This is a genomic window from Streptomyces paludis, from assembly GCF_003344965.1.
GTDB classification, from domain to species: domain Bacteria; phylum Actinomycetota; class Actinomycetes; order Streptomycetales; family Streptomycetaceae; genus Streptomyces; species Streptomyces paludis.
The window spans coordinates 1,657,954-1,714,282 of record NZ_CP031194.1; the positions used below are offsets into that span (position 1 = coordinate 1,657,954).

The 56,329-nt window shown below is 71.7% G+C and carries 54 protein-coding genes and 2 pseudogenes (1 of these 56 cut by a window edge); 31 read left to right on the top strand and 25 right to left on the bottom strand.

The genetic code is table 11. The features are described 5' to 3' along the window. Positions 1-5 precede the first annotated feature (5 nt). Both map and DVK44_RS07215 read left to right on the top strand, forming a co-directional pair. A complete protein-coding gene (gene map, locus DVK44_RS07210; RefSeq protein WP_114658888.1) occupies positions 6-863 on the top strand; it encodes a type I methionyl aminopeptidase in 858 nt (285 codons plus the stop codon). Between the two features lie 167 nt (positions 864-1,030). Beyond that, positions 1,031-1,723 (top strand): biliverdin-producing heme oxygenase, encoded by a 693-nt coding sequence (locus DVK44_RS07215; RefSeq protein ID WP_114658889.1) that lies wholly within the window; start codon positions 1,031-1,033, stop codon positions 1,721-1,723. 80 nt (positions 1,724-1,803) lie between these two features. On the opposite strand, the gene DVK44_RS07220 is transcribed toward DVK44_RS07215, so the two are convergent. The 4 genes from DVK44_RS07220 to DVK44_RS07235 all read right to left on the bottom strand — a co-directional run bounded on the left by DVK44_RS07220 (position 1,804) and on the right by DVK44_RS07235 (position 4,363). After that, positions 1,804-2,787, bottom strand: a complete 984-nt coding sequence (locus DVK44_RS07220; RefSeq protein WP_114658890.1) for a class I SAM-dependent methyltransferase — start codon at positions 2,785-2,787, stop codon at positions 1,804-1,806. A 118-nt stretch (positions 2,788-2,905) separates the two neighbouring features. Next, entirely contained in the window at positions 2,906-3,568 is a 663-nt protein-coding gene (locus tag DVK44_RS07225; protein WP_408055296.1) for a PhzF family phenazine biosynthesis protein, read from the bottom strand. 130 nt (positions 3,569-3,698) lie between these two features. Then, positions 3,699-3,902, bottom strand: a complete 204-nt coding sequence (locus DVK44_RS07230) for a hypothetical protein (protein WP_114664964.1) — start codon at positions 3,900-3,902, stop codon at positions 3,699-3,701. A gap of 17 nt (positions 3,903-3,919) precedes the next feature. After that, a complete protein-coding gene (locus DVK44_RS07235) occupies positions 3,920-4,363 on the bottom strand; it encodes a DUF6082 family protein (RefSeq protein WP_114658892.1) in 444 nt (147 codons plus the stop codon). 911 nt (positions 4,364-5,274) lie between these two features. Here DVK44_RS07235 and DVK44_RS07245 point away from each other — a divergent pair. The 4 genes from DVK44_RS07245 (at position 5,275) to DVK44_RS07260 (ending at position 8,921) form a co-directional block, all read left to right on the top strand. After that, complete coding sequence (locus DVK44_RS07245; RefSeq protein WP_114658894.1) at positions 5,275-6,117, top strand: helix-turn-helix domain-containing protein; 843 nt, start codon at positions 5,275-5,277, stop codon at positions 6,115-6,117. Further along, complete coding sequence (locus DVK44_RS07250) at positions 6,099-6,311, top strand: DUF397 domain-containing protein (protein WP_114658895.1); 213 nt, start codon at positions 6,099-6,101, stop codon at positions 6,309-6,311. The genes DVK44_RS07245 and DVK44_RS07250 overlap by 19 nt, the downstream gene beginning before the upstream one ends. A 127-nt stretch (positions 6,312-6,438) precedes the next feature. After that, positions 6,439-7,611, top strand: coding sequence for an epoxide hydrolase family protein (locus DVK44_RS07255; protein ID WP_181957419.1), 1,173 nt, complete (start codon positions 6,439-6,441; stop codon positions 7,609-7,611). Positions 7,612-7,859: 248 nt separating this feature from the next. Further along, on the top strand, positions 7,860-8,921 hold the full coding sequence (locus DVK44_RS07260) for a hypothetical protein (protein ID WP_162793688.1): 1,062 nt from the start codon (positions 7,860-7,862) through the stop codon (positions 8,919-8,921). Here DVK44_RS07260 and DVK44_RS07265 read toward each other — a convergent pair. From DVK44_RS07265 to DVK44_RS07275, 3 genes are read right to left on the bottom strand one after another with little or no spacing between them, the layout of a single operon-like run. Then, a complete protein-coding gene (locus tag DVK44_RS07265; protein ID WP_114658897.1) occupies positions 8,918-10,453 on the bottom strand; it encodes a caspase family protein in 1,536 nt (511 codons plus the stop codon). The two genes, DVK44_RS07260 and DVK44_RS07265, sit on opposite strands and share 4 nt — an antisense overlap. Next, on the bottom strand, positions 10,453-10,878 hold the full coding sequence (locus tag DVK44_RS07270; protein ID WP_228447576.1) for an effector-associated constant component EACC1: 426 nt from the start codon (positions 10,876-10,878) through the stop codon (positions 10,453-10,455). The genes DVK44_RS07265 and DVK44_RS07270 overlap by 1 nt, the downstream gene beginning before the upstream one ends. Before the next feature lie 48 nt (positions 10,879-10,926). Then, positions 10,927-11,361, bottom strand: a complete 435-nt coding sequence (locus DVK44_RS07275; protein ID WP_114658899.1) for a VOC family protein — start codon at positions 11,359-11,361, stop codon at positions 10,927-10,929. A gap of 110 nt (positions 11,362-11,471) precedes the next feature. Here DVK44_RS07275 and DVK44_RS07280 point away from each other — a divergent pair, with 110 nt between their 5' ends. From DVK44_RS07280 to DVK44_RS07295, 4 genes are all read left to right on the top strand, one after another. Then, positions 11,472-11,813, top strand: coding sequence for a PadR family transcriptional regulator (locus tag DVK44_RS07280; protein ID WP_114664966.1), 342 nt, complete (start codon positions 11,472-11,474; stop codon positions 11,811-11,813). Then, positions 11,810-12,769 (top strand): hypothetical protein, encoded by a 960-nt coding sequence (locus DVK44_RS07285; RefSeq protein ID WP_114658900.1) that lies wholly within the window; start codon positions 11,810-11,812, stop codon positions 12,767-12,769. The genes DVK44_RS07280 and DVK44_RS07285 overlap by 4 nt, the downstream gene beginning before the upstream one ends. Positions 12,770-12,835: 66 nt before the next feature. Continuing rightward, positions 12,836-13,312, top strand: coding sequence for a hypothetical protein (locus tag DVK44_RS07290; protein ID WP_181957420.1), 477 nt, complete (start codon positions 12,836-12,838; stop codon positions 13,310-13,312). A gap of 117 nt (positions 13,313-13,429) precedes the next feature. Further along, on the top strand, positions 13,430-15,370 hold the full coding sequence (locus DVK44_RS07295; protein WP_114658901.1) for a LamG-like jellyroll fold domain-containing protein: 1,941 nt from the start codon (positions 13,430-13,432) through the stop codon (positions 15,368-15,370). A gap of 93 nt (positions 15,371-15,463) precedes the next feature. Here the strand turns inward: DVK44_RS07295 and DVK44_RS36270 are convergent. Both DVK44_RS36270 and DVK44_RS07300 read right to left on the bottom strand, forming a co-directional pair. After that, a pseudogene (locus tag DVK44_RS36270) lies at positions 15,464-15,637 on the bottom strand (aromatic-ring hydroxylase C-terminal domain-containing protein); the annotation flags it as partial. Between the two features lie 51 nt (positions 15,638-15,688). Beyond that, positions 15,689-16,540, bottom strand: coding sequence for a LysR family transcriptional regulator (locus DVK44_RS07300; protein ID WP_114658902.1), 852 nt, complete (start codon positions 16,538-16,540; stop codon positions 15,689-15,691). A gap of 82 nt (positions 16,541-16,622) precedes the next feature. Between DVK44_RS07300 and DVK44_RS07305 the strand changes: the two genes are divergently transcribed. Then, positions 16,623-17,144 carry a cupin domain-containing protein gene (locus DVK44_RS07305; protein WP_114658903.1) on the top strand — a complete coding sequence of 174 codons (522 nt, stop codon included), beginning with the start codon at positions 16,623-16,625 and terminating at the stop codon, positions 17,142-17,144. Beyond that, positions 17,141-17,503, top strand: a complete 363-nt coding sequence (locus DVK44_RS07310) for a DoxX family protein (protein WP_114658904.1) — start codon at positions 17,141-17,143, stop codon at positions 17,501-17,503. The genes DVK44_RS07305 and DVK44_RS07310 overlap by 4 nt, the downstream gene beginning before the upstream one ends. A gap of 62 nt (positions 17,504-17,565) precedes the next feature. Here the strand turns inward: DVK44_RS07310 and DVK44_RS07315 are convergent, their stop codons facing one another. Together DVK44_RS07315 and DVK44_RS07320 are read right to left on the bottom strand one after the other, a co-directional pair. Next, a complete protein-coding gene (locus DVK44_RS07315) occupies positions 17,566-19,260 on the bottom strand; it encodes an HtaA domain-containing protein (protein WP_114658905.1) in 1,695 nt (564 codons plus the stop codon). A gap of 116 nt (positions 19,261-19,376) precedes the next feature. Next, positions 19,377-20,936, bottom strand: coding sequence for an HtaA domain-containing protein (locus DVK44_RS07320; RefSeq protein ID WP_114658906.1), 1,560 nt, complete (start codon positions 20,934-20,936; stop codon positions 19,377-19,379). A 120-nt stretch (positions 20,937-21,056) separates the two neighbouring features. Here DVK44_RS07320 and DVK44_RS07325 point away from each other — a divergent pair, with 120 nt between their 5' ends. The 7 genes from DVK44_RS07325 to DVK44_RS07355 all read left to right on the top strand — a co-directional run bounded on the left by DVK44_RS07325 (position 21,057) and on the right by DVK44_RS07355 (position 28,963). Beyond that, positions 21,057-22,145 carry a heme/hemin ABC transporter substrate-binding protein gene (locus DVK44_RS07325; RefSeq protein ID WP_114658907.1) on the top strand — a complete coding sequence of 363 codons (1,089 nt, stop codon included), beginning with the start codon at positions 21,057-21,059 and terminating at the stop codon, positions 22,143-22,145. A 1-nt stretch (position 22,146) separates the two neighbouring features. Then, entirely contained in the window at positions 22,147-23,298 is a 1,152-nt protein-coding gene (locus DVK44_RS07330; RefSeq protein ID WP_408055297.1) for a FecCD family ABC transporter permease, read from the top strand. Positions 23,299-23,395: 97 nt separating this feature from the next. Then, positions 23,396-24,232 (top strand): heme ABC transporter ATP-binding protein, encoded by an 837-nt coding sequence (locus DVK44_RS07335; RefSeq protein WP_114658908.1) that lies wholly within the window; start codon positions 23,396-23,398, stop codon positions 24,230-24,232. A gap of 300 nt (positions 24,233-24,532) precedes the next feature. Beyond that, the gene (efeO, locus tag DVK44_RS07340; protein ID WP_114658909.1) at positions 24,533-25,675 is read left to right on the top strand and encodes an iron uptake system protein EfeO; all 1,143 of its coding nucleotides are present in this window, start codon (positions 24,533-24,535) and stop codon (positions 25,673-25,675) included. Between the two features lie 2 nt (positions 25,676-25,677). Beyond that, positions 25,678-27,054: an iron uptake transporter deferrochelatase/peroxidase subunit gene (efeB, locus tag DVK44_RS07345; RefSeq protein WP_114658910.1), complete on the top strand. Its 1,377-nt coding sequence runs from the start codon at positions 25,678-25,680 to the stop codon at positions 27,052-27,054. Positions 27,055-27,099: 45 nt separating this feature from the next. Beyond that, a complete protein-coding gene (gene efeU, locus DVK44_RS07350; protein WP_114658911.1) occupies positions 27,100-28,080 on the top strand; it encodes an iron uptake transporter permease EfeU in 981 nt (326 codons plus the stop codon). Continuing rightward, positions 28,031-28,963, top strand: a complete 933-nt coding sequence (locus DVK44_RS07355) for a hypothetical protein (RefSeq protein ID WP_228447577.1) — start codon at positions 28,031-28,033, stop codon at positions 28,961-28,963. Before efeU ends, DVK44_RS07355 begins: the two co-directional genes overlap by 50 nt. A 67-nt stretch (positions 28,964-29,030) precedes the next feature. On the opposite strand, the gene DVK44_RS07360 is transcribed toward DVK44_RS07355, so the two are convergent. Next, on the bottom strand, positions 29,031-29,786 hold the full coding sequence (locus tag DVK44_RS07360; protein WP_114658913.1) for a bifunctional DNA primase/polymerase: 756 nt from the start codon (positions 29,784-29,786) through the stop codon (positions 29,031-29,033). 319 nt (positions 29,787-30,105) lie between these two features. Beyond that, positions 30,106-30,798, bottom strand: coding sequence for a TetR/AcrR family transcriptional regulator (locus DVK44_RS07365; RefSeq protein ID WP_114658914.1), 693 nt, complete (start codon positions 30,796-30,798; stop codon positions 30,106-30,108). A gap of 198 nt (positions 30,799-30,996) precedes the next feature. On the opposite strand from DVK44_RS07365, the gene ddaH reads away from it, so the two are divergent. Continuing rightward, entirely contained in the window at positions 30,997-31,815 is an 819-nt protein-coding gene (ddaH, locus tag DVK44_RS07370; protein ID WP_181957618.1) for a dimethylargininase, read from the top strand. Here ddaH and DVK44_RS07375 read toward each other — a convergent pair. From DVK44_RS07375 to DVK44_RS07380, 3 genes are all read right to left on the bottom strand, one after another. Further along, the gene (locus tag DVK44_RS07375) at positions 31,801-32,262 is read right to left on the bottom strand and encodes an NUDIX domain-containing protein (protein ID WP_114658915.1); all 462 of its coding nucleotides are present in this window, start codon (positions 32,260-32,262) and stop codon (positions 31,801-31,803) included. The genes ddaH and DVK44_RS07375 overlap by 15 nt on opposite strands. 79 nt (positions 32,263-32,341) lie before the next feature. Beyond that, the gene (locus DVK44_RS37570) at positions 32,342-32,467 is read right to left on the bottom strand and encodes a hypothetical protein (protein WP_269439573.1); all 126 of its coding nucleotides are present in this window, start codon (positions 32,465-32,467) and stop codon (positions 32,342-32,344) included. After that, on the bottom strand, positions 32,460-32,921 hold the full coding sequence (locus DVK44_RS07380) for an ATP-binding protein (protein ID WP_114658916.1): 462 nt from the start codon (positions 32,919-32,921) through the stop codon (positions 32,460-32,462). Before DVK44_RS07380 ends, DVK44_RS37570 begins: the two co-directional genes overlap by 8 nt. A 192-nt stretch (positions 32,922-33,113) precedes the next feature. On the opposite strand from DVK44_RS07380, the pseudogene DVK44_RS37775 reads away from it, so the two are divergent. After that, positions 33,114-33,296 (top strand): annotated as a pseudogene (locus tag DVK44_RS37775) (helix-turn-helix domain-containing protein); the annotation flags it as partial. Positions 33,297-34,196: 900 nt separating this feature from the next. Here DVK44_RS37775 and DVK44_RS07390 read toward each other — a convergent pair. Then, positions 34,197-35,201 carry a small ribosomal subunit Rsm22 family protein gene (locus DVK44_RS07390; RefSeq protein ID WP_114664969.1) on the bottom strand — a complete coding sequence of 335 codons (1,005 nt, stop codon included), beginning with the start codon at positions 35,199-35,201 and terminating at the stop codon, positions 34,197-34,199. Between the two features lie 278 nt (positions 35,202-35,479). On the opposite strand from DVK44_RS07390, the gene DVK44_RS07395 reads away from it, so the two are divergent. Next, the gene (locus DVK44_RS07395; RefSeq protein ID WP_181957421.1) at positions 35,480-36,808 is read left to right on the top strand and encodes a hypothetical protein; all 1,329 of its coding nucleotides are present in this window, start codon (positions 35,480-35,482) and stop codon (positions 36,806-36,808) included. A 30-nt stretch (positions 36,809-36,838) separates the two neighbouring features. Here the strand turns inward: DVK44_RS07395 and DVK44_RS07400 are convergent, their stop codons facing one another. Next, a complete protein-coding gene (locus DVK44_RS07400) occupies positions 36,839-38,239 on the bottom strand; it encodes a multidrug effflux MFS transporter (RefSeq protein WP_114658917.1) in 1,401 nt (466 codons plus the stop codon). Between the two features lie 82 nt (positions 38,240-38,321). Here DVK44_RS07400 and DVK44_RS07405 point away from each other — a divergent pair, with 82 nt between their 5' ends. The 8 genes from DVK44_RS07405 to DVK44_RS07440 all read left to right on the top strand — a co-directional run bounded on the left by DVK44_RS07405 (position 38,322) and on the right by DVK44_RS07440 (position 46,855). Continuing rightward, a complete protein-coding gene (locus tag DVK44_RS07405; protein WP_114658918.1) occupies positions 38,322-39,401 on the top strand; it encodes a Gfo/Idh/MocA family protein in 1,080 nt (359 codons plus the stop codon). A gap of 72 nt (positions 39,402-39,473) precedes the next feature. Next, a complete protein-coding gene (locus DVK44_RS07410; protein WP_114658919.1) occupies positions 39,474-40,061 on the top strand; it encodes a SigE family RNA polymerase sigma factor in 588 nt (195 codons plus the stop codon). A gap of 2 nt (positions 40,062-40,063) precedes the next feature. Continuing rightward, positions 40,064-40,861, top strand: coding sequence for a hypothetical protein (locus tag DVK44_RS07415; protein ID WP_114658920.1), 798 nt, complete (start codon positions 40,064-40,066; stop codon positions 40,859-40,861). 89 nt (positions 40,862-40,950) lie between these two features. Further along, positions 40,951-41,940, top strand: a complete 990-nt coding sequence (locus DVK44_RS07420) for a hypothetical protein (RefSeq protein ID WP_228447026.1) — start codon at positions 40,951-40,953, stop codon at positions 41,938-41,940. After that, on the top strand, positions 41,937-43,445 hold the full coding sequence (locus DVK44_RS07425; RefSeq protein ID WP_114658922.1) for a peptidoglycan-binding domain-containing protein: 1,509 nt from the start codon (positions 41,937-41,939) through the stop codon (positions 43,443-43,445). The genes DVK44_RS07420 and DVK44_RS07425 overlap by 4 nt, the downstream gene beginning before the upstream one ends. Further along, complete coding sequence (locus DVK44_RS07430; RefSeq protein ID WP_408055298.1) at positions 43,442-44,200, top strand: ABC transporter ATP-binding protein; 759 nt, start codon at positions 43,442-43,444, stop codon at positions 44,198-44,200. Before DVK44_RS07425 ends, DVK44_RS07430 begins: the two co-directional genes overlap by 4 nt. A gap of 47 nt (positions 44,201-44,247) precedes the next feature. Further along, on the top strand, positions 44,248-45,453 hold the full coding sequence (locus tag DVK44_RS07435) for an ABC transporter permease (RefSeq protein ID WP_114658923.1): 1,206 nt from the start codon (positions 44,248-44,250) through the stop codon (positions 45,451-45,453). 118 nt (positions 45,454-45,571) lie between these two features. Continuing rightward, positions 45,572-46,855 carry a M23 family metallopeptidase gene (locus tag DVK44_RS07440; RefSeq protein WP_228447027.1) on the top strand — a complete coding sequence of 428 codons (1,284 nt, stop codon included), beginning with the start codon at positions 45,572-45,574 and terminating at the stop codon, positions 46,853-46,855. 126 nt (positions 46,856-46,981) lie between these two features. On the opposite strand, the gene DVK44_RS07445 is transcribed toward DVK44_RS07440, so the two are convergent. From DVK44_RS07445 to DVK44_RS07475, 7 genes are all read right to left on the bottom strand, one after another. Further along, a complete protein-coding gene (locus DVK44_RS07445; protein WP_331461582.1) occupies positions 46,982-48,061 on the bottom strand; it encodes an NADase-type glycan-binding domain-containing protein in 1,080 nt (359 codons plus the stop codon). A gap of 311 nt (positions 48,062-48,372) precedes the next feature. Then, positions 48,373-48,972: a phage tail protein gene (locus DVK44_RS07450; protein ID WP_228447578.1), complete on the bottom strand. Its 600-nt coding sequence runs from the start codon at positions 48,970-48,972 to the stop codon at positions 48,373-48,375. A 155-nt stretch (positions 48,973-49,127) separates the two neighbouring features. Then, the gene (locus DVK44_RS07455) at positions 49,128-51,086 is read right to left on the bottom strand and encodes a putative baseplate assembly protein (RefSeq protein ID WP_114658926.1); all 1,959 of its coding nucleotides are present in this window, start codon (positions 51,084-51,086) and stop codon (positions 49,128-49,130) included. Continuing rightward, a complete protein-coding gene (locus DVK44_RS07460; protein ID WP_114658927.1) occupies positions 51,086-51,529 on the bottom strand; it encodes a GPW/gp25 family protein in 444 nt (147 codons plus the stop codon). The genes DVK44_RS07455 and DVK44_RS07460 overlap by 1 nt, the downstream gene beginning before the upstream one ends. After that, positions 51,529-53,427 carry a VgrG-related protein gene (locus DVK44_RS07465; RefSeq protein WP_114658928.1) on the bottom strand — a complete coding sequence of 633 codons (1,899 nt, stop codon included), beginning with the start codon at positions 53,425-53,427 and terminating at the stop codon, positions 51,529-51,531. Before DVK44_RS07465 ends, DVK44_RS07460 begins: the two co-directional genes overlap by 1 nt. Next, on the bottom strand, positions 53,427-54,149 hold the full coding sequence (locus DVK44_RS07470) for a CIS tube protein (protein WP_114658929.1): 723 nt from the start codon (positions 54,147-54,149) through the stop codon (positions 53,427-53,429). The genes DVK44_RS07465 and DVK44_RS07470 overlap by 1 nt, the downstream gene beginning before the upstream one ends. Positions 54,150-54,152: 3 nt before the next feature. Next, a complete protein-coding gene (locus DVK44_RS07475) occupies positions 54,153-54,590 on the bottom strand; it encodes a phage tail protein (RefSeq protein ID WP_114658930.1) in 438 nt (145 codons plus the stop codon). A gap of 250 nt (positions 54,591-54,840) precedes the next feature. On the opposite strand from DVK44_RS07475, the gene DVK44_RS36275 reads away from it, so the two are divergent. Then, positions 54,841-56,329, top strand: partial view of a hypothetical protein gene (locus DVK44_RS36275; protein WP_162793694.1) — the 5' portion only. Its footprint extends 227 nt past the window's final position; the window shows 1,489 of its 1,716 coding nt (coding positions 1-1,489); the start codon lies at positions 54,841-54,843; the stop codon falls past the right edge of the window.

Sequence of the window (56,329 nt, forward strand, 5' to 3'; positions counted from 1 at the left end):
CTGGCATGTCTGGCCAGTCACTGCTCGTACCGGGGCAGCTCTCTCCCGTCCGTTCCGTTCCCGGAAAAATCCGGCGCCCCGAATATGTCGGGAAGCCCGCTCCCACCCCGTACAACGGGCCGGAAGTGCAGTCCGCAGAAACCATCGAACTGATGCGGATCGCCGGGCGCATCGCCGCTCAGGCGATGGAGGAAGCCGCGAAGCACATCGCGCCGGGGGTGACCACGGACGAGCTGGACCGGGTCGCGCACGCGTACATGTGCGACCACGGAGCGTACCCCTCCACGCTCGGTTACCGGGGCTTCCCCAAGTCGCTCTGCACCTCGGTCAACGAGGTCATCTGCCACGGCATCCCCGACTCCACCGTGCTGCGCGACGGCGACATCATCAACCTGGACGTCACCGCGTACATCAACGGGGTGCACGGCGACAACAACGCCACCTATCTCTGCGGCGATGTCGACGAGGAGTCGAAGCTCCTGGTCGAGCGGACGCGCGAGTCGCTGAAGCGGGCCATCAACGCCGTACGGCCCGGCCGGCAGATCAACATCATCGGGCGGGTCATCGAGTCGTACGCGAAGCGGTTCGGCTACGGCGTCGTCAGGGACTTCACCGGGCACGGCATCAACTCGTCCTTCCACTCCGGGCTGATCATCCCGCACTACGACAGCCCGCACGCCACGACGGTCATCCAGCCGGGGATGACGTTCACCATCGAGCCGATGCTGACCCTCGGCACGTACGAGCACGACATGTGGGCGGACGGCTGGACGGTGGTGACGAAGGACCGCAAGCGGACGGCGCAGTTCGAGCACACGCTGGTGGTGACGGAGACGGGTGCGGAGATTCTCACGCTGCCCTGAGGTTGCCGGAGCGTGAGGACGGGGTAGGTTTTTTACCGACAGGACGTCGGAAACCATTGACTTAGGTAAACCTAAGTAAGAGTATCGGTCCTGGCGGCGACACGTGTCGCCGCCGTTCGGCCGGCATTCGCCTGCTCCCGTCCCCATTCGGTCTCCGGAGGCCCGCCTTGGACGCAACCGCTACCGCCCCGCACACGCCCACGTCCGCGCCCACCCCGTTCTCCACGCTCATCCGTGTCGCGTCGCACGCGCAGCACACGGAGGCGGAGACCTCGACGTTCATGAGCGATCTGCTGGGCGGCCGGCTCGGCGTGGACGCGTACACGCGGTACACGGAGCAGCTGTGGTTCGTGTACCGCGCGCTGGAGAGCGCGTCCGAGGCCCTGCGCGACGACCCGGTGGCCGGCCCCTTCATACAGCCCGAGCTGGCCCGCACCGCCCAGCTGGAGCGCGACCTCGCGCACCTGCGCGGCGGTGCCGACTGGCGCGAGGGCCTGGTGCCGCTGCCCGCGACGGCCGCGTACGCCGCGCGGGTCGAGGAGTGCGCGCGGACATGGCCGGGCGGCTTCGTGGCCCACCACTACACGCGGTATCTGGGGGACCTCTCGGGCGGCCAGATCATCCGGGACAGGGCCGAGAAGACATGGGGCTTCGAGCGCAAGGGCGACGGAGTCCGCTTCTACGTCTTCGAGGAGATCACCAACCCGGCCGCGTTCAAGCGGGGTTACCGGGAGCTGCTGGACGCGGTGGCGGCCGACGATCTGGAGAAGCAGCGGATCATCGACGAGTGCAAGCGGGCGTTCGACTTCAACGGGGCGGTCTTCCGTGAGCTGGGCGAGGAGTTCCCGCTGAGCGCGTAGGTCGGCGTTGGTCGGCGGAGCCGACGGGTGGCGCGGGGGGCTGTGGTTGCGGGCGCCGGGCCCCCGGGCCTTCGGTGTCGTCAGACCGTGGCCAGCAGCAGGTCTTCGCCGCTCGACGGGCGGAGGCCGTCGGTCCGGTCGGCGAAGTAGCGGTCGGCCAGCGCGGTTCCCGGGATATGCCGGGGGTCCGCGAAGCCCGCGTCGCGCGCCAGGGCCAGCATCTCGTCCGGGGTGTAGAAGCTGACGAACGGCGTCCCGGCCGCTCGTGCCTGTGGCTTGACGGCCTCAAGCAGCGGGCGGTCGGCGGCGTCGAGCAGTTCGGCCGGCAGCAGGAACGTCATGGCGAGCGTCGATCCCGGTGCCAGTCCGGCGAGCCGGCGCAGGGTGGCGGCGGTGGCGTCCTTGCCGAGGTACTGGGTCACGCCGGTGCAGGCGACGACCGCCGGGCGTTCGGGACGGAATCCGGCCTCGGTCAGCGCCTCCCACCAGTCCTCCCCGCCTTCCCCGCCTTCCCTGTCCTCCCCGTCGTCCCCGCCCTCCCCGTTCTCGCCCGCCGTCTCGAAGTCGACCGGCACCAGGCGCAGCCCGTCCGGGACCCCGTAACCGAGTTCGATCAGGCGCCGGCGCTTCCACGCCTGGGTGCCGGGCTGGTCGATCTCGAAGACCCGCAGCCGGGCGGCGATCTCCGGGCGGCGCTGGGCGAACGTGTCGAGCCCGGCCCCCAGGACGACGTACTGGGTGACGCCGTCGTCGACCTGCTGGAGGAGCAGATCCTCGACGAAACGGGCGCGGGCCACGACGGCCGCCCGGAATCCGGCGGTGACGCCCGGGTCCATGTCCGGCCGGTCCTCCCACCCGGCGGCCGGGTCCGCGAGGCGGAGGCCGATCTCGTCCTCGAACACCAGGGGCGGCGGATCGACGCGTACGTGCATCGCCCGCCAGAGCGCGACGCGTACGGCGGTGTTGTCCGGGATCTCGTGCGGCTGCTCGTACGGCTCGCGCTGCCCGTCCCGTTCGTACGGCTCGCGCTGCGGCTCCCGTTGCCCATGGTCGTCCGTCGTCATGATGTCCCACGCTCCTCGCCGTCGCCCCCTGGCGGGTACGGTCCAGGTTCACCCACCCGGACCGGGGCGCGGAGGCGCCACTCGGAGCATGCCCCCGATCGGCGGCGGCCCGCCGGGGTCAGTGCGCCGTGAGCAGCCGCACCCGCCCGCCCAGCTCGATCGTCCCGTCCGGCCCGGGCGCCGTGATCAGCTGTGATCCCCGGCCCTGCGTGATGTTCAGCGCGCGGCCCAGCCGCGCCGTGAGCAGCAGCGCCGCCGCGCCGGTGGCCTCGTCCTCCGTGATGCCGTCGCCCCGGCGCGGGAAGGCGCGGGCCCGGACGCGGCCCGCCGCCTCGTCCTCCCAGGCCCACGCGTAGAGCCAGCCCTCACCGGGCGGCGGCGCGGGCAGCGCGTCGACCTCGGCGGCGGTGTCGTACCGCTGGAGTGTGCGCGGCGGTACCCACTCCGCGCGGGCGGTGATCCAGGTGAACTCCCCGTCCTGGCGGACCCACACCTCCCCCGCCGGCGGGTTCACCACCTCAAGATCGAGCAGCCACGCCACCCCGACCAGCGGATGCCCGGCGAACGGGAGCCGCAGTCCAGGCGTGTAGATGTCGACCACGCCACGGTCGGGGTCATCGACGAACACGGTCTCGCTGTAAGCGAGTTGGGCGGCGATGGCCTGGCGGTCCGCCCGGTCGGGGTGGTACCGCCCCTCGCGGACGACGCCGAGCGTGTTGCCGTGCCGCCCGTCGGCAGCGCAGAAGACGCTGAGGACGTCGAGGTCAGAGATGTCAGCCACCCGGGCATTCAAACACGGTGGGCTGCCACTACCCATCGCTACCCGCGCCCGAGAGCGACGGCCATCGCCACGGTTATGGAGAGGACCGTGAGGACGGCCCCCAGTGTGACGGCCAGCGCTTCGAGGCGCCTCACGAGGCGGACCCCGGCGCGGGCCACTGTCCGGACCGGCCGTGCGGGTGGCGGGCGATCTCCACATTGCGGTCGCTGACACGGGACAGGTCCCCGGAACGCCGGGCCTCCTCCCGCCCCGCCCCCAGTGCCGTACACACCGCGCACCCGGCGACCGGTACGGGCTCCAGCCCGGGCAGCCCGAGCCGGGGCGCGTCATCCATGGTCCACTCCGAGCGGCTCACAACACCTCCCGGGCAGCGCACCAGTCGTCGTACGCGTCGTCGAAAAGCCGCACGAACCGCCGGTCGGCCCCGTCCCGGACCTCCCCGAGCAGCGCGTGCCGCGCGTACTCCCAGGCAGCCCGGTTCTCCGGATGCCGCATGAAATCCGCCGCGACGCGTCGCATGGCTCCGGAGGCAACCGCGCGGGTCCGGTGCTGAAGAGACCAGAGAAGTAACCAGCGCCGACAGTGCAGTTGGTACGCACGCTCCTCAGCGGCGAACCCTGCCAACGACGCCCACAACGCGGCCAGCGCCGGATGCTGCTCCTCATCGGCCATGAGCCGCGCGTGCATCTCACCGGTGACCAGCCGACACCGTTCACGGTGCTGCCGCACACCGAGCGCGATGTGAACGACACCGACCGCCGAGACAACAAACAGTGCGGGGACAAGAAACCTCATACGAAGCCTTCCGTGTGTGGGCCATGGGGAATGCGCGCTGCGGCGGACGACCGGGCGTGCCGCCTCCGGCGCGTACGGCGGAAGGGCCACCAACCGGGACACCACCAGGGCCGCCGCCGTCGCCGGCCCCTCGCGCGGCACTCGGCAACGTCCGCCTCGGTCAGCCGAGTTGGTACGACGGTGAGGGTGTAGCGGCCCGAGTCGTCCGCCGTGCTGACGGTGAGCGTGTCGCCACACACCAGCCGCCGCCGGGCCGCGTCCTGCCGCCGGGGGTCGTCACACCACGCCCGTAACGCCGAAGGAACATCAGGCACACGCGCCCCCACGGGCACGAGCACCGGCCCGCAGTAGGCCGCCCAGGCCGCGTACGGATCGGGGTCAAGCCCATCGGCGATCCGCTGCGCCTGCCCGCACAGCCACCGCAACGCGCCCTCGGGCGTGTACGTCCGCCGCGCGCCCAGCACCACCCGTACCACGGTCCCGTTCACCGGCCCCTCGGCCACGACGGTCGACACGTACACCCGCCCGTTCACAGCGCGGACCCGCCACTCCCCACAGGGCCAAGTGGCCGCCGGTGGGGGTGGGTTGCGATCCGCTCGTCACACTCCTCAACGCTCGCCTCCCCAATCCCCCGCCGCGCGTTCTCCCGCCGCCGGGCCCACCACCGGCACAACTCACAACCGGCGGCGGGTTCGGGAGCGCTTGCTTGAGGCTCGTACATTTGGCTACTTGTCGCCATTGGCCCGCTCCTTCTCCCGAACCGGTGGTTCGGAACCTGACCCGTGAACTACGTTGCGTGTTCAGACAGCTACGAGAATGCACCGCGAGATTGGCTCGATCGCTGTAGACAAGGAGCCGCTGCACCGCTCCTGACCATCCGTTCAACGTGCCCCTACAGGAGGTCAGCACAGATGCCGGGAAGAAGGATCGTCACGGGCCGAAGCCAGGAACCGCGCCTGCGGTTCAGCGAGGAACTGGGCCTGCTGCGCGAGCAGAAGAAGCTCAGCCTGCGGAAACTGGCCGAGGCCCTGGGTTGGGACCACTCACTGTTCAGCAAGATGGAGACGGGAGACAGCCTGGGCAGCGCCGAGGTCGTACAGGCGCTGGACCAGTTCTACGGGACGACACCCATGCTGCTGACGCTGTGGGAACTGGCCATGGCGGACCCGTCGCAGTTCAGGGAGCGGTACCGGCGGTACATGGTTCTTGAGGCCGAGGCGGTGACCTTGTGGCACTTCGGTGTCGGCGCCCTGCCGGGCCTGCTCCAGACCGAGGGCTACGCACGGGCGCTGCTCAGGGCGGGCGGCCTCGACGGCCTGGAACTGGAGCGGCAGATCGAGGCGCGCATAGGGCGTCGTGTGCTGCTGGAGGGCGAGAACCCGCCGCACATTCGCGCGATCATCTCGGAGACGGTGCTGCGTATGGCGCTGCCGGACGCGGCAGCATGGCGTGAGCAGTTGGAGCATCTACTCACGATGGCCGAGCGCTCCACAGTCGTTGTGCAAGTGATGCCGTTCTCCGTCGGCCCACACGCGCTGATCAACAATCACGTGATGTTCCTACGCGCGGCGGACGGCAACACGGTGGCCTATACGGAGAACGACAGCGGCGGCGAACTCATCGAACAACCGACCCGGATCGAGCAACTCCAGCTCCGGTACGATGCGGTGCGTGACCTGGCGTTGTCACCGGCCGAGTCGCGGAAGTTCATTACGCAGATGTTGGAGGAAGCGTCGTGGGATCCATCGATCTGAGTACTGCTGTCTGGCGCAAGAGCAAGCGCAGCAACACAGACGGCGGCGAGTGCGTCGAAGCCGCCACCAACTTCCCCGGCACCGTCCCCGTACGGGACTCCAAGCACCCCCAAGGACCGGCACTCCTCTTCCCCACCCCGGCCTTCACCACCTTCATCCAGGCCGTCCAATCGGACACCTTCACCCCCCGCTGAGCCCACCCCTCAGCCCCCCGGGCCCCGCCACTCGCACGCCAACCGCCGCGAGCGACGGGGCCCGTCGCGTTCGCGCGGCAGAGTGAACCCAACCCCTCGCGCACGCCCCGGAAGAGAGGTACGGCTCATGAACAAGGACTTACGGACGGCGATCCGCCCCTTCGAACTCACCGTTCCCCAGGCCGCCCTGGACGACTTGGCGGCGCGGCTGGACGCCACCCGGTGGCCGGACGATCCCACCGCTCCCGGCTGGTCACAAGGGGTGCCGCCCGCGTACTTGAAGGAACTGGCCGCGTACTGGCGAAGCGCGTACGACTGGCGTGAGCACGAGGCGCACCTGAACCGCTTTCCGCAGTTCACCACCACGATCGACGGGGCGGACATCCACTTCCTGCACGTCCGCTCCCCCGAGCCGGACGCGCTGCCGCTGCTGATCACCCACGGCTGGCCTGGATCCGTGGTGGAGTTTCTCGACGTCGTCGGTCCCCTCGCCGACCCGCGCTCCCACGGCGGTCCGCCGACCGACGCCTTCGACGTGGTCATCCCCTCCATTCCGGGGTACGGCCTCTCCGGGCCGACCCGAGGCGCAGGCTGGGACATCCCCCGGGTCGCGGGCGCCTGGGCCGAGCTGATGCGGCGGCTGGGGTACGACCGTTACGGCGCGCAGGGCGGCGACTGGGGCCATGCGATCACCCTGGAACTGGCAGCCCTGGCCTCCGAGCAGGTCGTCGCGATCCATCTGAACACCCTGGTGACCCTGCCGCCCGCCGATCCCGCCGTGGCCGCCGAACTCACCGACGCGGATTGGGCCCGCCTGAACCGGCTCCTTGAGTCGGAGCCCGAGATGTCGGGGTACGCCAAGATCCAAGGGACGCGGCCCCAGACGCTGGCCTACGCGCTGACCGACTCACCCGTCGGGCAACTCGCCTGGATCGTAGAGAAGTTCAAGGAGTGGACGGACAGCGAGAACGCGCCCGAGGACGCCGTCTCCCGTGATCGTCTGCTGACCAATGTGATGCTCTACTGGCTCACCGCGACCGCCGGTTCCTCCGCTCGCCACTACTGGGAGGCGGCCCACCCGTCGCAGCCGGCGCGCGCCGAGCGGACCGGCCGCCGCCGGACTCCCACCGGCGTCGCGGTCTTCGCGGCCGATGTCGCCCGCCCGGTCCGGCGGCTGGCCGAACTGGACCACAACATCGTCCACTGGTCCGAGCTGCCCCGGGGCGGGCACTTCGCCGCGATGGAGCAGCCCGGCCTCTTCACCGCCGACGTCCGTACCTTCTTCCGGCCCTTCCGCTGACGTCCGGGCCCGGACGGCCGGGTCCGTATCCTCCACGGGGAGATGGTCGTTGAGCCTTCGGCGGGCGGATGTGCGGGGGTGTTCACCGCCTCTTGGGTGGTGGTTACGCTGCCGAGCAGAGTTGAGGGGGCGCGGGCATGGTTCGGGGCGGGGTTTTTCTGATTGCCGTTGGGGTCGCCGGGCTGTTCGCGCATGATTTCGTCGCCATTGACGCCGGTGCGAACCAACTCCTCACGGGTGGGTCATGGGTGACGGTGGCCGTTGGCGCGGTGCTGGTGCTGACCGTGATGGCTCGTGATCTGGATCTCGGGCCGGGGGTCTTCCCGCTGGCGGCCGGGGTCGCGGCCCTGGTGTTTCAGCTTCCGACCCACTGGATGGACGCTCCCGCCGTGCGGGCGTGGCAGCCGTGGCTCGGGGTTGTGCTGGCGCTGCTCATCGGTGTCGGTGCCCTCAGCGTCGCCGTGTTGTCCGCTCTCGACGGGGGACATCCCTTCGTGGTGCAGCTGGTGTTCTGCGTCGCCTCGCTGGTCGCCAAGCTGGTCTTCGACTTCGAGGGAGTCTGGGGCGGGCTGCTGAACGTGAGCCTGGTGTTGTTCGCCGCGGGCTGTGTGCTCGGGGTGGTCTTCCTGGCAACCGAAATGGTCGAGGGGATGGACGGCCCCGATCGTGAGCGCGTCGCGAGAGGCTACGAGTATCCGTCGACCACATACGAGTTGTTCTGGGGGGTGCGGTTCATCGCGTTCGGTCTTGCCGTCACGGCTGTGACGATCGCGATCGTCGTGTCTTTCAGCATGCCGACGTTTGTCGATGTGCTGCTCGTCCTGCTGGCAGCGCTCGGCGTGTACACGGTGGTGCCGTTGGCCGGATACGCGTGGGTCGTGCGCGCCTTCGGGCGTGAACGGTTCGAACGTATGGGATCCGGCTCCTTCGAGGAGGCGGTCATGGACGGCGCGCCACGGCTCCCTACGGTCTCCGCTCTTGTCGCCGGTTTTCTCGCGGTGGTGCTGGTGTGCGAGGTGGTCCTCCTCTGGCCGGCGGTCTGGGTGACGTCCGTGCTGCTGGGCGCGGCCACCGCCGCGGGTGCGGTGGCGGTGCGGTGCTGGCTCCGGGCGCTTCCGCGGCTCGTCGACGGGCTGGGCGAGACGGAGCGGACCTCGGAGCAGTCCGCGTCCTCGATCGCTTCGGTGCTGGTCGCGTTGGGCCTCAGCCAGCCCGTGTTCCGGCTGCTGCCGGGCTCGGACGGCCTTGCCCCGGGCGCTTCCGACTCCTCAAGCGCCTCCGAAGACGCCTCCGGTACGGACCGGCCTTAGCTCAGGAACGCTTCCACCGCTGCTGTCAGCCCGGGGTCCGCATCGCGTTCCCGGAGCATTCCCTGCGCGATACGTACCGCCTGGTCGGCGTGGCCGAGTTCGGCCAGCTCGTTGAGCGCCTGGACGCGGACGAGGACGGGCAGTCCGGCCGTGGCCATCAGCATCGCCATGACGGTGCCCCACAGTTCCGTCGGGTCGAAGTCGTCGTCGGCGCCTTGGTGGCGTGGCACGAGACCCTCGATGGACCAGGTGTCCTCCGTACGCCGGGACCATGCGTCGTCGTCGTTCAAGGACTGCACGAAGGATCTGACGCTCGCGGGGAGTTTCGGGTCGTAGAGGCTGTTCATGCCGGCCAGCGCGGCGGCGGCCCATTCGTCCTGGTGCCAGGCGGACAGCAGCCAGATGAACCGCAGCCTGGCCAGTACGGGCCAGCTCTGATCGAGTGCGGCGCTGGCCAGCCGCATCAACGCCTGGGTGTGTTCCAAGGTGGGCTCGGACCGCTGGTTGGGCACGAGCGGCGCCAGGTTCGCCGTCAGGCGCCGTACGAGTGCCTCGGCCTCCTCCGGAGTGTGCAGCGGCTGGACGGTAACGGGTACGGCGGTCACGGGTACGGCGGTTACGGGTACGGCGGTTACGGGTACGGCGGTTACTGGTGCGACGGTCACGGGTGCGGCGGTCACGGGTGCGGCGGTCACGGGTGCGGCGGTCACGGGTGCGGCGGTCACGGGTGCGGCGGTCACGGGTGCGGGGGTTACTGGTGCGGCGGTTACGGGTACGGCAGTCGCCTCGCGCCGGTACCCCGCGTTCCGTACGAGCGCGAACTCTCCGACGCTGTCGGAGTGCACGACTTTGGGGAGGGGACGGTTGCGCTGCCGCAGCCGGCGGTGCAGTTGAGGATGGACCGCGGACAGGGCCAGGAGCGGACCGGTTCCGCTCACGCCCTCGCGCAGCAGCGTGATGAGTTCGCCCGAGAACACCGTGTGCCGCTCACCCGGAATGAACAGCGCGGCGAGATTCCGTGGGGCCGAGGCCAGCGTGTAGGTGCCCTGCACGTCGATCTGGGCCAGCAGTTGGGAGCCCTCGTCGGCCATGGCGTGCCCCAGCGCGCGGGCGGAGTAGCAGCAGTCGATGATGAAGATCCGGATACCGGCGGGGCTGTTGGCGATGGCCCTGCGCACCTGGGCGGCCGGCAGCGAGCTGTACTCCTGCAACTCGCTGTCCGTGTCCGACATGGCCAGCAGCAACGCGGAGTCGCCCGCGTCGATGAGCCCGTGGCCCGCGAAGTACACGACGAGGACGTCCTCGGCCTCACGGCACCAACGCGCGATCTCCCGGCCCGCGTTCCGGAATTCCGGATCGACCATCGGATGGACGTTCTCCGGCAGGAACCCGCCGAGTCCGGGATCGGTGAGAATCGCGGCCAGGTCCTCCACGTTGGCCGCCACCGCGGGAATGTCCTCCAGCGCGGGATCCGTATAGCGCGCGGAGCCGATCAGGATCGCCTTCGAGCGAGGGGGATCGGCGAGCCGCATCAGCCCTCCCCGAGTTGTCTGGCCATATCGACGGCCACCTCGTTGAGTTCCCGCACATCCGCCCGGCGCAGCCGCTCACCCTCGATGGTGGCGGATCTGTCGCCCACCGTGGCGGTGATTCTGACCTTGCTCCCACGGTTCCTCAAGTAGGTGACGAGCACCGTGGTCATCGCCGTGAGACCGCCGCTGGTCACCAGCAACGACACGGTGTCGAAGGCCGGCCCCATGGTGCCCTCACCCGCGGGCGCACCCACGAGCATTCCCGTGGGCTCACCCATGGGCGCACCCGCGGGCTCACCGGTGGGCGCACCCGCGGGCCCGGAGTGCAGCCGCGCACGACCACGGAACTCGTCCTCCGCGTTCAGCCATTCCCGCAGGGCGACCGCATCGTCTTCACCCGCGACTGTGATCAACGCCGTAGTCATGGTCACAGTCCGCATGTTAGCCGTCACCGCCCCGCCGCCCGCCGGCGGTCAGTCGAGGCAGAACTCGTTGCCCTCGATGTCCTGCATCAGGAGGCACGACTCGTTGTCGTCGTCGGCGAGCAGCAGCCGCCCGCGTACCGCGCCGAGGGGGATCAGGCGGGCGCATTCCGCTTCCAGGGCGGCCAGGCGGGCTTCGCCCACCAGGCCGGTGCCCACGCGTACGTCGATGTGGAGGCGGTTCTTGACGACCTTGCCTTCGGGGACGCGCTGGAAGAAGAGGCGCGGGCCCACGCCCGAGGGGTCGACGCAGGCGAAGGCGGAGCCCTGGCGTTCGGGGGGCAGGGCGCGGTCGACGTCGGCCCAGGTGGCGAATCCCTCCGGCGGCGGGGGTACGGCGTAACCCAGGACCTCGCACCAGAAACGGGCGAGGCGCTCGGGTTCCGCGCAGTCGAAGGTGACTTGAATCTGTTTGATCGACGCCATCGGTCGACTATAGAGGCGCGGCAGTGTGTCGGCGGCGAAATTAAGCATCGTCACCACATGGGTGGCCGATGCGGCCGATATATTTCGTAGCTCGATATATGCTCGTGCGCATGACACGAGCGAAGCCGTCCCTGACGGAACCGCAGTACTTCATCCTCGCCGCGCTCCTGGACGGACCCCTGCACGGTTACGGCATCATCAAGGCCGCCGAGCGAGCCACCGGCGGGCGGCTGCGGATCGCGGTCGGCACGCTCTACGGCGCGCTGGAGCGGATGGAGCGGGCCGGGCTGGTGGCCGACGACCACGAGGAGATCGTGGACGGGCGGGCGCGGCGCTACTACCGGCTCACCGAGGGCGGCACCGAGTTGCTCGGCCAGGAGGCCCTGCGGATGCAGCAGGCGGCGGCCGTCGTCATCGGGCGTACGCGGGATACCGGGGTGGCCCCGGCATGAACCGTCTGCTGCTGGCCGTCTATCCCGAGCCCTACCGTTCCCGGCAGGGCGAGGAGTTGCTCGGCTGCCTGGCCGAGGCGTATCCCGGACGGTCCTGGCCCCCGCCACGGGAGTTGGCCGCGCTGGTACGGGGCGGGGTGCAGGCCCGCGCCCGTGCCGTCGCCGCCGACGCGGCGCGGCCGTGGTGGCTGGACGGCATCCATCTGACCGCGCTCGCCCTCGCCGCGCTGGCGCTCGTCCCGTATCTCCAGGACGTGTGGCACTGGGCGCTGCGCATCGATCCCGGCATGCACGCGATCGCCTTCCGCTTCTCCGGCTGGTACCCGTGGGCGCAGGGGCCCGGCACGAAGACGCGGCTGCTGCCGTACGGGCTGCTTCCGCTGGTCTGTCTGATCGCCCTGCTGCGCGGCCGGGCGTGGATCGCCCTGCCGGCCGCCGCCGCGATGATCTACGCCGGTGCCACGTTCGCCGACACCACGTACTTCGGTGACGAGGGCAAGGTGGGCATGGGCTACTACGGTCTCGGCGCCCCGATCACGGCCCATGACCTGGCGCTGTCGGGGGTGCTGGGCGCCGCGTGCGCCGTGCTGGCGGCGTACCGTCCGGGGCGGCTGCGGCGCCACTCGTACGGCTGGCTGGCGCCTGTCGCGCTCGCCATGTTCCTGGCCGGGGGGCTGCATGTCCTCGCCATCAGTCCGGCCTTCCAGCGCGGCCTGTTCGCCGTCGAGGTCGCCGCACTGCTCGCCGCGTGGGTGGCGACGGCCGCCACCGGGGACTACCGGTGGCTGATCCCCGTCGCGGCGTTCGCGTTCGTCCGTACACAGGCGATCGTCGACCGGCCGCACTGGTTCATGGCGTCCCTGCCGGACCTGATCGTCCTCCTCCTGCTGATCGCGCCCCTCCCGGCCCTGGCGATCGCCGCCCAGCGGCGGCAGGGCCGGGCGCTCCCCGGGTAGCACTCTGCCCACCCTGCTCGTGGGCATGGCCGTCATCGCCGCTGTCGCGGCGGTACGCAGGTGCTGGTGGCGCGGGGGCGCGGCGATCGGGATCGTCGTGGGCACGATGGTGAGCAGGGAACTCACCAGGATGGTCCTGCCCCGGCCCGAACTCGTTGGCGCGCGCGAGTCACCGCGGCGGCCGTCCTGGCCACGTACCACCACCGGCCGAGCGATGTCCTGGGCTCGACGCTGCCGGCCTGCGCCTGGTATCTGCTCGCGGTGCGGGTGCTGCCGTCGGCCGCCCACACGTCGAACGCACCTGACGTCACACCGCGCCCCCGGGCGCTGTCCATGGTCGCCCTCACGGCAGCGGCGGTCGGCGCGCTGGTCGCGGGCGCGCGGGACGAGTCGCTCACGCAGTCGCTGGTGTTCGCTGCGGCGGCCTTCGCGTGCGCGGCGCTGTTCTGGTTCACTACGTCCACCACAGCCAGCACAGCCACCGTGTCCACCGCGTCCACCACCGCAGAGCGGACCGCGCCGGTCCCGGCGGGCGGGGGCTGAGGCACCGCCGCCCCGGTCCGCACGTATCGGCAACTGTTCAGCTCGCCGCCGCCGCACGGCCACAGCCGTTCACCACAGTTCGCTCTGGTCCCTCCCGTTCTTCCACAGGAGTTGCATATGAGCGCAGCAGAGCCCAACCGGCCTGACAGACGTGCCGTGTTGCAGGCCGCCGTCGCGATTCCGGCCGCCGGTGCGGCGGCCTCCATGCTGGGTGCCGAGCCGGCTCACGCACAGGCGGCCACCGGCTCCTCGGCGGGCCCCGGCTCCTCTCCGGGCTCCGTCATCCCGGCGTCCGCGGGCGACCGGTTCGACGTGTCGAGCCCCCGCTTCGGCCTTGCCGTACTGCCGGACACGCAGTATCTCTTCGATGCCGACAGCGCGGACCCGGAGCCGCTCCGGGCGACGTTCCGTTACCTGGCCGCCGAGCGCGCGAGCGGGAACATCGCGTTCCTGGCGCATCTGGGCGATGTCACCGAACACGGCACCGAGCAGGAGATCAAGCTCGCCGCCCACACCTTCGGCGTCATCCACGGCAAGGTGCCCTACTCCGTACTCGCCGGAAATCACGACATCGACGGGCGCACCGACGACCAGCGGGGTGACAGCGCCTATCTGAAGAGCTTCGGGCCCCGGCGCTTCGCGGGCATGCCGACCTTCGGCGGAGCCTCACCCGACGGGTACAACAGCTTCCATGTGATCAAGGCGGGCGGGCGGCAGTGGCTGATCCTCGCCCTGGACTGGCGGCTCTCGGCGGACGGCCTGCGCTGGGCCCAGGGGGTGCTGGACACACACTCCACCCTGCCGGCCGTACTCACCACCCATGATCTGGCCTGGGCGGACGACCAGGGCGTCGCGCGGCTCTCGGACAACGGCACCCGTCTGTGGAACGGCATCGTGCGCGGCAACGACCAGATCTTCCTGGCTCTCGGGGGTCACTACTGGCCACCGGGCCGTACGGTCCTGACCAACGACGCCGGCCACGACGTGCACGTCCACATCACCAACTACCAGGACCGTTACTACGGCGGTGCCGGCATGATCCGCCACTACGGCTTCGATCTGGCGCGGGGTGTCATCGACGTGGAGACGTTCGCGCCGTGGTTCCTCGCCCGGGACCCGGCCAGAAGGACGCCGCTGGAGGCCGAAACCATCGAACTGACCGGCCCGGTCGACCGGTTCACCCTGGACATCGACTTCGAGCGGCGCTTCTCCGGCTTCGCGCCGGTCGTACCGCCGAGGCCGCGCCCGGCCGAGGCCGTCATGCCGCGCGACACGGTCGCGTACTGGCGCTTCGACGCGTCGGGCGCCGTAGCGGCGGGCCGGGCGGGCAGCCCTGTCGAGACGGGGGCGGTGATCCGTGACCTGTCGGGCCGCGGCAACGACCTCACCGCCTCCCGCCTGGCCAACAGCGGTCCCGGGGCGCTCACTTGGTCGGACGACCACCACCGGGGCCAGCCCGCGCACGCCAGCCTCCGCTTCGACGGCGGCAAGAACCCGGCCCGGGGCGCCCTCTTGACGACATCGCCCCAGGCTCCCCTCAACTCCGAGAAATTCACGGCCGGTTACACCCTGGAGACCTTCATCAGGCTGCCGCAGCCATTCGAGGGTGACCACGCCTGGATGGGCATCCTGAGCTGGGAGGGCCGTAGCGGGGACGCGGGCAAGACCACCGGCTGGTCCCCCGACGAGCCGACGTGCAGCCTCAATCTGTCCCCCGAGCGCTTCCTCCAGTTCGTGGTCTACCCGCACCGCCAGGACGCCGACCCGACCTCCTGGAGCCATACCGTCCCCGTGGGGCGCTGGATGCACATCGCCGTGGTCAACGACGGCCGGCGCACCGTGATGTACGTGGACGGCTCCAGGATCGCCCGTAACCCGACCCAGCCGTCGACGGGCATCGCCACCCTGGGCAAGCCCTTCGTCATCGGCGGGACCCAGTTCAACGAGACCTTCGGCCAGGGCTTCTACGGCTGGATAGGCGACACGCGCATCGTCAAACGCGCCCTGAAGCCAGAGGAGTTCATGACCTCCGCCGCCGACCGGGGCCGCGCTTCCTGAGCGGATGCTCCCGAGCGGTACGGCCCGTGGGCCGCGCCGCACACCCCGGATCGGACGCGGCCGGTGATGTCGACTTCCGCGTACCGGTCGATATCACTGGCCGAGGGGGTTTCCGCACCACCGGTCGAGGGCCTCGGGGAGCCCGGCCGGGTCGGGGGTCGGGCTCGCCCATGCCACGTATCCGTCCGGCCGGATCAGCAGCGCGGCCACCTCCGTGCCGGGCGTCTCGCGGCGCACGACGCGTACCCGGCCGTACGTGTCCGCCGCCGCGCGGCGCTGGTTCGGAACGGCGACGGCGGCGGCGTCTGCGGCGGCGGCTCAGGCGCGGTAGGCCGCCGTCGCGATCCGGGCGAACGACGGGATCAGGGGGTTCGCGTCGGACTCGTTCCACGCCACCACGACCCTGCTCGGCGCCATGTCGGTCAGCGGTACCACCGCCAGTTCGTCGGGGTGCTCGTGGCCGAGGGGCGTCATGCCGACCGTACCGTTCCAGAGCACGGCCTGAAGGCACTCCTGGACGGCGCGCACCACCGGGCCCTCCCGGGGTTCGCCGCCGTGCCAGTACGTCTGCCAGGCGGGGTCGGTGTCCGCCGGGAACCGGAACCACTGCCGGTCCACCAGGTCGGGCAGGCGCAGTGTGTCGCGGTGTGCCAGGGGATCGTCGGCGCGCAGCACCGCGCCCACCGGGTCGGCGCGGAGCCGGTGCACGGTCAGGCCGGTCTCGTCGAACGGGCCGCGGGTCAGGGCGATATCGACCAGTCCGGCGCGCAGCCCGCAGGTCGGATCGGTCAGATCGGTCTCGCGGACGCGGACCTCGACGTCCGGGTGCCGTCGGCGGAAGGCGGCGGCCAGACGCGTCGCGCCCGGGTCGGTGCCGTCGCCCAGGATGCCGACGGTGAGGGTCGCGGCGCCGGCCACCGCCGCCACGCGCTCGCCTATCCGGTCGGCGCGGTCGAGCAGCGTACGCGCCTCGTCCAGCAGCACCGCCCCGGCCGGGGTGAGGGTGACACCCGCGGGCGAACGGTGCAGCAGTACGGCGCCGATGTCGCTCTCCAGCCGCTTGATCGCCCGGCTCAGCGGCGGCTGGCTGATGTGCAGCCGGGCGGCGGCGCGGCCGAAGTGCAGCTCCTCGGCGACGGCCACGAAGTAGCGCAGCGTCCGTACCTCCATGACCGGGGACGATACCCGCGCGGTATCGGCGGCGCGGAACGGGTCTTGGACGGCGACGGCGCCCCGGCGGTGGGATCTGTGTATGACGACTGATGAAATGGCCCATCCGGTCACCGATCCCCCCGTGTCGGTGGTCGGTCCGGACGACGGCGAGACGATCCTCCTGGGCACCACCCGTATGCGCGTCCTCGAAGACGGCAGCACCACCGGACACCGCCTCGGGCTCGCCGAATCCGTCCTGGCACCGCACACGCCCGGACCGCCGCAGCACCGCCACGCCCAGCACGACGAGGGCTTCTACATCGTCTCCGGCACGGTGCGGTTCACGGTAGGGACGGAGGAGTACGACGCGGTCCCGGGCACCCTCGTGATGGTCCCGCCCGGAGCGCCGCACACCTTCGCCAACGTGACCGGTCAACCCGCAGTCATGCTCAGCGTGTTCACCCCGGATCTGTACGTCCAGTACTTCCGGGAGCTGCGGGACACACTCACCGGCGGCCAGGCCCTGGCTCCCCGGGCACACGCCGAGCTGATGGGCCGCTACGCCACCGCGCCCGCCGTCGAGTTCATCCGGAAACCGGACGACGGACGGACAGCCGCGTGAACGTCGCCTACTGGATCGTCGCCGGCCTGCTCGCCCTCTTCTACCTCTACGGCGGCGGGGTGAAAGTGGTCCAGAGCCGTGAGCGGCTCCGGCCGATGATGGCCTGGGTGGACAGCACCCCGATGCCGGCCGTCAGGGCCATCGGGGTGGTCGAAGTGCTCGGTGCGCTCGGGCTGGTGCTCCCGCCGCTGACCGGCGTCTTGCCCTGGCTGGCCCTGGCGGCGGCCATCGGATTCGTGGTGCTCCAGGTCGGCGCGACCGGGGTGCATCTGAGGCTCGGGGACCGCCAAGTCGCGCTGAACATCACGCTCTTCGTCACCGCGATCGTGGCCGCGGGGCTGGCGACGACCTGGCTGTGACAACGCCGCAGCCCCCTGGTTCCGCACCGTACGGCGCGAACCAGGGGGCTCTCGGGCGCGTGTTACGCCGTCTCGTCCAGCGCGTCACGGCGGCGCTTGGCCGCGAAGACGACCGCCGCGCCCGCCGCCGCGATGGCGCCGGCGCCCGCGAGGAGCGAGCCGACCGGGACGTCCGAGCCGGTGGAGGCCAGCGAGCCGCCGCCGCCCGTGGTGGAGCCGCCGGTCGTCGAGCCGCCGGTGGTGGAACCGCCGGTCGTCCCGCCGGTGGTGCCACCGGTCGTACCGCCCGTGGTGCCGCCCGACGTGCTGCCGCCGGTGGTGCCGTCCGTCGGGGGCAGGGTGGCGTCGTCGCTCAGGGAGACGGCGAGGGTCAGCGGGTCGAGGGCGGTGCCCTCGGTGTACATGCCGCTGAACGCCTTGGAGCCGTCGGCGGTGAGGCTCGCCGGGACCGCGTCGAAGGTCAGGACGCCGTCCTTGGCCGCCAGCTTGCCCGCCGGGAGGTCCAGCGTGGCGAAGGGGACGGCGTCGGTCTTGGTGACCTTGTGGCTCGTCATGTCCTTCGTGCTGATGTCCGCGTAGAGGACGGCCTTGCCGGACGCCACCTTGACCTCAAGACCGCTGAGGTTGAGGTCGAGGAGGTACTCGCCCTTCTCCTCGTGGCCGACGAAACGCACCTTGCCGCCGAAGGCCGCGTCCAGCGTCTGCGCGTCGGCGTCGAACTTGCCCGTGCCCTTCGGGAAGCGGTACGCGCTGCTCAACTGGGTCGCGCCGTCGCTGAGTTCGACCTTGCCGTTGGCGATCGGGCCCACGACGTACGAGCGGAAGGACTCCTTGAGGCCCCAGTCGAGGTTGCCGTCCACGATCTTGCCGTCCACGGCCGACGGGGTCGACGCCGAGGGGGAGGGCGAGCCGGAACCGGTCGACTCCGACCCGGTGGGCGTCGGGCTGGTGGAGTTGGTGGGAGTCGGGTCCGGCGAGGTGGGCGGCGGCGAGGTCGGGGGCTCCTCGGTCGTCGGCGGCGGGGAGGTCGGGGGCTCCTCCGAGCTGGGCGGCGGCGAGCTGGGCGGCTGCTCGGTCGAGTACTTGACCGACAGCGTCGCCTTGTCCAGCTCCGCGCCCTCCTTGTACATCCCGTTGAACGCCTTGGCGCCGTCGGCGGTCAGCGTCGCCGGGATGTCCTTGTACGTCAGCGAGCCGGCGCCGGTCTCGGGGCGCAGGCCGGTCAGGTCGATCGAGGCGAGGTCGATGTCGTCCTGGGTGGCGCCGTTGAGGGTGACATCGGCCTGGATGGTGCCCGCCGTACCGCTGGTGACGACCTTGAGATCGGTGATCTTGATGTCGAAGCCGTGCGCGGCGGAGCTGAAGCGGACCGTACCGTCGTGCGCCGTCTTCAGCGCGTGCGTGGTCGGGTCGTACGTGCCGGTGCCGTTCGGGAAGGTGAGGACCCCGTTGCCGTCGGCCTGCGTGGCGCCGCCGGTGGGCGTGATGGTGCCGGCCGCTATCCCGGTGACGTACTTGCGGAAGGACTCCTTCAGGCCCCACTCCAGGGTGGAGTCCGTCAGGGCGAGGGCCGGGGCCGCCGCGGGGGCCGCCGCCAGCGCGAAGCCGGGGGCGGCGGGCAGGGCGACGGGCGCCGCGCTGCGGCCGGCCGCGAGGGCCGGGAGCGTGAAGGCGGTGACACCGAGCGTGGCCGCGGTCGCGATGGCGGCGGCCAGCGCTCTGGAGTTTCTGGGGCGGCGCGTTGTTACTGCTGCCATGGTGGGTGGTCTCCTCGAATACGGATACGTGTGTGCTGCGTGTGATGCGCTCGTGCGCACTGTGCTGCGATGCGTGTGGGGGCGAGCGGCCTTGCGGGGGAGGTGGGGTCTTGGGGTCAGGAGGCGGCCGGCGGCGTCGCCGCGCTCCGCCGCCTGCGGATCAGGAAGAACGCCGCGCCCGCCGCGGCCAGCACGCCCGCGCCGATCGCCGCGTACGTCCCGGTGCCCACGGACGACGAGGACGCGGCGGCCGTTTCGGTGGACTCCCCCTTGGGGACGGGGGTCGCGGACGTCTCGGTGGCGGCCGGCTCGGGGGAAGCCGTCGCCGTGTCGCTGCCCAGGTCGGGCAGGGCGGGCAACTGGGCCTTCGTGTCGGTGGTGACGGCGAGCGAGACGGGGTCCATTTCCGTACCGGCCGGGTAGAGCGAGCCGAACGCCTTGGCGCCCTGCGCGGTGAGCTTGGCGGGGGCCTCGGTGAGGGCGGCCAGGCCGTCCTTCGGAGTGAAGTCCTTCGCCTCGAAGGTGATCAGCGGTACGGCGCCGGACGCGGACTCCGACTTCGACTCCGACGCGGACTCCGACTTCGACGCGGACTCCGACTTCGACGCGGCCTCCGACTTCGACGCGGCCTCCGCGTCGGCCACCTTCGCGTACAGCCGGCCCGTCTCGCCCTTCACCTTTACCGCCACCTCACTCAGCGTCAGATCCAGTCCGGTGCCGGTGAATTGGACCGCCCCGGCGAAGGTGGCGTCCAGCGTACCCGCCTTCGCGTCGTACGTACCCTTCCCCTTCGGGAAGCGGAAGAGCGCACCCCCGTCCAGGGCTCCGCCGGACAGCTTCCACTCGCCCTGGGCGATCGCGCCGGTGACGTACTCACGGTACGTACGGCGGACACCCCAGTCGACGGCCGCGTCCTGGAAGGACTTCGCGGCCTTGTCCGTCTTATCAGCCTTGTCGTCGGCCTTCTTGGACTCCGAGGCGGTGACCGAAGGGGTGGGAGTGGGCGTGGGCGTCGGCGTCGCCGTCCGCTGCTCCGCCTGTACGTCGACCGACAGGCTCACCGGGTCCAGCTCCGTACCCGCCGTGTAGTACCCGGCGAAGGCGGTCGCGCCCTGCGAAGTGAGCGTCGCCGGGACGTTGTTGAGGGCGATCGGACTGCCGCCGCCCCGCATGTTGATCCCGGAGAGGTTGAGCGAGGCGAACGGGACCTGGGAGGACGTGGTGACCTCGCCGGTCCCGCGCGCCTTGCTGACCATGTCCGCGTAGAGGATGCCGCTGCCGCCGGAGATCCGGACGGCGGGGTTGCTGATCGTCAGGTCGAGTTCATTCGTCCCGTCGGACTTCTTGTGGCCGGTGAAATGGACCCCGCCGGAGAAGCCGGACCGGAACGCGCCGGTCGCCGGGTCGTACGTACCCGTCGCCGAATGGAATCGGAACTGGCTGCCGCCGACCGTGGCCGCGCCGCCGGTCAGCGTCCAACTGCCCTGTGCGATAGGCCCGGTGATATAGCTCTGGAATGAGGATTTGATTCCCCAGTCGAGCCTGCCGCCCCGTACCGTACGGTCTGCCGCCTGCGCGCCCGCCGCAGGCAGCAGAGCCACCGGCAGCGCGAGGAGAAGCGCGGCAACGAGTGCGCGCACGGGTCCGATCGCCCGCACCGGTCTGAAGGACTGCATCAACTCTCACCCATCACTGGTAATCCGAATAGAGCCCCGGGCCTAGTAAGCGAGGTAAGGCTAACCTAAGCTATATCCGGCCTTTGCTGGAACCCCTTCCGGCCCCGGAAAAAGAACAGGATGGTGTGCTCCGTGCGCGGAACACGTCTGTCGGGTGCACTCCTCTCCGTGCTCCTTCTCGCCCTGACCGCGACCGGCTGCGGCGGGGGCGGAGGCAGTGCCGGCGGCAGTGCCGGAGCGGGCGGGAGCGGTACGGGCAAGACGGGCGCCACGGCGTCCGCCGAGGCCGCCGCCGACCGCGTCGAACCCCTCGCCACCACACCGGAACCCCAGCTTCCGGTGACCGTCACCTCCGCCGACGGCCGCAAGGTCACCATCACCTCCACCGACCGGATCGTGCCGCTCACCGGCTCGCTCAGCGAGATCGTCTTCACCCTCGGCCTCGGCGAGCAGGTCGTGGCGCGCGACATCACCGCCACCTTCGAGCAGGCCGCCAAGCTGCCCATCGTCACCCGGGCGCACGATGTCTCCGCCGAGGGCGTGCTGTCGCTGCGGCCGACCGTCGTCATCGCCGACACCACCACCGGACCGGCCGAGGCCATCGGCCAGATCCGCGACGCGGGCATCCCGCTGGTCGTCGTCGAACCGGCGAAGAGCCTCCCCGACGTCGGCCGGCGCATCGACACCGTCGCCGCCGTGCTCGGCGTCAAGGCGGCCGGCACGGAGCTGAAGCAGCGTACGGAGGACCGGATCGCCGCCGTACAGAAGGACATCCCCGAGCCGAAGGGCGGCGCGGGCAGCGAGTCCGGCAAGAAGCCGCGCGTGGCGTTCCTCTATCTGCGCGGCTCGGCGGCGGTCTATCTGCTCGGCGGCGCGGATTCGGGCGCGAGTTCGCTGCTGGAGGCGGCGGGCGCGGTCGACGCGGGCAAGGACTCGGGCCTGTCGAAGGACTTCACGCCCATCACCAGCGAGGCGCTCGCCAAGGCCGCGCCGGACGCGATCCTGGTGATGACGAAGGGACTCGCCTCGGTGGGCGGGATCGACGGGATGGTGAAGATCCCCGGTGTCGCGGAGACGCCCGCCGGGATGGACCGCCGGGTCGTCTCGTACGCGGACGGGGTACTGCTGAACTACGGGCCGCGCACGGACGAGGTGCTCAAGTCGATCGTGGAGCAGCTGTACGGGACCGCGAGCGGGAACGGGAAGTGACGTGACGACCACACCCACGACCGCGACCACGGCGAAGGCCGGGGACGGCGACCGCACCGCCGGCAGATCCGGCGCCGACGCCGACCCCGGCCCCGGTGGCGCGTCCCCCGCCAACTCCCGCCGTCTGCCCGGCCGTACGACCCTGCTGACCATCGGCCTGATCGTCGCGCTCGCCGTCCTCTGCCTGCTCTCCGCCGGCATCGGCGCGTACCACATCCCCCTCGGTGACATCCTCTCCTCCGCCCAGCACCGCATGGGCCTCGGCGGCGCCGCGCTCGACCGCGTCGGCGAGAGCGTGCTGTGGAACGTACGGCTGCCGCGTGTCGTCCTCGCGCTCCTCGTCGGCGCCTCCCTCGGCTGCGCGGGCGCGCTCATGCAGGGGGTGTTCGGCAATCCGCTGGCCGAGCCGGGTGTGATCGGCATCTCGGCGGGCGCGGCGGCGGGCGCCGTGGGCGCGATCGGGCTGGGGCTGACGCTCTTCGGCAACTGGACGGTGACGGTCTTCGCGTTCGTCGCCGGGCTGGTGACGGTGCTGCTGGTGTACGCGCTGTCGCGCTCGGGCGGCCGTACGGAGGTGGTGACGCTGATCCTCACCGGCATCGCGGTCAACGCGTTCGCGGGGGCGCTGATCGGGCTGTTCATCTTCTTCGCGGACAACGCGCAGATCACCCAGATCACGTTCTGGCAGCTCGGCTCGCTCGCCCAGGCGACCTGGCCGAAGGTGCTGGCGGTGCTGCCGTGCGCGCTGGTGGGGCTGGCGATCGCGCCGTTCTACGCGCGGAAGCTGGACCTGCTGGCGCTCGGTGAACGGCCCGCCCGGCATCTGGGCGTGGATGTGGAGCGGCTGCGGATCACACTGGTCCTGGTGGTCGCGCTGCTGACGGCGGCGGCGGTCGCGGTGGCGGGGATCATCTCGTTCGTGGGGCTGCTCGTACCGCATCTGCTGCGGATGGCGAACGGCCCGGGCCACCGCTTCCTGGTCCCGGGCAGCGCGCTCGGCGGGGCGGTGGTGCTCCTCGCGGGCGACTTGGCGGCGCGTACGGTCGCGGCCCCGGCGGAACTGCCGCTGGGGGTGCTGACGGCGCTGTTCGGGAGTCCGTTCTTCTTCTGGCTGCTGCGTCGAACGCGGCGTAAGCAAGGTGGTTGGGCATGAGCCACGACGCGCCCCTCGGCCGGGGGGCCGGGGGTTGTCCCCCGGGTAAGCACAGTTGGCTGCTGCGCAGGACGCGGCGTAAGCAGGGTGGTTGGGCATGAGTTTCAGAGATCTCTTCGCGGCGCGCTCGCGCGTCCTCCCCTCCCCCGTCGCCCCCGGCTCCGCCGTCGCCGAGGTCTCCGGGCTCCATCTGCGGCTCGGCGGGCGGGAGGTGCTCGCCGGGATCGAGCTGACCGCCCGCGCCGGGGAGGTGCTCGCGCTCGTCGGGCCGAACGGGGCCGGGAAGTCGACGCTCCTCGCCGCCCTCGCCGCCGATCTGCGGCCGGACCGGGGGGAGGTACGGATCGACGGGCGGCCCGTGGGCGCGTGGAGCCCGCCCGAACTCGCCCTGCGCCGCTCGGTGCTCCCGCAGGCGGCGACGCTGTCCTTCCCGTTCCCGGTGCTGGACGTCGTACGGATGGGACGCGCGCCCTGGGCCGGGACGGAGCGCGAGGACGAGGACGGCGCGGCCGTCGCGGAGGCGATGGCGGCCACCGAGGTCACCGAGTTCGCGCCGCGCCCCTTCGTCGCGCTCTCCGGCGGTGAGCGCGCCCGGGTGGCGCTGGCCCGGGTGCTCGCCCAGCGGGCCCCGCTGCTGCTGCTCGACGAGCCGACCGCCGCGCTGGACCTGCGCCACCAGGAGCTGGTGCTGCGGATCTGCCGGGACCGCGCGGCGGCGGGCGACGCCGTGGTGGTCGTGCTGCACGACCTCGGGCTGGCGGCGGCGTACGCCGACCGGACCGCCGTGCTGCACGACGGCCGGATCGCGGCGGAGGGGCCGCCCGCCGAGATCTTCGGCGACGAGCTGCTGAGCCGGGTCTACCGGCAGCCCGTCGAGGTGTTCCCGCACCCCCGGACGGGCACCCCGCTGGTGATCCCGAAACGGGGTGCTTGACGCGGGGCGCCTGAAGCGGGGTGCCTGAAGCGGGGTGCCTGACGCCGCTCTTGACCGGTTCTTGGGGTGCTTTTGGCCGGACCGATTCCGGTCCGAGAGTTTGCTGTGATCTTGCTGTGGGTGGGGGCGGTTCGAGGGGATAAGTGAGAGGCGAATCACTGGACGAACCGGGATAACTAAGGTAAGCCTCGGTTAAGTTATCCCCGCCGTATCAGCGTTTTCCGGCCGTCGTCAGCTGTTTTGATCACGCCATATCTCTTCCGTATCCCCTTCCGTATCCCCTTCCATCGTGGAGCCTGTATGCGACCCGCCCGCCTCTCCGTCGTCACCGCCACCACCGTGGCAGTGGCCGCCCTGGCCACCGTCACGGGCTGCACCGCGAAGAGCGACTCCACGGCCGGCGACGGCGCCGTCCAGGTCATCGCGAAGGACGACGCCTGCGAGGTGTCGAAGACGGAGTTCCCCTCGGGCCATGTGGAGCTGGCCGTCGAGAACAAGGGCTCGAAGGTCACCGAGGTCTATCTCCTCTTCCCCGACGACCGCATCGTCACCGAGCGCGAGAACATCGGCCCCGGCACCAAGGCGAAGATCACCGCCGAGGTCAAGGCCGGCTCGTACGAGATCGCCTGCAAGCCCGGCATGAAGGGCAAGGGCATCCGCCAGAAGGTCACCGTCACCGGCGGTACGGCCGCCAAGCGCAGCCCGGAGATGGACGCCGCGGTCGCCGCGTACCGTACGTACGTCCAGGAGCAGGCGGACGAGACGCTGCCGAAGGTCAAGGTCTTCACGGACGCCGTGCGCGCCGGGAACATCGAGGCCGCGAAGAAGGCATACGCGCCCTCGCGCATCGGCTGGGAGCGTACGGAGCCGGTCGCCGAGTCGTTCGGCGACATCGACCCGAAGGTCGACACCCGCGCCGACGGCCTGGAGGCCGGCCAGAAGTGGACCGGCTGGCACCGGCTGGAGAAGGAACTCTGGCAGGACAAGAAGCTCGGCGCGGACGCGAAGACCCTCGCGGACGAGCTGGACAAGGACCTGCTCGACTGGCAGAAGCGCGTCGGCCGCGCCGAGATCACCCCGACGTCGATGGCGAACGGCGCGAAGGAGCTGCTCGACGAGGTCGCCTCCGGCAAGGTCACCGGCGAGGAGGAGCGGTACAGCCACACCGACCTGGTGGACTTCAAGGCGAACGTCGAGGGCGCGGAGAAGTCGTTCGAGCTGCTCAAGCCGGTCGCGCAGAAGAACGAGCCGGCGCTCGTGACCGAACTGGACAAGCAGTTCGCCGCGTTGAACACGCTGCTCGACAAGTACCGTGACGGCGCCGACTCCTACGAGTTCACCTCGTACGAGAAGGTCACCAAGGCGCAGCGCAAGGAGCTGTCGGACGGCGTCAACGCGCTGGCCGAGCCGCTCTCCAAGCTCGCCGCGGCCGTGGTCAAGTAGCCATGGCACCGGGCGAATCGACCGAGCGAGGCACGGACCGGGACAACACGGCCGAGCGAGGCACGGACCGGGACGACACCGCCGTGCGCGACGCGGCGGGCACACCCGCGCCCTCCCGCCGTGCCCTCCTCGGCTGGGGCGGTGCCGGGCTCGCGCTCGGCGCCGCCGCGGCCGGGGGCGCGGCGGTGGCCCTGCGCGGCGACGGCGGGGGCGGGGACGCCACGGGAACGGCCGCCGACAGCGGCGCGGCGGTCCCCTTCCACGGCCGCCACCAGGCCGGGATCGCCACCCCCGTCCAGGACCGGCTGCACTTCGCCGCGTTCGACGTGACGACCGGCGACCGCGCCGAGCTGGTCCAGCTCCTCAAGGACTGGACGCGGGCCGCCGAGCGGATGACGGCCGGGCACGCGGTCGGCGACGGCGCGTACGGCGGGCTGCCGGAGGCGCCGCCCGACGACACCGGCGAGGCGCTCGGCCTCAAGCCGTCCCGGCTCACGCTGACCGTCGGATTCGGTCCCGGGCTCTTCACGAAGGACGGCGAGGACCGCTTCGGTCTGGCGCGCCACCGGCCGGCCGCGCTGCCCGACCTGCCGAGGTTCCCGGGCGACAATCTCGACCCGGCGCGCGGCGGCGGCGATCTCTGCGTCCAGGCGTGCGCGGACGATCCGCAGGTCGCGGTGCACGCGATCCGCAATCTGGCCAGGATCGGCTTCGGGAAGGTCGCGGTGCGCTGGTCGCAGCTCGGCTTCGGCAAGACGTCGTCCACGACGCCGGGGGCGCAGACCCCCCGTAACCTCTTCGGTTTCAAGGACGGTACGAGCAATATCGCCGTCACCGAGACCGACGCGCTGGACAGGTACGTCTGGGCGACGGCGAAAGACGGCAGCGGCAGCGGCAGCGGGACCGGCGGAGGAGAGTGGATGGCGGACGGCTCCTACCTCGTCGCCCGCCGGATCTCGATGCGGATCGAGAGCTGGGACCGTACCTCCCTCCAGGAGCAGGAGGACATCTTCGGCCGGGACAAGGGCGAGGGCGCGGCGGTCGGCAAGGCGCACGAGCACGACAAGCCCAATCTGAAGGCGATGCTGCCGACCGCGCATGTGCGCCTCGCCCACCCGGACTCGCACCACGGGGTGCGGATGCTGCGCCGCGGCTACTCGTTCACGGACGGTACGGACGGGCTGGGCCGGCTCGACGCGGGGCTGTTCTTCCTGGCGTACCAGCGCGACATCCGGGACGCGTTCATTCCCGTACAGCGGTCGCTGGCGCGCTCCGACGCACTCAACGAGTACATCCAGCACGTGGGTTCCGCGGTCTTCGCGATCCCGCCGGGCGTCCGGGACAAGGACGACTGGTGGGGCCGGACGCTGCTCTCCTGACCTCCTCACCTCCTCTTCCCCACCTGTTGTGTAAGGAGTTCCGACGTGTTCGGGAACTATCTGATCGGACTGCGCGAGGGCCTTGAGGCCAGTCTCGTCGTCTGCATCCTGATCGCCTATCTGGTGAAGACGGAGCGCCGGGACGCGCTGAAGCCGATCTGGATCGGTATCGGTGTCGCGGTCACCCTGGCGCTGGCCTTCGGCTTCGGGCTCGAATACGGCTCGCAGGAGCTGACGTTCGAGGCGCAGGAGGCGCTGGGCGGCTCGCTGTCGATCATCGCGGTCGGCCTGGTCACCTGGATGGTCTTCTGGATGCGGCGTACGGCACGCCACTTGAAGGCGGAGCTGGGCGCGAAGCTGGACGCGGCGCTCCAGATGGGTACGGGCGCGCTGGTCGCGACGGCGTTCCTGGCGGTCGGCCGGGAGGGGCTGGAGACGGCGCTGTTCGTGTGGGCGTCGGTGCGGGCGTCGTCGGACGGTACGCACGCGCCGCTGATCGGGGTGCTGCTGGGCATCGGCAGCGCGGTCGTGCTGGGCTGGCTGTTCTACCGGGGCGCGCTGCGGATCAATCTGGCGAAGTTCTTCACCTGGACCGGCGGGATGCTGGTGGTCGTCGCGGCAGGGGTGCTGGCGTACGGCGTGCACGACCTCCAGGAGGCGCGTTTCCTGGGCGGGTTGTCGAACACGGCCTTCGACATCAGCACGGCGATCCCGCCGGACAGCTGGTACGGGACGCTCCTGAAGGGCGTGTTCAACTTCCAGCCCGACCCGACGGTGCTTCAGGTCGTCGTGTGGTGTCTGTATCTGGTCCCGACGCTCGCGCTGTTCCTCGCCCCGGTAGGGTTCGGTCGTCCAGCGGGGGTCCCCGCACGGGTGAAGGAGCAGAAGGCTACCGATGAGCAGGCTGAGAAGGCCGGTCCGGACGGCGGCGTCGCTCGCGGCGGTGACGGCGCTGTCGCTGACGGCGAGCGGATGCATGACGGTGCACGGGGAGTTGGCGGTCCTGCCGGCGGCGGCGCCGACTGAGGCCGAGCAGGCGCTTCAGGCGTTCACCGACGCGTACAACGCGGCGGACAGGGCGTACGACCCGGCGCTCGACGCGGACCGGGTGACCGGCCCGCTGGGCGCGATCAACCAGGCCGGGCTGCGGGCCAGATCCCTCACGTCCCCCGGCGGGAACGCCGCGCACCAGCCGCTGGCGCTGACGGACGCGAAGTTCACGATCCTGAAGAAGGCGGGCTGGCCGCGCTGGTTCGTCGCGGACACCGACAGCAACCGCGACCGGGACGACGGCAGCGCGGCCGACACCCGCTGGCTGCTGGTCTTCGTGCGGAACGGTCCCGAAGCGGACTGGAAGGTCCCGTATCTGACCATCGTCCCCGAGAACGGCGTCCCGGCCTTCAAGACGGACGGGGACGGCTTCGGCGTACCGGTGGAGCCGGACACCGAGGCGCTCGCGGTGGCGCCCAAGGACCTGAGCGCGGAGTACGCCTCGTATCTGGGCGACGGCACACCGGAGCACTTCGCGGACGGCCCGCACACGAGCCAGTGGCGGGCGGCGCGCAAGAAGAAGGAGCGGCTGCCCGGGATAGCCACGCAGTACGTGGACCGGGAGGCGACGGACGGCGATTTCGCGCCGCTGGGCCTGGAGACGGCGGACGGGGGCGCGCTGGTCTTCTTCGCGACGCGCTACTTCGAGCGCCAGACGGGCGCGAAGGGGGTGAAGCCGCAGGTGAGCGCGGATGTGCGGGCGCTGATGACGGGCGAGGTGACGAACACGCTGACGAAGCAGTGGGTGTCGAGCCAGTCGGTGCTGGTGCCGCGGGCGGGGTCGGGCTCTGGCTCTGGCTCTGGGAAGGTCGAGATCACGGGGCGGCTTCAGGGAGTGACGTCGGCGAAGGGTTCGTAGGCGCTTGTGACGTTACGGGTACGGGTACGGGCGCGAGGCCCGTACCCGTAAGCCGTGCCTGTCCGTCTCAGCGGCCCAGCGGCCAGGCGACCGCGTGCGGATCCAGCTCGCTGTTCTCGCCCGCGTACCGCGCGCAGGCGTCGGTCAGGGTCTCCAGCAGGGTCAGCGGGTCCGGCAGCGGGTGCTCGGGGCCGCGCAGCCACCGTACGGCCAGCTCGCCGGGGAGCCGGGCCGGCGGGACCAGGACGTAACTGCCCCGGCAGTGCCAGCGCAGGCCCGGGTGCTCGTCCATGGTCTCCGGGTGGCAGTCCAGCTCACAGGGCCACCACTCGTCCTCGTCCTCCGGGGTGCCCCGGGTCGCGGTGAAGAAGAGCATCCGGTCGCCACCGGAGTCGGCGACCGGGCCGACGTCGATGCCGCGCTCCAGCAGGCGTTCCAGCGCGCGGCTGCCCGCTTCGAGGGGGACGTCGAGGACGTCGTGGATCATGCCCGTGGCGGTGATGAAGTTGGCCTCGGGCTGGTTGCGCGCCCAGCGCTCGATCTGCGGCCGGTCGGTCGTGGACTGGGTCTGCCAGGCGAAGGAGAGCGGGTGTCTGGCCGGGGTGGGACAGCCGATGCGGTCACAGGAACATCGGTAGCCGACCGGGTGGGCGGCGGGTGAGACGGGCATACCGGCGTCGGCGACAGCGACGAGCAGCGCCTCACGGCCCGCGGCGTCTCCCTCGTCGAACGCGGAATCACCGGCGTTCTTCTTGGGGCGCCTGCGCAGCCACTGGGGAATCCTGCTCTCGGTGCCGCGGTAGCGGCCGAAATCGTCGCCCATCTATCCCCTCACATCTCCTGCCGGTACCGCTGGCCGGAAGGGGGCACCAGTCCGTGTCCGGTCCGGACATGGCCCGGCCCCCGCGGACACTCCCATGGTCGCACCATCCTGCTCCTCCTGTGGCCGCGAGCCCCAACCGGGGTAGGAGGGCCCATCCCTCGCACCGGAACCTATTGCGGCTTATGTTGCGATATACGGCGCCGTCCGGGCCCGGAGGACGGGGCTCCGGCCCCGGTGTCCTTCACCACACCCGCCCCACATGCCTCTACGCGCCCCCGCGCGCCCCCCGTACGGGGGGCGCGCGGTCCGTGGTCGGGGGTCAGGGTCGCGGGGCGAGACCGTACAGGGCGTAGTCGACGATGGTGTCCGCGTAGGCGTGGGTGAGCGGGGCGGTACGGAGGAGCCAGCGGTGGGCCAGGGGCCCGACAAGGAGTTCGAGGGCGATCCGCGGGTCGAGGTCGGGACGTACCCCCGCTGCCTGGTCGCCCCCCGTCCCGCCCGCGGCCTGGGCGGCGCGCAGCCGGTCCACGTACAGCTGGAGCTGCGGTTCGAGCAGCCGGCGGACGAATTCGGCGCCCAGCGCGGGGTCGACGATGCCCTCGGCGGCGAGCGCGCGGGAGGGCGCCTCGAAGGCGGGGTCGTTCAGCTCGTCGACGGTGCCGCGCAGCACGCGCTTGAGGTCGGCCTCCAGATCGCCGGTGTCGGGGATGCCGGTCGCCCCGGCACCGTCCTCCGCCACCTGGGCGGCCCGTTCGGTGAGGTCGAGGAAGGCGTCCAGCAGGACGGCGGCGCGGGAGGGCCACCAGCGGTAGATCGTCTGCTTGCCGACGCCCGCGCGGGCCGCGATGGCCTCGACGGTCGTCTTCGCGTACCCGACCTCGCCGACCAGCGCGAGGGCCGCGTCGTGGATCGCGCGGCGCGAGCGCTCGCTGCGCCGGGAGGAGTCGGGGGCCCGGGAGGAGTCGGGGGCCCGGGAGGGGTCGGGAGTCCCGCTGGGGACGCTGTCAGCCATGACGCCAATCTAAGACCGGCCGGGGAGACCCGACGAACCACCCGAACGGTGCACGCGCGCGAAGGCCCACAGGCGGACCATTACGTACAGAAACACCGTGTCCCGTCACCCGTGTCCCGTCACCTGTCGAGCGCGCCCGCACCGCCGCATCGCAGCACTGCCGTCCCTGAGGAGCCCCCGATGCCCCCGATGGCCCCGATGCCTCGTGCCGCCGCGCCCCGCCGCTATCTGATGTGCCCGCCGACGTACTTCGCGGTGACGTACTCGATCAATCCGTGGATGAACCCGGCCAAGCCGGTGGACCCGGCGCTGGCCCTCACCCAGTGGGAGGACCTGCGCGACCGCTACCGGGCCCTCGGCCACACGGTCCTGGTGCTGGACCCGCTCCCCGGCCTGCCCGACATGGTCTACGCGGCGAACGGCGCCACGGTGGTCGACGGCCGGGTGCTCGGCGCGCGCTTCGCGCATCCGGAGCGGTACGCGGAGGCCGAGGCACACCTCGACTGGTTCCGTACACACGGCTACGCGGACCTGCGCGAGCCCGTCCATGTCAACGAGGGCGAGGGCGACTTCGCCTTCACCGCCTCGTACCTGCTGGCCGGCCGCGGCTTCCGCACCAGCCCGCACGCGCACGCGGAGGCCCAGGAGTTCTTCGGCCGTACGGTGATCGGCCTCGACCTGGTCGACCCGCGCTACTACCACCTCGACACGGCCCTGTGCGTGCTGGACGACACGGCCGACGAGATCATGTACTACCCCGACGCCTTCTCCCCCGGCAGCCGCGCCGTCCTTGCCCGCCTCTTCCCCCACGCCCTCCTGGCCACCGAACAGGACGCGGCGGCCTTCGGCCTGAACGCGGTCAGCGACGGCCACCACGTCCTCCTCCCCCAGTCCGCCACCGGCCTCTTCGACCCCCTGCGCGCGCGGGGATTCGAGCCGCTGGGCATGGACCTGAGCGAGCTGCTGAAGGGCGGCGGCAGCGTGAAGTGCTGTACGCAGGAACTACGGGGCGGCTGAACCGGCCGGCCACCCGGCCAGGGAGACCTCCGCGCCGCTGGTCAGGTAGTGGTGGAGAGCGCTCGCAGTGGTGTCCACGAAGTCCTGCGGGATCGCGTCGGCATCGACCCAGCTGACCCGGGAGTGCTTGCGGGGTTCGCGATTCTCGGGTTCGCCGGTCCACTCGTGCGCGGCGAAGACGACGGTGAGGAAGCCGTTGAGGGCTTCGACGCCCCAGGCTCCGTGGATGATGTGCGCGACCTTGAGGGACTCGGGCTTCACGGTGCGGCCCGCCTCCTCGTGAAGCTCGCGGACCGCGGTCTCGGTGATGGGCTCTCCCGGCTCGCTCTTCCCGACGGGGAGGTCCCACATGCCGCGGGCGAACTTGGCGTTGTCGCCGCGCTGGAGAAGGACGACGCGGTGGGCGGCCCTGTCGTGGACGATGACGGCCGCGACCAGCAGGGTCATCGAACGAGGGCCTCGCGGGCACGCCGGGCTAGATCGGCGGCGCGGGTGTGGGCGGCGACGGCTGGTGATCCACGTCCTTCTACCGTCGGACCGTATCGGCGACCTCGCCCAGCAGCGCGGCGCTCGCCGGGATGTCGCGGCTCAGCCGGACCGCGTGGTGGGGCAGCGTCACCACGCAGAAGACCTGCCGAATGCGTTCACTCACCGGACTCGCCCGCCGGAGCGCCCAGTTCGGCCCACACGCGTTTCCCCCAGGCCATCGCGTCGACTCCCCACCGCCCGCCACTCAGCACGTTCACGATCTCCAAGCCCCGCCCGGACTCCTCGGACGGATCAGCCGGCCGATGCCGCGGGTGCTTGCGCGACAGATCCACCACCGCGACCCGGACCCGCTCATCGCTCAACCGCGTCACGGTCACCCGGACCGATTCCCGCCGCGCGTGCAGAACCGCGTTCGTCAGCAGCTCGCTGACGACGACCTCGGCGCTGTCCCGCATGGCGTCCATGCCCCAGACCGTCAGCGCGAGGCCAATAAGACGCCGGGCATCGCGTGCGGACTCCGGGGCTCTCAGCAGCGTCTCGGTGTACGCGGGCAGCGTGCCCGTACCGGTCTCAAGCACGGGTGCGGTAGCGGTTGGCTCGCTCGCGTTTGCGTTCATCGATCGGCCTTTCCTGCGGAGGCCGCCGACAGGTGCGCCATCGGGTAGTGACCCACCCGAACGGACCCCATGTCTCGCGGCCTCCCCGCTAGCCTCTTTCAGGGACACCACGACCGTAGGTAATCGGTCACGCTCATAGAAGTGACCGCGAGTACAGGTGGTTTGCCGAGGACCGCCGGGATTGGACCCTGCATGCGGCCACGTCCCGCCCAAACCCTGACCACCGGTAAGGGAACCGGCTCACGTCCGCGCATCGGCCTGCTCAGCGGCTACGTTCTCCGAGTGATCCGCCGGCAGGGCGGATACACCCAGGACGAGGCCGCCGAACTCCTCTGCGCGTCCCCCGACACCATCGCCGGGTGGGAGACGGGACGACGTCCTCTGACCGCCATCTCCGTCGGGCAGATGCTCGCGTTACGCCACCGGCTCATGCGGCTGCGCACCCCAGCAGTTCTTCTCCAGTCACTGGAACGCGCCTTGGAAGCGGACGTCCTTCTCACCAACGCTCTGGACGAGGACGCGCCCACCGCCGGTAGCCCCCTCGGCTCGGTGGTGATGCAGCGCGATCTCGCCGAGGTGCTCGTCTGGCCTCTCAACGGAGTGGCGCCGGGCCCCGTACGCGCACTTCCGGACCCTCCCCGTCCGCGACGGGGGCCCGCTCCGGCCGGCCCCGAGCTGACCGCGTCCGAACGGCGCACCTTCTTCGCTCGCATGCGGACCACTGCCGAGCAGGCACGCGGTCCGGGCCAGTTCCTTCTCCGCCGCCAAGCCCTGTATCTGTCCGGGTACGGCTCGGCGTCCGACACCGCGGAGTGGTTGACCCACCAGCAACGCACGGAGCCTTCGGACGGCTGGCTCACGGACTGGCTCACCGGCCGGTCCGTCGCCGCTGTCGCGGCCCGGCAGGGCGACCGTGACCGTATGACCCACTTCATCAGCAGCGCGCTGCTGGACAACGACGCGGGCGAAGCCGCGAACCTGGCCTACTGGGCGTACTGGATCGGTGAGACCGCCGTCCCGCAGCTCTCGGACGACTTCATCGCCGACGGCTCCCTCGGCGCCTGGAGCGGGGAAAGGCTCCTCGCCCATCTCGTGCAGGGCATGACGCCCCACCACGGATACGTGGACCTGAACATCCACAGCGTGTGGGCGCTCCTCCAGGTCCGTCCCGACCTCCTGCGCTCCGGAACGGCGGGCCGCGCCCCGCGCGATCGGCTCGATCGCTCGACTGGCTGCGTTCGGCGCTCGGCGAGAAGCCCTGACCGGCGGGGGGTCTCACCGCGGCCAGGCGTCGCCCCAGTCCGTGTCCCGGGCTTCGCGGTAGAGGGGGCCGTGGCGTTTGGTGATTGTTTCCCGGGTCAGGCCGTGTTTGTCGGTGCAGAGGTCCAGGAGGACCTGGCCCTTGCGGATCTGGGGCTTGCGTGTGACGCGGGCGGGGGCTGGGGTGGGGGGGAAGCGTGCTGCGGCGATGTAGCTGAACTTCTCGTCCTCGTACGGCAGTGAGCCGCCCTTGATCTGGCGGTGCAGGGAGGAGCGGCTGACCCGGGCCGCGAAGTGGCACCAGTCCGTGCCGGGCTCGATCGGGCAGGGGGCGGCGTGGGGGCAGGGGGCGGCGATGTGCAGGCCGGCGGCGATCAGGCGGTCCCGGGCCTCGATGACGCGCTGGTAGCCGTCGGGGGTGCCGGGTTCCACGATCACCACGGCGCGCGCGACGCGGGCGGCCTCGGTGACGAGTGCGTCGCGGTCGGGGGCGGTGAGTTCCTTCAGTACGTACGAGACGGTGACCAGGTCCGCGGCCGGCAGCTCCAGCGCCGCGCCGATCCTCGCCCGGCGCCAGTCGGCCGCGCGCAGGGCGGGGGCCGTGGCGGCGGCGGCCAGTTCGCGGCCCAGGGCGAGTGCGGGCTCGGCCCAGTCCAGGACGGTGGTGGTGCGGGGCGGTGCGCCGGTGGGAGCGTCACCCCACACCGCGTCCGCCGCCCATACCGCCGCCCCCGTACCGCCGCCCACGTCCAGGTGGCTGCCCGGGGTCCAGTCGGGCGCGGCGGTCGCGAGCGCCGTCAGGGCGGACCGTACGGCCTCGAAGGTCGCGGGCATCCGGTACGCGGCGTACGCGGCCACGTCGGAGCGGTCCCGGAGTACGGGCGCGTCCGTCGGGGTCGTCCCCCGGTAGTTGGCGATCAGCCGGTCGACGGCCTGCGTGGCCTGCTTGGGCGGCAGTCCGTCGAGCAGTCCGGCGAGCGCGGCCCGCAGGGCTTCCGGGGTGGAGAGGGTGGCGTTCACCGGCAAATCGTAGACGCGGAATGCCTCCTTCCACATCGGGGCCACCGGCACGGCTCCCCTCGGGTCCGCCACCGTAACTTCCTCGGCGCCGCCGGCACGGCTCCACGATCAATCGCGTATACGGGCGGCTCCCGACCCCCAAGCGGGCGCCGTACCCGCGCGTACGGTCCGACTCCGGTCACCCCGCCCGGAGCACCCGGGATCGAACGGCCGGGCGGACACGCACAGTTGCTACGCTACGGCCCTCGGCTGTCCAGCAGCGCTCTCCCGGGGGGACCATGAGACAGAGGGTCGTACGGATCACCCTGGTGGTCGGGGTGATCGTGCTGGCGCTGCTGCTCCTGCTGGCCACCTGCGGCGGCAAGGGTGCCACCAAGGCGAAGGCCGGGCCGCCCGTCCCGCAGGCGACCGGTGAGCGTGTGGTCCGCGCGCCCCGGCTCAGTGTGCCGGCCGCGTACGACACGTCGCGCGGCTGGGACATCCGGGACGTCTCCCCCGAGTACGCGGTCGCCGAGGCCACGAACCGGATCGCCTACCTCGAACGCGCCGGCACCGACCGGTTCCGGCTCCGTACGCTCAATCCGGCCACCGGCGAGCACGGCTGGGAGGGGCCGCCCGCGCGCCCGCTCTCCTCCGGCGACCGCTTCCCCCGGCTGCTGTCCGTCGCCAAGGACGGCCAGGAGTACTTCGTCACCTGGTCGTACGGAAAGCTCGACGCGCAGGGGCTGCGCGCCGCCGAGTCGCTCGTCTCCCTCGACGTGTACGACGCGGCCTCCGGCTCCGTGAAGCGTGTCGAGGTGCCCTGGACGGACGCGCCGGTGGTCAGCGCGGACGGTCCCGGCATCCTGATCAGCGACGGCAAGGCCACCAGCGCGGTCGTCGACCCGGAGACCGGGGATGTGGTCAAGGTCCCGCCGGGCGCGCTCGGCTACCCGAAGAAGTGCCCGGCCTGCCGCAAGCTGACCCAGGTACGGGCCATGACCGACAAGGGGCTGCTGGTCAACGGCGCGCGCGGGTTCTGGGTGCGCGGCGGCTGGTACAGCGGGAAGACCGCGCCGAAGGACGCCGACCCCGCGTCCGGGATCCCGGCCTCGGTCGCGGGCGGCTATGTCCTCGCCAAGTGGCAGAAGAAGAAGAGCGCGAAGGACGTCCGTACCCACGAGCTGTGGGCGCTCCACGACGTCGCGACCGGCAAGGCCGTCACCCAGGTCCGCTGCCGCAAGCCGGTGATCAAGCCGGTCGACGAACCGCGGCTCGTCACCTCCCCGGGCGGTCACTTCCTGATCGCCGGGCGGCTCGCCTTCGATATCGAAGAGAAGAAGGCGTACTGCTTCGAGGAGGAGGACGGCACCGATCCGCTGATCCTGACGACCGTCTCGGACGACGGTACGGCGTACGGCGCGATCAGCGTCCGCGGCCCGGCGGACGCCCTCGCGGGCGGCGGCACCCCGGTCCGGGTGGATATGACGAACGCGGCGCCCGCGCCGATGGCCGCCACGGTGCGGCTGCCCAGCGCGGAGACCATGAACGTCGGTCTCTTCCGCTGGACGGACGCCAAGGACAGGCCGCATCTGATCGGCTATCCGCACCGCTCCGAGGAGGAGTGACCCGGCGCGGCAGCCAACGGAGGAGGCGGGTCAGTCCTGCGCCGTCCGCTCCTTCATCGGCCGCCGCTGCTGCCACGGCCGTACGAGACCCACGAAGCACCCGAGCGCCCCGAGCGCGCTCACCAGCTGGACCACCGCCATCGGCACCGCCGTCTCCTCCCCCGCGATCCCCACCAGCGGCGACGCCACGGCCCCGATCAGGAACGCCGCCGTACCGATCAGCGCGGACGCGGAACCGGCCGCGTGCGGGGTCCGCATCAGCGCCGACGCGTTGGTGTTGGGCATCGCGAGCCCCATCGCCGACATCAGCACGAACAGCCCGGCGGCGACCGGGAACAGCCCCACCTCGCCGAACACCCCGCTGGTCATCAGCAGCAGCGCCAGCGCGGCGAGCGCGATGACGACCAGCCCGAAGCCCAGCACCCGGTCCATCGCGACCCGGCCGACCAGGATCTTCCCGTTGATCTGGCCGACGGCGATCAGCCCGATGGAGTTGACGCCGAAGAGCAGGCTGAAGGTCTGCGGCGACGCTCCGTAGATCTCCTGCACCACGAACGGCGACGCCGCGATGTACGCGAACAGCGCGGCGAAGGCGAGCCCGCCCGAGAGCATGTAGCCGGTGAAGACCCGGTCGGCGACCAGTCCGCGCATGGTGCGCAGCGCATGGCCGACGCCCCCGCTGTGGCGCCGCTCCGGCGGCAGCGTCTCGTGCAGCCACTTCCAGACGACGAAGGTCAGCGCGATACCGACGACGGTGAGGACGACGAAGATGCCGCGCCAGTCGGTGAGCCGCAGCACCTGGCCGCCGATGACGGGCGCGATGACCGGTGCGACGCCGGAGATCAGCATCAGCGTGGAGAAGAAGCGGGCCATCTCCTCGCCGTCGTAGAGATCACGCACCACCGCGCGGGCGATGACGATACCGGCCGCGCCCGCGAGCCCCTGGAGCAGCCGGAACCCGATGAGGAGTTCGGTGGTGGGGGCCACGGCGCAGAGCGCGGTGGCGATGACGTAGACGAACATGCCGAGGAGCAGCGGCCTGCGCCGGCCCCACCGGTCGCTCATCGGTCCCACGACGATCTGGCCGAGCGCCATGCCGGCGAGACAGGCGGTGAGGGTGATCTGGACGGTCGCGGCCGGTGAGTTCAGCGAGCGGGTGACCTCGGGCAGCGCCGGGAGGTACATGTCCATGGAGAGCGGGGGGAGGGCGGTGAGCCCGCCCAGTACGAGGGTGACGAGCAGCCCGGCGCGGCGCGCGGCGGCGACGGGCGGTGATGCGGGCAGGGGGTGTGGAGTCCCCGAAGCCGGTGCGGTCTGCGGGGGCTGTGCGGTCTTCGTCGTGGTCGGGGGGTCTGCCGGACGGCTCTGTCCTGGCTCTATGTGTACTTCGCGGGTCCCGCGTCCTTCTGTGGTTCGGCCGCCGTCCGGCATCCATCGCTCCATGATTCGTTGTTGACGCACCTATGCTCTCAGCTCAACCGGAGTCGTCGAGACCTATTAATGGGGCGCAGTCATGACAGCGAGCGGAACGACGGGGCAGACAGCGCGCGGCATCGCACAGGACAGGCCCGTGCGCTGGGGCGTACTGGCGACGGGCGGCATCGCGGAGCGCTTCGCCGCCGACGTACGGGAGCTGCCGGACGCGGAGATCGTCGCGGTGGCCTCGCGCAGCGACGCGTCCGCGAAGGCGTTCGCGGACCGGTTCGGGATACCGCGCGCGTACGGGGAGTGGGCGGCGCTCGTCGCGGACGAGGAGGTCGACATCGTGTACGTGGCGACCCCGCACTCCGCGCACCGGGCCGCCGCCGGGCTCGCGCTGGCGGCGGGGAAGCCGGTGCTGTGCGAGAAGGCGTTCACGCTGAACGCGCGCGAGGCCGGGGAGCTGGTGTCGCTCGCGCGGGAGCGGGGGCTCTTCCTGATGGAGGCCATGTGGATGTACTGCAACCCGGTCATCCGGCGGCTGGCGGAGCTGGTGCGGGACGGCGCGGTCGGCGAGGTCCGTACCGTACAGGCGGACTTCGGTCTCCAGGGGCCGTTCGCGCCGGATCACCGGCTGCGGGACCCGGCGCTGGGCGGTGGCGCGGTGCTGGACCTCGGCGTCTATCCGGTCTCGTTCGCCCAGCTGCTGCTGGGTGAGCCGGACCGGGTGCAGGCGGACGCGCTGCTGTCGCCCGAGGGCGTCGATCTGAACACCGGGATGCTGCTGGGCTGGGACACGGGGGCGACGGCGCTGCTGACGTGCTCGGTGACGGCGGGCACCGCGGCGACGGCGACGGTGACGGGCACGGCGGGCCGGATCGACGTACCGGGCGGCTTCTTCACCGCGGAGCGGTTCGTACTGCACCGGGACGGCGCGGAGCCGGAGGAGTTCACGGCGGACGCGTCCTCGACGGGTGGCGGCGGTATGCACGGGCTCCAGTACGAGGCGGCCGAGGCGATGCGCTGCCTCCGGGCCGGGGAGACGGAATCGCCGCTCGTCCCGCTGGAGGGGAGCCTCGCGGTGATGCGGACCCTGGACGCGGTACGGGACCGTATCGGCGTCAGGTATCCGGTGGACGCCCCGGTGGATGCCCCGGAGGACGCTTCTGCCTGAGACGGCCGCCCGTTCCGGAAAGTTTCTTCGGGACGGTGACAACCGCCCGCCGAAAGCGTCCGTCAATACGGCATGAAGTCCTTCTCCAAGGCGGGCGGCGGTAACACCATCGCCTTCGACGAGTTCGCGCGCAGCCGGCAGGCGCATCTGCGCCGTGCGGCGTATCTGCTGTGCGGCGACTGGCACTTGGCCGAGGACCTGGTCCAGACGTCGCTGGCGAAGCTGTACGCGGTCTGGCACCGCGTCCACATGGACTCGCCCGACGGTTACGCCCGCAGGGTGCTCTTCCGTACGTTCCTGGACGAGAACCGGCGCCGGCGGTGGTGGGACCGGCCGACCGCGCACGAGTACGACGTGGCGGCCCCCGCGCAGGACCCGGAGCTGCGCCTGACGCTGCTGGCCGCCCTGCGGCAGGTGCCGGACCGCAGCCGGGCGGTGCTGGTGCTCCGGTTCTGGGAGGACCAGAGCGTGGAGGAGACCGCGGCGGCGCTGGGATGCAGCGCCGGCACGGTGAAGAGCCAGACCTCCCGGGGGCTGGCCACGCTGCGCCGCGTCCTGGGCGACACCCCGCTGACGCCGTCCGGGAACGGGGCCTGGACCGGGGCCGGGACCGGTGCGGGCGGGCGCGCCGGAGTCAGCTATCCGAAGGCGGAGCGGTGACCATGATCAGCACATCGGGGAACGGCCACGGAAGCGCCGGCGACGACGGGTTCTCGCTCGCCGAGGCCCTCGGCGGACTGAGCCTCGGCGCCGAACCGCCGATGCCGGACCTGGTGCCGGGCGCGATCGAGCGCGGCGGGCGGATCCGCCGCAGGCGCCGTATCGGTACGGCGCTGGGTTCCGCCGCGGTCGTGGCGGCCTTGCTGACCGGCGGGTACGCGGTGCTCCTGCCGGTGCTCCCGGGCGCGGGGGGCACGACGGCGTCGCCCGCGGCCCCGGGGACCGGCCGGGAGCGCGCGGTCGTGTACCCGTCGCTGGAGGTGCTGCGGTCGGCCGTCCCGGCGGCGACCGGCACGGTCGAGGCGGCGGCGCCGGAGCGGCCGGTGCGGCCGGGGCGGTACTTCCTGCTGACCACGCCCAAGGGCATGAGGCAGGAGCTGTACGTGTCGATCACCCGGACCGCCACCGGCCCGAAGGCGCTCCGGGAGAAGTCCGGCGAGGGCGATGTGGCGTGTCCGGCCCGTACGGAGGACGCGTACGCCACCGGGTGGAACGGCCTGACGCGGCAGTGCCGTCTGGTGCCGTGGAAGACGGGCCCGGTGCTGCTCTACGCCGTCGCGACGGGACAGCCGACGGCGGCGGTGGGCGTCACCTACATGACCGCGGACGGCTGGACGGTGCAGGTGATCGCGGGCTCTCTCGACGGCTCCCGCACCGGCTACTACGAGCCGCTGCCGGACGATCAGCTGATCTCGCTGGCCGTCGACCCGGCGCTCCTCACCGCCGTCAAGGACAACTGACCACAAGCAGACACCACGTCCGACACGTCCGACACGTCCGACACGTCCGACAGCAAGCGATGACACACAAGCGAAGAGGTGGCATGAGCATGCCCAAAAGTAGGTCCACAGACAGGCTCCGCACCGCCCTCATCACCACACTGGCGGCCGGCATGCTGCCGCTGCTGGCCGCGTGCGGCGGTTCGAGCGGCTCGACGGCGGATTCCGGCACCGGCTCCGGCACCGGCACCAACTCCGGCACCGGCTCAAAGGCGGACGGCGGTACGACGAAGACCGTCGACGGCGCCACCCAGCTCGGCGTCCCCGCCGACGCGGACGACTACACCAAGAAGCTCTACATCCAGGAGAACACCCTCGCGGCCTGCATGAAGAAGCTCGGCTTCACCTACACCCCGTACGTGGGAACGCCGGACAGCTCCGAGAACAGCGGCGCCGACGGGCAGGACTACGCGGCGGCGAAGAAGTCCCGGCAGAAGTACGGCTTCGGCACCTACGCGGCGAGCGTCTACCCCGAGGACCCGAGCGCCCCGGGCAGCAACGCGGGCGGAAAGCTGGGCGGCAAGGTCCTCGACCCGCCCAACAACGACCAGGCAGGGTTCAGCCCGGCCCAGAAGGAGGCGTACGACACCGCGCTGAACGGGCCCCCCTCCGCGTCCAAGGAGAAGGAGCAGCTCGGCGGCTGCACCCTCGAAGCGCGCGTCGCCGCGTACGGTCCGCAGAAGAGCCGGGCGGAGGAGAAGAAGACCTGGGAGGCGCGCGAGGAGGAGAACCGCGCGAACGGACTGGAACTCAACGGCGACGCCGAACTCGTCCAGCTCGCCCAGAAGTACGCGACCTGCCTCAAGGCCGAGGGCATCCCCGTCTCCACCACCCAGCCGACCGGCATGGCCGACATGGTGCGGCTGGGCATCAGCATGGCCCTGCCGGAGCACCGCCCCACCCTCACCAAGGAGGAGGCGCTGCCGCTGCTCACGAAGGAGATCACCCTCGCCCTGAAGGACCTGGAGTGCGGCAAGGACTTCCGGGCCGCGTACTTCCCCAAGGAGAAGGCCCACCCGTACTGGGGGGATGGCGCGTGACCCGGCTCGGCAGGGTACGGCGGCTCAGCGGCCGCAAGAAGCTCGGTGTGGTCGTCGGTGTGGTGGTCCTGGTCGGCGCGGGCGGCTGGGTCGCCGGTACGCAGGTACGCTCCCCCGCCGACGCCGCCGCCGCGCGCCGCCCGCCCGAGGCGGGCCCGGTGACGGTCAAGGTCGGGCGCCAGTCCCTCACCGCGACCGTGGTGGCGACGGGTTCCGTCGAGTTCGCCTCGCCCCGGCCACTGGCGCTGGCGGGCCAGGTCGGCGCCGGGGCGGCCGGGGGCGCGGGCGGCGAGGCGGCCGGGGAGCAGCGGGTCACCAGACCGCCGGTCGCCGGTACGAAGGTCGAGGAGGGCGATGTGCTGATGATGGTCAACGGCCGTCCGGTGTTCGCGCTCGCCGGAACCGTCCCGATGTACCGCGCCCTGGGGCCCGGCGCCTCCGGCGACGATGTGCGGCAGCTCCAGAAGGCGCTGCGGCGGCTCGGGTTCGACCCGGGGGCGGCCAGTGGGGCGTACCGCCAGGGCACGGCCGGCTCGGTCACCCGCTGGTACGCGAGCAAGGGCCACCAGGCGCAGCAGCCGAGCCTGGCGGACCGGCAGCAACTGGGGGCGCTGGAGGAGTCGGTGTCGGCGGCGCAGCAGGCGCTGCTGCTGGCGAACGACAGCGGCGCGGGCGGAGGCGCGGGCGGAGGCGCGGGCTCAGACGTAAGCGAGGAGGACGGCGCCGCCTCGCCGCCCGCGGAGTCCGCCGCCCAGCGGCAGGTACGGCAGCTCCAGCTCAGCTCGGCGCGGAAGTCGCTGGACCTCGCGAACGCCGCCCTCGGCAGCTTCCGGGAGTCCTACGGGACGAAGGTCCCGGCCGGTGAGGTCGTCTTCTTCCCGAAGCTGCCGGTACGGCTGGACAAGGTGACCGTGAAGGCCGGGGACTCCCCGTCGGGCCCGGTCGGTACGGTGACCAGCTCCGATGTGGTGGTGGAGACGGTCGTCCCCGGCTCGGACGCCGCGCTGCTCAGCAAGGGCATGGCCGTCGAGCTGACAACGGCGGCCGGGGAGAAGGCCGTTGGGACGGTGAGCGCGCTGGGAGCCGATGCCGCCGCGACGTCCTCGACGGCGGGATCGGCGGGATCGGAGGAGTCGGAGGGGTCGACGGGATCGGCGGGGGCCGGTTCGCCGGGCGGCGAGGAGGAGCCGGACGGTGCGACCGACCCCACGGCTCCGGTCCAGCTGCGTATCTCCGTACCGGACCCGGGTCCGCTGGCCGGTCAGGCCAGTGCCTCCGTGAAGGTGACGATCAAGATCGGGGCCTCGGCGGGGAAGGTGCTGACCGTACCGCTCGCCGCGATCCGTACGGCGGCCGACGGCCAGGCCCGGGTACGGGTACGGCGCGGCGACGGGACGGCCGATGTGCGGGTGACCGTCGGGCTCTCGGCGGCCGGACTCGTCGAGGTGAAGCCGGTGGACGGCGGAAAGCTGTCGCAGGACGACGAAGTGGTGGTGGGCGAGTGACGTTCCAGAGCGAGCCCGCCGAGTCCACCACGTCCGCCGAGCCCACCGCGCCCACCGCACCCGCCGAGCCCACGGTCATCGAACTCACCGCCGTGGAGCGGACATTCGACTCCGTACCGCCCGTACAAGCGCTGCGCGGTGTCGATCTGGCCGTACGGCGCGGTGAACACCTCTCCGTCGTCGGCCCGTCCGGTTCCGGGAAGTCGACCCTGCTGAACACCCTGGGCCTGCTCGACCGGCCCACCGCCGGCACGTACCGGCTGGACGGTGTGGAGACGACTGGGCTGGGCGATCCGGAACGCACCGCGCTGCGCGGCAGCCGGATCGGGTTCGTGTTCCAGTCGTTCCATCTGCTGCCGTACCGGACGGTGGACGAGAACGTGATGATGGCCGAGACCTACCGCAGACCTCGTCCCGGCCGGGGCCGCGGCAGCCGGCGCGCCCGTGCCCGCGAGTCGCTGGAGCGGGTGGGGCTGGGCCACCGGTCGGGCTTCCGGCCCGACCGGCTGTCCGGCGGGGAGCGCCAACGGGTCGCGATAGCACGGGCGTTGATGAGCGAACCGGCGTTGCTGCTCTGCGACGAGCCGACCGGCAACCTGGACAGCGAGAACACCCTGTCGGTGCTGTCGCTCTTCGACGACCTGACCGCGCAGGGCATGACCCTGGTGCTGATCACCCACGACGAGACGGTGAGCCGCCGGGCGGGCCGCCGGGTCCGGATCACCGACGGCCTGCTGACACGGGAGGCGGGGTGAGAGCGGTAAGGCGCGCCCGGCGCGGTGGGCGCGCCGACCGCCCCTGGATGGACCCCCGGGATCTGTGGGCGGAGGCGCTCGCGGGCGTCCTCGCCCGGCCCGTACGGTCGGCGCTGACCACGCTCGGCACGGTGCTCGGCATCACGACGCTGGTGATCACGATCGGGGTGGCGGCCACGGCGGGCAATCAGATCGTCGGCCGGTTCGACGCGCTCACCGCGACCTCGGTGACGGTGAAGGTGCCGGCCCCGGCGCCGGGTTCGGAGGACTCCGGCCCCCTGGTGCCCTGGTCGGGGACCGAGGCGGTCGGGCGGCTCGCCGGGGTGGAGTCGGTCGCGGCGCTCGGTGACTCCCCCGCGACCAACAGCGTGCGGGTACGGTCCAACGACGTCAACGCGCCCGGCGACACCTCCGGCCAGACCCTGGCCGTACTCGCCGCCTCGGAGGGCGTACCGGCGGGTGTACGCGGACGGATGACCGCGGGGCGGTTCTTCGACGCGGGCAATGTGGCGCGCCACGACCAGGTGGCGGTGCTCGGGGACCAGGCGGCGAAGCTGCTCGGCATCAGCCGGGTGGAGGACTCCCCCGCGGTGTTCTTCAAGGGACAGTCGTACACGGTCATCGGTGTTCTCGGCGGCATGAAGCGCGAACAGCGGCTGTCCACCGCCGTGTTGCTGCCGTCCACGACGGCCGGGGACCGCCTCGGGCTGCGGAACGTCACCCACGTACTGATCAACACCGCGCTCGGCGCGGCCCAGCAGGTGGCCCGCCAGGCACCGATCGCGCTGGCCCCCGGGCATCAGGATTCCCTCAACGTGTCGGCCCCCGCGGACCTGTCCAAGGCCCGTGACAACGTCGAGAGCGATGTGAACGGCCTCTTCCTCGTCCTGGGCCTGGTGTCCCTGGTCGTAGGGGCCATCGGCATCGCCAACGTCACACTGGTGACCGTCATGGAACGCGTCGGGGAGATCGGCCTGCGCCGCGCCCTGGGCGCGTCCCGGCGCCAGGTCGCCGGCCAGTTCCTGCTGGAGTCGACGACGATCGGCCTGCTCGGCGGCGTGGTGGGCGCGGCCCTGGGCATCGCGGTGGTGGTGGCCGTGGCCGTCACCAAGGAGTGGACACCGGTCCTCGACCTGACCCTCGCCTTCGGCGCCCCCCTGGCCGGCGCCCTGGTCGGCCTGATAGCCGGCCTCTACCCATCCCTCCGAGCCGCCCGCATGGAACCGGTCGACGCCCTGCGCGCCCCCTCATGACCGGGCCCGGCCGCGTGCATCTCCCTTTGCGGGCAACCGCTTTGGGACCTCAGCGGCGGATTCACACTCCTCCGGACCGCCGCGAGAGCCGTCGAACAGTAGTGGCATAGTGAGACCCGTGAGGATCCCTGGCTGGATGGTGCCGGTCATCGCCGTGGTCGTGATTACGCCGATATCGATCGGGGTCGGGGCCGTCATGCTCGGCACCTTCGACGACAGTGAGGCGGCCGACGCGAATATCTCCGCGTCGAGCGACACGGAGCTGAAGCCGGGCGATGTGGGTGTGCCCGTGGTGTACGCGAAGCTCATACGCGACGCCGCGGCCGGGTGTGCCGACAAGGCGCTCACCGCGCCTGTGCTGGCAGCGCAGTTGAAGCACGGGAGCAACTTCAATCCGCGGGCCCGGTCCATCGCGCTGGACGGTTCGGACGGGTCGGGCGGGGGCGGCGAGCAGTCGCTGACGGATCCGCGGACCGAGGAAGAGAAGGCGGCGGACGGCCGGAAGGACGGGGAACTTCTCGAAGAGGAAACCGCGTCCGGTGAGAGCGTCTCCAGTGACAGTCCAACGCCGGATGACGAGGCGTCGGGTAGTGAGTCGTCGGGTAGCGAGGCGTCGGGGAATGAGCTGCCCCAAGGGACCCCCGCCGACCGGCCCGTCACCCGGGGCATCGCGCAGTTCTCCGACGCCGACTGGGCCGTCGACGGGATCGACGGCAACAAGGACGGTGTCAAGGACATCCTCGACCCGGCCGACGCCATACCGTCCCTGGGCAAGAAGATGTGCGCGCTCCTGCGGACCGCGAAGGAGCACACCGACTACCGCGGCGCCCCGCTGGAGATGGCCCTGGCGGGCTATCACGCGGGCTGGAAGACCGTCGAGAAGTACGGCGGCGTGCCGCGCGCGACCGGGGCCGACGAGGAGACGTACCAGTACGTCAAGGCCGTGCTGAAGTACGCCGCCCAGATGGTCGTGCCGGCCGGCGGCGCCGCCGTCTCCGGCGGCTGGACGCTGCCCGTCCAGGGGCCGGCCGGCACCCCGTACCACCAGCGCGGCTCCTCCTGGTCCACCGGGCTGCACACCGGCGTCGACTTCGTCGTCCCCAGCGGTACGGCGGTCAAGGCGATCGGCCCCGGCGAGGTCGTCACGGCCGGGGCGGGCGGCGACTACGGCAATCAGGTCGTCATCCGCCACGAGGACGGCACGTACAGCCAGTACGCCCATCTCTCCCAGGTGAAGGCCGTCGTCGGCCAGAGCGTCCTGGGCGGCGCGCTCATCGGCTGGTCCGGCGCGACCGGCAACGTCACGGGGCCGCATCTGCACTTCGAGATACGCACCGGGCCCGCGTTCGGCTCCGACATCCCCCCGATCCCGTATCTGCGCGCCAAGGGCCTGATCAGCTGAGGAAGTGTGGCCGCGAGCCCGCCCGCAGACGGAAACCGCCTCCCCAACAGGGCCTCGGGCGAGGTCCGTTGGGGAGGCGGGCGGGCGGGGTGCGGTCCACCGCCGGGCGCTAGGCGCCGCTGAACACTACGTGCCGCTGGTCGTCGCGCGGGTGAAGAACTCGATCTCGGCTATCGAGACCTGCTTGTCGTCGCCCACGTTGAACGCCGAGCGGATGACGAAGCGGACGCTGATGACGTTCTGCGCCCGGAACTTCCGCCGCTGGGGCCCGCTGACCTGGTCGAGCTTGATGTGGCGCGTGACCTTCTTCCCGTCGGACGTGGTGATGATCGCGTCCATCCGGTGCGGCAGCGCGGCCTCCGCGAGGTCGGGCGCCTTGGTGGAGATGCCGGACGTGATGAGGATGTCCAGCAGCCGGGTGGGCTCCTTGAAGCCCGCCTCGACCCACTCGCCCTCGGCGTCGCCCGAGATCCCGGGGCCCCACCAGCTGTTGTTGACCTTGTCGAAGAGCAGCTTCGGCGGGTGGTTGCCGAAGGAACGCGACGCCGCCGCGGAGTCCGGGGTGATCTGGGCCCGCTTCGCGAAGTGGTCGCGGGCCGCGTTCCACGCCGTACCGACGTTGAACGCCGCGTAGATCACCAGCACGAGCGCGAGACCGTACGCGACCCACGTGAAGATACGGCCGATCCCCCGGCGCAGCTTCGGGCGGTCGCCCGCCCACGGCACCGGGCCCTCGCCGAAGCTCCAGATCCGGCGCCACCAGGGGAGCGGGGCCTCCGGAACGCCGGGGCGATCCGCGAGGGACATACCGCAGCGCCGGCAGAAGTGCCGGTCGGGGCGGTTGCCGACCTGGCACCAGGGGCACGGCGGGCCGGTCTCCTCGGTCTGATCGCCGCCGGGCGCCTGGACGCGCGGGCGGGGCGCGGCGGGCATGCCGGGGAGGACCGGGGCGACGTCCGGGGCCGGGGGCGCGGCGGCGCGCTGGTCGGCGACCGGTACGAGCAGCGCCCTGGCCCGCGCGCTCGCGTCCGAGTCGGCGGAACCCGAGGCCCCGGAGGACCCGGAGGACCCGGCGGACGCGGACGCCGCCGGGGAAGCGTCCGCCGGGGGGATGACCACCGGCGGGAACGTGGGCAGGGTGTCGGCCTCGTCCAGCTCCGGATCCGGCGCGTCGGCGCGTACGGGCTCACGCGCGGGCTCGCGCACCGGCTCACGTACGGGCTCGCGCGCCGGTTCGCGCGCCGAGTCCGGCCTCCGCGCATCGGCATCGGCATCGGCATCGGCATCCGCGTCGGCCGACGCGTCGTCCGAAGCGCTCGCACCCGGCTTGCTCGCGCCCGATGTACTCGCACTCCGTTCCTGTGTGTCCGGGGTCCAGCTCAGTACCGCGCCGCAGCCGTCGCAGAACGACTGCCCCGGGGTCGGCCGCGTACCGCACTCTGCGCAGTGACGTGCCTTGTTCCCCCCGTCGCCGCCCGCGGAAGCGGGTGGCGTGGAGGGGGAAGCCTGCTGACTGGTCACCTGTCGGAAGTCCTTTCGGCTGCGGTCACCTGGACCGTGTAAGGCATATGGGCGGGGCGGGCTGCCGCGACAAGGCGGTCCAGCCGGTGCTCGGCTGCGGGGCCGGGGTCCGGCAGCCGTACGGTGACATGCAGACGCGGGCGGGCCTCGCCGGGGACCGGGCCCAGGGGCCTGGCGTCCCAGGTGGCCGCGCCGCTCTCGGTGATCTCGGGTTCCACGCCGAAGGCGAGCCGTACCGCCTCGGCCAGTCCGCGCCGGGTGCCGCGGATACGGTGCAGCCGTACGGCGGCGGTCACCGCCGCGCGCATCGCGACCGTCGCCTCGGTGTCGTCGGGGTGGCCGGTGCCCGGCGCGGCGAGCGGGGACTTCGCGAGGTCCGGGCCGCCGGATCCCACGGCGTACCCGGCGGTGTCGGGCCCTTCGGTCCCGGCGCCCACCCAGTCGCCGAGCCAGCGGGTGAAGTCCGCGGGCGCGAGCGACGGCTTGAAGTAGGCGTCCAGGCAGTCGAGCACGTTGTGGAGCGGCGCGAGGACCTCGTCGAGCCCCGCGACGAAGCGCTGGGCGAGATCGTCGTCGGCGAACACGGCGGGCAGCATCACGCCCAGCGGGGCCGAGGAGCCGAGGCCGTCGATGGAGCCGCGCCTGCTCGCGCTCACCTGCCCACGCGCGTTCCCGCTGCCGCTCCCGCCGTTCCCGTAACCGCCCTTCCCGTACCCGCCGTTGCCGCTCCCGCCCGTACTCCCGTACGCGCTCATGACGCGTCCCCAATCACCCGGACACGGTGGTCGAACGAGAAGACCAGCGCGGGCGGCTGGAGATCGATCCGCTCGGTGGGGTCGCCGCGCTTGCCGCTCAGCGGGTCGGCGGGGTGCAGCAGCACCTCGTCCACCAGCTCGACGCCGGGCACCCGCTGGAGCACCGCGAAGACCTCGCCCGCCTGCACCGGGCGCCCGAAGGGCCAGCCCGTGCCGTGCGCCCCGCCGGTCAGCGGGTCGAGGTGGCGGTACAGGGCGTCGTGCGCCTCCCGCCTGACCCGGTCGGTGTCCGTACCGCGGAAGGCGTGCACGGTCGCGACGACGGTCACCCCCTGGTAGAACGGCGGGCCGACGGCCAACCGGGTCCCGATCAGGCGCCGTTCGTCCAGGAAGCGGGTGATCCGGCCCAGCATCTCGTCGCCCGGGACGAGCTGCTCGAAGCGCAGCCGGCCGCCCGGGTCGGAGACCGCCTGCGGCACGACCAGCACCCGTACGGCATGCGCGCCGTGCTCGTCCGGCTCGGCCGCCAGACAGGTGATACGGGCGGTCTCGGGCGCCGCGCGCCGCGCCAGCTCCTCGTAGTCCCGCAGGGTCACGGCCCGGTCCTGCGCGCTGAGCGCGATGGGCGCCCTGCGCTTCGCCTCCTGGACGGTCTCGCCGTCGACCCCGCCGCGCGCGGCCTCCCGGTTGACGACATCGGAGACGTACGGGACGGAGTCGCGCAGCACCTGGATGGCGCCCCGGGCGACATTGCCGGCCTTTCCGCCGCCCGTACGGTAGAGACGGGCCCGGATGGGCGCGCCCTTGGGCGGGACCGCGCCGTACTGGCGCAGGGTGCCGTCCTGTTCGCGTACGGACGGGCCGAAGGCGATCTCGCCGGTGGCCGCGTCCAGGGTGATGTGCCGGTCGTTGGGGCCGGAGGCGGCGAAGTGGCCGACGGTCTGCCAGTTGATCCAGCCGTCGCGCTCGGCGACCTGGAGCACCAGGGGCCGCGGGCCGCCGACGACGGGGCTGTGGGCCAGCCGCAGCCGGTGGCCGGGCAGCCCGGTGGACTCCCCGAGGGCCTCGTCCCGCACGGTCTCGGCGTGGACCACCCCGGTGGTGCCGCCGATGCTGAACGCCTCGGCGGAGCGGATGGTGGGCGAGGTGGTGTAGAACGGCTGGTCCTGGGCCGGTTCGGTGACCACACAGCGCAGCCAGCCCGCCTCGCGCCGCCCTGCGCGGGAGAGCGCGTGACCGCCGGGGACATGCAGCACGACCTCACCGGGGCGGTTGAGCCCGCCGGTGGTGTCCCGCTCGACCTCGCAGGTCACCCAGCCGTCGGCCGTCCACGCCTCCCAGGTCAGCGGGGGCTGCCGGGGGTCGACACCGACACCGTCCACCTGGCTGTCCAGCTCCAGGACGACCACACACTCCGGTACGGCGGCGCTGAGCCCGAACAGCATGCGGTCGCCGGGCCGCGGGGACTCCGTGAAGCAGTGCACGTCCTTGGACTCGGCGAGGTCCGCGGTACGGTCGACGGCCTCCTCACCGGTCCGCTGGACCACCAGCGCCGACAACTCGCACGGTACGACGGTGAGTTCGCGCTCGGTGGCGAAGACCACCGCGTCCTCGGTCTGGGTGCGGGCGGTGGCGACCTCGGTGCCCGTCGCCAGCACCACGGGCTGCCGCTGCGGCGCCGACAGCCAGAACGTGACATCGGCGCGCGCGGCGGACGGCGGGAAGAGGGTGATCCCGATGAGGTCCAGGAACGCGAGATGGTTCTTCTCGGGCACCCGGTTGAGCCGGTAGACGATCTGGTCGGCCATGTGGGCGACCGTCTCGACCAGGGTCACCCCCGGGTCGGAGACGTTGTGGTCGGTCCATTCGGGGGCGCGCTGCTGGATATAGCGCTTGGCGTCGTCGACGAACTGCTGGAAGCGCCGGTCGTCGAGGTTCGGGGAGGGCAGGGCCATCAGCGGTCGCTTCCAAAGTGCTCGTCGGACGTGCCGGACCCCTCGGGCCCGTCGTGGGAGGGGATCACGTAGAACGGGAAGACCAGGCTGCGCGGGTTGTTGGTCCCCGTGATCGAGTAGCGGACATCGATGAAGAGGACGCCCTGTTCGTCGCCCGCGGAGACTACAACGTCATCCACCTCGATGCGCGGCTCCCAGCGGTCCAGACAGCTGTGGACCTCGTGCTGGATCCGGCCCGCGGTGGCCTCGTTGACCGGTGCGAAGACCATGTCGTGGATGGCGCAGCCGAATTCGGGGCGCATCGGCCGCTCGCCGGGCGCGGTGGACAGGACGAGCCGGATGGCCTCCTCGACCTCGCGGTCCCCGCTGACCATGGCGATCCCGCCGGTGGGACTGATGCGCAGCGGGAACGCCCAGCCGGAGCCGACGAACTGTTCCGCCATCAGATACCCCCAATCGTCAGCACCGGCTTCAGGTTGGAGGTGAGGAGTCCGGTGGACTTGATCGTGGCCGCCTGGAGGCCGATGTTGATGGCCGCGGTCATCTGGAGGGAGACCCCGGCGGTGAACGACATGGCCGCGCCGGCCGTCATACCGAGGGCGCCGCCCGTCTTCACGGAGAGCATGCTCGCCGCGTTGATGTTCATCGGTCCGCCGCTGCGGATCGTCAGGGAGCCCACCGCGTTGAGCGAGAGGTTGCCGCCCGCGTTGATGGCCACGGCGCCGCTCCCCCGGATGGACACCTTTCCCTTGCTGTCGATGACGATCTCGGTCTTCGTCCGGTCCAGTTTGATGGTGAGCCGGTCGTCGCCGGTGGCGAGCCGCACCCCGCGCTGGAGGCCGACGCTCTGGTCGAGCAGGTCGAGCCGGTTCTTGCTACGGTCGGAGAGGGTACGCCGGGTGACCTTGCCGCGCGTCGCGTCGTACACCGGCACATCGCCGGGGTCCGGCTTGTCGACGCCGTTGTAGAGGCCGCCGATGACATACGGGTGGTCCAGGGCGCCGCGGTCGAACGCCACCAGCACCTCGTCGTCGACGTCCGGGCTGATGATGCCGCCGCCCTTGACCCCGCCGAACTGGACCGTACGCGTCCAGTCGCTGACGTACATGTCGTCCAGCCACGGGAACTTCAGCTTGACCCTGCCCTGCTCCTTCGGGTCCTTGATGTCGGTGACCAGGGCGTTGGCGACGCTCGGCAGCCTGGCCGAACTCCCGCCGCCACCGGAGGTGAGCCCGTACAGCGAACGCCACTGGCGCCCGCTGACGTTCATGAACGTCTGGTAGTGCTCCTGGTCGCCGAAGGTGTGGCGCGCGGCCGTGACCGTGTACTTGCCCTCGAACGGCTTTCCCACGTCCTGGAGGGTGACGGCGACGCCGGGGCGCAGTTCGGTGTTGCCGTGCGCCGTGACCTCCACCTCGGCGAAGGAGGCGGTCACATCGTCCGCCAGTGACTCGGCCGCGAGCCTGACCTCGTCCAGGGTGTCGTAGGGCGTGTCGGTCTCGACGAGTTCGGCCTTGCCGAACTTCTTGGACACCGCGGCCGGTGTCGTACCGATCTCCAGGCCCGGATTGTCGTTGGCGGGAACCTTGTTGATGAGGGACTGCTTGGTGGTGACGTTCCAGCCGCGCACCGCGACCTCGGCCACCTGGTCGGCCGAGGTGACGGCCGCGCGGCAGCGGGTGATCTCCTCGCCGCCCTTCAGGACGATCCCGCTCTTCCCGCCCGACGCGCGCGGCCCGGTCGGCGCGCCCGGCGGGATCGGCGCGGGAGCGGTGGCCGCCCGCTTCCGCTTGACGAACTGGAACAGCCCCTTCGAGTTGATGGACATCACCATCTCGTTCTCGTCCGCGAGGCGTTGGACGAAGTCCCAGTCGGTGACATTGGCCTGGCTGATGAACTCGTAGTGGCCCTTGGTCGTCTGGGTCTCACCGATCGGGACGCCGCTCTTGCGCGCCAGCTCGACCGCGATCTCGGTGGCGGTCTTGTTCTTGTACGCGGCGACCCGGCGCTGCCGGAGCATCCGGTGGCCCCGGTCGTAGCCGCGGATGACGGTGAACGTACCGGTGGCGTCGTAGTCGGTCTCCAGCGCGGTGACCTCGGCGGTGATCAGCGGTGTGCCCTGGCCGTCCGAGAGGGGCGCGATGATCACGGGAACGCCGATCTCGACGCCCAGCTTGGCGAGGACGTCCTTCTTGCTGTCGCGGAAGGTGAGCTGGAACGCGCCGGGCACCCCGGCGCCGAAGTCGACCCAGCCTCCCACCAGTTTCTTGTCCTCCGGGGACTTGAGCGGGCTGCCGGCGATGTTCACCGTGAGGATGTTGGAGAAACCGATATCGGCCATCAGATGCCGACCTCTTCCGCGGCGGGAAGCATCAGCTCGATACCGGGCGTCAGCACCTTCGGGTCGTCGATGTCGTTGGCCTCTGCGATCGTGCGCCACGCGGTGGCGTCCCCGTACTCGCGCCAGGCCAGCAGCTGGAGCGAGTCGCCCGCCACGACCCGGTGCACCCGGCGGGTGGTGAGCGCGCCGGAGGTGGGGTTCTGGCCGAGGGTGCTGCTCGGGATCTCGTGCAGATTCACCTGACAGGTGGCGCGGATCGGCATCCCGTTGGTGTTGAAGAGGGTGTACGAGGCTTCCACGGAGCTGACGTACGCGTTGAAGCGGGCGGTGGAGAAGGCGCCCCACTCGAAGACCACCCACGGGGTCGACGGCTGCTTCGCCGCGATACTGGCGGCGGTCGTCTCGCAGCAGGAGAAGAGCGCTTCGACGTTCTTGCGCACATCGTTGCTGTCCGGGTCGGTCGAGCGGTCGAGGAAGATCTCCACCGTCATCTCCCGGGGCTCGGGCCCCATGAACTCCGGGACCGCGCCGTCGCGCACGGCGGCGGTGGGTGTGGTCTTCCACAGGGCCCTGCGGGACAGCGACATCTGCGCCGGGTTGAAGTCGAAGTTGAACATCTTCATCAGCGCACCCGGGGTGGTGCTGCTGCCGATCGGCGGCTGGTGGATGGCGAGCGTCGCCTTGACCAGGCTGTCGCCCACGCCGAAACTGCTGAGGCTCATCGGTTACGCCACCCCCGCGTCCGTGAAACCGTGATGGGCGATCTCCAGCACCTCGGTCGCCACGGCGGGGCTCGCCGGGTCGAAGGAAGGACCGCGCCAGCTCACCGGGAGCACATCGATCAGCCCCCACTGGGCGACGATCGAGCCGTTGGCGCGCAGCGCGGCAATCTGCCCCGTGGGCCGGGACACCCCGGTCGTGACGGAGGAGATCCACTCCGCCACCTTCGAGGTCTCGTCGGTGAGGGGCCGGGTCAGTGTGATGTTGGAGAAGGTGACGCGGGTGGGCAGCTGCCAGACGAAGCCGTTGTTGCCGCCCTCCTGCCGCTGCTCGATCTCGACCCGGGAGGAGAGTCCTTCACAACCGTTGAAGTTGCCCAGGCTCTCACCGTCGATGGTGAGGTGGAAGAAGATGGTGGAGCCTGCGTCAAGTTCCTGGGGCATCAGGTGGTGCCTTCCTGCGGTTCCACATGCGGTTGGTCGGGATGGTTCGGTCGCGGGCCTGCGGGGCCGGTCAGTGGCGCGGTGCCCGCGTCCGTGCCGGTGTCCGTGCCGGTGTCGTCAATGGCGGGGGTCGCGCAGCTTGCCGACCCGCTCGCGGTCGAGCCGCAGCTCGGTGCGGAGCAACCGGGTCAGCGGTCCGACCAGCCGGTGGACCAGCTCAGCCATCTGGTCCTCCTGCAACTCACGGGGCTTGAACTGGCTGGTCACGGACGGCGGGGGCGGACCCGACGAGCCTCCGCCCGACGAGAAGTCGGCCACCGGCGGCGGTGCGCTCCCGCCGGATCCCCGGGCGCCGCCGCCTCCGCCGCCCTTCCGCTGCACCGCGACGGACGTGCCGCGCAGCGGCGTCGACAGCGATGCCGGGGCCGGTGCCTTCCTCTGCGCCTGCATCTGTGTCTGCCTCTGCGCCTGCGCGGATGTGGCGGCGGGTGTCGCGGCCGGGGTCGCGGGCGCCCGCTGCACGGGAAGCGCCACGGCCGGAGCGGGCCCGGCGGGCGCGAGGGACACGACAGGGCTGCTCGCGGCAGGACGCACGGCAGGGCTCGCGGCAGGGCTTACGGCGGAACTCACGGCGCGCGCGGCCTCAGGGACACCGGAAGCGCCCCTCACCGGCGTACGGGTGAGACCGGACGGGGTACGCGGCGCCGACACGGGCGCCGAAGCGGGCGGCGTCGCGGACACGGAGCGCTGGACAACGGGGAAGGCTTCGGCCACACCGCTGAACCGGGCTCCCTCGTTGCCGAGTTGTACGGGCGCGGTGCCCATGACGGGGGCGTCCACGGCGCGGGGGGCCGTGGACGGAGACGTACGGACGGCGACGGGCGCCGCCGACGACGAAGCCGAGGCCGAGGCCGAGGCCGACACGGAACGCTGTACGGCGTGCCCGGGAGCGCCGACCGCACCGGCGGCCGTGGACGCGGCCGTGGACGCGGCGGTGGCCGTAGCCGCACCGCTCGCGGAAGCTGTGGCGGCGGTCCCCACACGACGGAGACGCACGGCGGCCGGAGCGGCCGGAGCAGCCGGGGCGGTCGAAGCATGGGCGGCGGTCCGGACCGTCGGGGCGTTCATCCCCGTGGGCGCGGAGGCAGGAGACCGTACGGCCCCTTGGGCGCCACGAACGCCCGGGAGCACGGCAGCCCCGGGAGCGGCGGCCCGCTGCACGGAAGCCCGAGAGGCGGCGGCCACGGGCGCGGGGGCGGAGGCCGGGGCCGCGGACTGCCGGCCCGCCCGGGACGGCGAGGTGAACCCGGCGGCCGTCACCGGCCGCGAGGAACCCACCAGCGGGGCGGCCTGCAGCGACCGTGACACCGACACCACCGGCGCGTCGGCGGACGACAGGGTTACGGCGGACGACCGCCCGGCGGACGGCACGGCACGCGACGGAGCCACGGGAGCGCCGCCGGCCGGGGCAGCCGGGGTGGCGGTGCCGGGGGCGGAGGACTGGGGCAAGGTACCGGGCGGTGTGCGGTCGAGGGACGCGCGCTGCACCGGCAGAGCACCGACGGAACGGCCCGGTCCGGACACGTCGTTCACCACGGGCCGCACCGGCTCACCGGCCACGGCCCCGGGCACGGTCCCGGAGGCAGGACGGTCACCGACCATGGGCACCGACCGCGTGGAAGCCGCTGGAGAAGCCACTGGAGGAGCGGCCGGAGGAACAACCGGAGCCGCTTCCGGCC

Coding starts and splice junctions, on each gene's coding strand:
- map (WP_114658888.1), top strand. CDS start 6: ATGTCTGGCCAGTCACTGCTCGTACCGGGGCAGCTCTCTCCCGTCCGT.
- DVK44_RS07220 (WP_114658890.1), bottom strand. CDS start 2,787: ATGACGACGGACGACCATGGGCAACGGGAGCCGCAGCGCGAGCCGTAC.
- DVK44_RS07230 (WP_114664964.1), bottom strand. CDS start 3,902: ATGGATGACGCGCCCCGGCTCGGGCTGCCCGGGCTGGAGCCCGTACCG.
- DVK44_RS07235 (WP_114658892.1), bottom strand. CDS start 4,363: ATGAGGTTTCTTGTCCCCGCACTGTTTGTTGTCTCGGCGGTCGGTGTC.
- DVK44_RS07245 (WP_114658894.1), top strand. CDS start 5,275: ATGCCGGGAAGAAGGATCGTCACGGGCCGAAGCCAGGAACCGCGCCTG.
- DVK44_RS07255 (WP_181957419.1), top strand. CDS start 6,439: ATGAACAAGGACTTACGGACGGCGATCCGCCCCTTCGAACTCACCGTT.
- DVK44_RS07265 (WP_114658897.1), bottom strand. CDS start 10,453: ATGCGGCTCGCCGATCCCCCTCGCTCGAAGGCGATCCTGATCGGCTCC.
- DVK44_RS07270 (WP_228447576.1), bottom strand. CDS start 10,878: ATGACTACGGCGTTGATCACAGTCGCGGGTGAAGACGATGCGGTCGCC.
- DVK44_RS07275 (WP_114658899.1), bottom strand. CDS start 11,361: ATGGCGTCGATCAAACAGATTCAAGTCACCTTCGACTGCGCGGAACCC.
- DVK44_RS07280 (WP_114664966.1), top strand. CDS start 11,472: ATGACACGAGCGAAGCCGTCCCTGACGGAACCGCAGTACTTCATCCTC.
- DVK44_RS07285 (WP_114658900.1), top strand. CDS start 11,810: ATGAACCGTCTGCTGCTGGCCGTCTATCCCGAGCCCTACCGTTCCCGG.
- DVK44_RS07295 (WP_114658901.1), top strand. CDS start 13,430: ATGAGCGCAGCAGAGCCCAACCGGCCTGACAGACGTGCCGTGTTGCAG.
- DVK44_RS07300 (WP_114658902.1), bottom strand. CDS start 16,540: ATGGAGGTACGGACGCTGCGCTACTTCGTGGCCGTCGCCGAGGAGCTG.
- DVK44_RS07305 (WP_114658903.1), top strand. CDS start 16,623: ATGACGACTGATGAAATGGCCCATCCGGTCACCGATCCCCCCGTGTCG.
- DVK44_RS07315 (WP_114658905.1), bottom strand. CDS start 19,260: ATGGCAGCAGTAACAACGCGCCGCCCCAGAAACTCCAGAGCGCTGGCC.
- DVK44_RS07320 (WP_114658906.1), bottom strand. CDS start 20,936: ATGCAGTCCTTCAGACCGGTGCGGGCGATCGGACCCGTGCGCGCACTC.
- DVK44_RS07325 (WP_114658907.1), top strand. CDS start 21,057: ATGGTGTGCTCCGTGCGCGGAACACGTCTGTCGGGTGCACTCCTCTCC.
- DVK44_RS07335 (WP_114658908.1), top strand. CDS start 23,396: ATGAGTTTCAGAGATCTCTTCGCGGCGCGCTCGCGCGTCCTCCCCTCC.
- efeO (WP_114658909.1), top strand. CDS start 24,533: ATGCGACCCGCCCGCCTCTCCGTCGTCACCGCCACCACCGTGGCAGTG.
- efeB (WP_114658910.1), top strand. CDS start 25,678: ATGGCACCGGGCGAATCGACCGAGCGAGGCACGGACCGGGACAACACG.
- DVK44_RS07355 (WP_228447577.1), top strand. CDS start 28,031: ATGACGGTGCACGGGGAGTTGGCGGTCCTGCCGGCGGCGGCGCCGACT.
- DVK44_RS07360 (WP_114658913.1), bottom strand. CDS start 29,786: ATGGGCGACGATTTCGGCCGCTACCGCGGCACCGAGAGCAGGATTCCC.
- DVK44_RS07365 (WP_114658914.1), bottom strand. CDS start 30,798: ATGGCTGACAGCGTCCCCAGCGGGACTCCCGACCCCTCCCGGGCCCCC.
- ddaH (WP_181957618.1), top strand. CDS start 30,997: ATGCCTCGTGCCGCCGCGCCCCGCCGCTATCTGATGTGCCCGCCGACG.
- DVK44_RS07375 (WP_114658915.1), bottom strand. CDS start 32,262: ATGACCCTGCTGGTCGCGGCCGTCATCGTCCACGACAGGGCCGCCCAC.
- DVK44_RS07380 (WP_114658916.1), bottom strand. CDS start 32,921: ATGAACGCAAACGCGAGCGAGCCAACCGCTACCGCACCCGTGCTTGAG.
- DVK44_RS07395 (WP_181957421.1), top strand. CDS start 35,480: ATGAGACAGAGGGTCGTACGGATCACCCTGGTGGTCGGGGTGATCGTG.
- DVK44_RS07400 (WP_114658917.1), bottom strand. CDS start 38,239: ATGCCGGACGGCGGCCGAACCACAGAAGGACGCGGGACCCGCGAAGTA.
- DVK44_RS07405 (WP_114658918.1), top strand. CDS start 38,322: ATGACAGCGAGCGGAACGACGGGGCAGACAGCGCGCGGCATCGCACAG.
- DVK44_RS07410 (WP_114658919.1), top strand. CDS start 39,474: ATGAAGTCCTTCTCCAAGGCGGGCGGCGGTAACACCATCGCCTTCGAC.
- DVK44_RS07415 (WP_114658920.1), top strand. CDS start 40,064: ATGATCAGCACATCGGGGAACGGCCACGGAAGCGCCGGCGACGACGGG.
- DVK44_RS07420 (WP_228447026.1), top strand. CDS start 40,951: ATGCCCAAAAGTAGGTCCACAGACAGGCTCCGCACCGCCCTCATCACC.
- DVK44_RS07435 (WP_114658923.1), top strand. CDS start 44,248: ATGGACCCCCGGGATCTGTGGGCGGAGGCGCTCGCGGGCGTCCTCGCC.
- DVK44_RS07450 (WP_228447578.1), bottom strand. CDS start 48,972: ATGCTGCCCGCCGTGTTCGCCGACGACGATCTCGCCCAGCGCTTCGTC.
- DVK44_RS07455 (WP_114658926.1), bottom strand. CDS start 51,086: ATGGCCCTGCCCTCCCCGAACCTCGACGACCGGCGCTTCCAGCAGTTC.
- DVK44_RS07460 (WP_114658927.1), bottom strand. CDS start 51,529: ATGGCGGAACAGTTCGTCGGCTCCGGCTGGGCGTTCCCGCTGCGCATC.
- DVK44_RS07465 (WP_114658928.1), bottom strand. CDS start 53,427: ATGGCCGATATCGGTTTCTCCAACATCCTCACGGTGAACATCGCCGGC.
- DVK44_RS07470 (WP_114658929.1), bottom strand. CDS start 54,149: ATGAGCCTCAGCAGTTTCGGCGTGGGCGACAGCCTGGTCAAGGCGACG.
- DVK44_RS07475 (WP_114658930.1), bottom strand. CDS start 54,590: ATGCCCCAGGAACTTGACGCAGGCTCCACCATCTTCTTCCACCTCACC.